This window comes from Streptomyces sp. NPDC000594, from assembly GCF_040299965.1.
Classification (GTDB): Bacteria; Actinomycetota; Actinomycetes; order Streptomycetales; family Streptomycetaceae; genus Streptomyces.
In genome coordinates this window covers 56,732-112,437 of sequence record NZ_JBEPCY010000020.1, presented here as the reverse complement: position 1 = coordinate 112,437, position 55,706 = coordinate 56,732, and the positions used below count along the sequence as shown (strand labels likewise).

At 73.1% G+C, this 55,706-nt stretch carries 54 protein-coding genes, 2 pseudogenes and 1 riboswitch (1 of these 57 cut by a window edge); of the genes and pseudogenes, 29 read left to right on the top strand and 27 right to left on the bottom strand.

Annotated elements, in window-relative coordinates; genetic code table 11:
* Positions 1-50: 50 nt before the first annotated feature.
* From ABT354_RS25115 to ABT354_RS25100, 4 genes are all read right to left on the bottom strand, one after another.
* Positions 51-602: a SixA phosphatase family protein gene (locus ABT354_RS25115; protein ID WP_351497597.1), complete on the bottom strand. Its 552-nt coding sequence runs from the start codon at positions 600-602 to the stop codon at positions 51-53.
* Positions 603-828: 226 nt separating this feature from the next.
* The gene (locus ABT354_RS25110) at positions 829-1,032 is read right to left on the bottom strand and encodes a hypothetical protein (protein WP_351497594.1); all 204 of its coding nucleotides are present in this window, start codon (positions 1,030-1,032) and stop codon (positions 829-831) included.
* 299 nt (positions 1,033-1,331) lie between these two features.
* A complete protein-coding gene (locus ABT354_RS25105) occupies positions 1,332-1,451 on the bottom strand; it encodes an SGM_5486 family transporter-associated protein (protein WP_351497592.1) in 120 nt (39 codons plus the stop codon).
* 4 nt (positions 1,452-1,455) lie between these two features.
* Positions 1,456-2,874 (bottom strand): CynX/NimT family MFS transporter, encoded by a 1,419-nt coding sequence (locus ABT354_RS25100; protein WP_351497590.1) that lies wholly within the window; start codon positions 2,872-2,874, stop codon positions 1,456-1,458.
* A 208-nt stretch (positions 2,875-3,082) separates the two neighbouring features.
* Here ABT354_RS25100 and ABT354_RS25095 point away from each other — a divergent pair.
* Positions 3,083-3,745 (top strand): annotated as a pseudogene (locus ABT354_RS25095) (FadR/GntR family transcriptional regulator); the annotation flags it as partial.
* 82 nt (positions 3,746-3,827) lie between these two features.
* On the opposite strand, the gene ABT354_RS25090 reads toward ABT354_RS25095, so the two are convergent.
* The 3 genes from ABT354_RS25090 to fabG form a co-directional block, all read right to left on the bottom strand.
* A complete protein-coding gene (locus ABT354_RS25090; protein WP_351497586.1) occupies positions 3,828-4,184 on the bottom strand; it encodes a hypothetical protein in 357 nt (118 codons plus the stop codon).
* Positions 4,185-4,455: 271 nt separating this feature from the next.
* Positions 4,456-5,229, bottom strand: a complete 774-nt coding sequence (gene fabI, locus ABT354_RS25085; protein ID WP_351497584.1) for an enoyl-ACP reductase FabI — start codon at positions 5,227-5,229, stop codon at positions 4,456-4,458.
* 5 nt (positions 5,230-5,234) lie between these two features.
* A complete protein-coding gene (gene fabG, locus ABT354_RS25080) occupies positions 5,235-5,939 on the bottom strand; it encodes a 3-oxoacyl-[acyl-carrier-protein] reductase (RefSeq protein WP_351497582.1) in 705 nt (234 codons plus the stop codon).
* 262 nt (positions 5,940-6,201) lie between these two features.
* Between fabG and ABT354_RS25075 the strand changes: the two genes are divergently transcribed.
* The 3 genes from ABT354_RS25075 (at position 6,202) to tyrS (ending at position 10,526) form a co-directional block, all read left to right on the top strand.
* Positions 6,202-7,725, top strand: coding sequence for a TldD/PmbA family protein (locus tag ABT354_RS25075; RefSeq protein ID WP_351497580.1), 1,524 nt, complete (start codon positions 6,202-6,204; stop codon positions 7,723-7,725).
* A gap of 46 nt (positions 7,726-7,771) precedes the next feature.
* The gene (locus ABT354_RS25070; protein WP_351497579.1) at positions 7,772-9,166 is read left to right on the top strand and encodes a metallopeptidase TldD-related protein; all 1,395 of its coding nucleotides are present in this window, start codon (positions 7,772-7,774) and stop codon (positions 9,164-9,166) included.
* A gap of 88 nt (positions 9,167-9,254) precedes the next feature.
* Entirely contained in the window at positions 9,255-10,526 is a 1,272-nt protein-coding gene (tyrS, locus tag ABT354_RS25065) for a tyrosine--tRNA ligase (RefSeq protein ID WP_351497640.1), read from the top strand.
* A gap of 146 nt (positions 10,527-10,672) precedes the next feature.
* Here the strand turns inward: tyrS and ABT354_RS25060 are convergent, their stop codons facing one another.
* Positions 10,673-10,951: a GlsB/YeaQ/YmgE family stress response membrane protein gene (locus ABT354_RS25060; protein WP_351497577.1), complete on the bottom strand. Its 279-nt coding sequence runs from the start codon at positions 10,949-10,951 to the stop codon at positions 10,673-10,675.
* A 222-nt stretch (positions 10,952-11,173) separates the two neighbouring features.
* Between ABT354_RS25060 and ABT354_RS25055 the strand changes: the two genes are divergently transcribed.
* Both ABT354_RS25055 and ABT354_RS25050 read left to right on the top strand, forming a co-directional pair.
* Entirely contained in the window at positions 11,174-11,545 is a 372-nt protein-coding gene (locus ABT354_RS25055; RefSeq protein ID WP_351497575.1) for a DUF3099 domain-containing protein, read from the top strand.
* Between the two features lie 231 nt (positions 11,546-11,776).
* Positions 11,777-12,028 carry a hypothetical protein gene (locus ABT354_RS25050; RefSeq protein WP_351497573.1) on the top strand — a complete coding sequence of 84 codons (252 nt, stop codon included), beginning with the start codon at positions 11,777-11,779 and terminating at the stop codon, positions 12,026-12,028.
* Between the two features lie 38 nt (positions 12,029-12,066).
* Here the strand turns inward: ABT354_RS25050 and moaA are convergent, their stop codons facing one another.
* The 3 genes from moaA to ABT354_RS25035 all read right to left on the bottom strand — a co-directional run bounded on the left by moaA (position 12,067) and on the right by ABT354_RS25035 (position 15,223).
* On the bottom strand, positions 12,067-13,056 hold the full coding sequence (gene moaA / locus ABT354_RS25045; RefSeq protein ID WP_351497571.1) for a GTP 3',8-cyclase MoaA: 990 nt from the start codon (positions 13,054-13,056) through the stop codon (positions 12,067-12,069).
* Positions 13,057-13,217: 161 nt separating this feature from the next.
* Positions 13,218-14,855, bottom strand: coding sequence for a monocarboxylic acid transporter (locus ABT354_RS25040; protein ID WP_351497569.1), 1,638 nt, complete (start codon positions 14,853-14,855; stop codon positions 13,218-13,220).
* Positions 14,852-15,223 carry a DUF485 domain-containing protein gene (locus ABT354_RS25035; RefSeq protein WP_351497568.1) on the bottom strand — a complete coding sequence of 124 codons (372 nt, stop codon included), beginning with the start codon at positions 15,221-15,223 and terminating at the stop codon, positions 14,852-14,854. Before ABT354_RS25035 ends, ABT354_RS25040 begins: the two co-directional genes overlap by 4 nt.
* Positions 15,224-15,504: 281 nt before the next feature.
* Here ABT354_RS25035 and ABT354_RS25030 point away from each other — a divergent pair, with 281 nt between their 5' ends.
* Positions 15,505-17,040, top strand: coding sequence for a S8 family peptidase (locus tag ABT354_RS25030; protein ID WP_351497565.1), 1,536 nt, complete (start codon positions 15,505-15,507; stop codon positions 17,038-17,040).
* 118 nt (positions 17,041-17,158) lie between these two features.
* On the opposite strand, the gene ABT354_RS25025 is transcribed toward ABT354_RS25030, so the two are convergent.
* Positions 17,159-17,824, bottom strand: a complete 666-nt coding sequence (locus tag ABT354_RS25025; RefSeq protein ID WP_351497563.1) for a lysoplasmalogenase — start codon at positions 17,822-17,824, stop codon at positions 17,159-17,161.
* Between the two features lie 303 nt (positions 17,825-18,127).
* Between ABT354_RS25025 and ABT354_RS25020 the strand changes: the two genes are divergently transcribed.
* The 5 genes from ABT354_RS25020 to ABT354_RS25000 all read left to right on the top strand — a co-directional run bounded on the left by ABT354_RS25020 (position 18,128) and on the right by ABT354_RS25000 (position 23,027).
* Positions 18,128-19,183 carry a DEDDh family exonuclease gene (locus tag ABT354_RS25020; RefSeq protein ID WP_351497562.1) on the top strand — a complete coding sequence of 352 codons (1,056 nt, stop codon included), beginning with the start codon at positions 18,128-18,130 and terminating at the stop codon, positions 19,181-19,183.
* A gap of 54 nt (positions 19,184-19,237) precedes the next feature.
* Complete coding sequence (locus ABT354_RS25015; RefSeq protein ID WP_351497560.1) at positions 19,238-19,471, top strand: metallothionein; 234 nt, start codon at positions 19,238-19,240, stop codon at positions 19,469-19,471.
* A gap of 125 nt (positions 19,472-19,596) precedes the next feature.
* Positions 19,597-20,427 carry an SURF1 family cytochrome oxidase biogenesis protein gene (locus ABT354_RS25010; RefSeq protein WP_351497558.1) on the top strand — a complete coding sequence of 277 codons (831 nt, stop codon included), beginning with the start codon at positions 19,597-19,599 and terminating at the stop codon, positions 20,425-20,427.
* Positions 20,428-20,479: 52 nt separating this feature from the next.
* Positions 20,480-22,267 (top strand): glycoside hydrolase family 15 protein, encoded by a 1,788-nt coding sequence (locus tag ABT354_RS25005; protein ID WP_351497556.1) that lies wholly within the window; start codon positions 20,480-20,482, stop codon positions 22,265-22,267.
* Between the two features lie 4 nt (positions 22,268-22,271).
* Complete coding sequence (locus tag ABT354_RS25000; RefSeq protein WP_351497554.1) at positions 22,272-23,027, top strand: SDR family oxidoreductase; 756 nt, start codon at positions 22,272-22,274, stop codon at positions 23,025-23,027.
* Between the two features lie 42 nt (positions 23,028-23,069).
* Here ABT354_RS25000 and amaP read toward each other — a convergent pair whose 3' ends face one another.
* The 5 genes from amaP to ABT354_RS24975 all read right to left on the bottom strand — a co-directional run bounded on the left by amaP (position 23,070) and on the right by ABT354_RS24975 (position 25,453).
* The gene (gene amaP / locus ABT354_RS24995) at positions 23,070-23,648 is read right to left on the bottom strand and encodes an alkaline shock response membrane anchor protein AmaP (protein WP_351497552.1); all 579 of its coding nucleotides are present in this window, start codon (positions 23,646-23,648) and stop codon (positions 23,070-23,072) included.
* Positions 23,649-23,654: 6 nt separating this feature from the next.
* On the bottom strand, positions 23,655-24,284 hold the full coding sequence (locus ABT354_RS24990; RefSeq protein ID WP_351497550.1) for a DUF6286 domain-containing protein: 630 nt from the start codon (positions 24,282-24,284) through the stop codon (positions 23,655-23,657).
* The gene (locus tag ABT354_RS24985; RefSeq protein ID WP_351497638.1) at positions 24,281-24,625 is read right to left on the bottom strand and encodes an Asp23/Gls24 family envelope stress response protein; all 345 of its coding nucleotides are present in this window, start codon (positions 24,623-24,625) and stop codon (positions 24,281-24,283) included. The genes ABT354_RS24990 and ABT354_RS24985 overlap by 4 nt, the downstream gene beginning before the upstream one ends.
* A 131-nt stretch (positions 24,626-24,756) precedes the next feature.
* Positions 24,757-24,948 (bottom strand): hypothetical protein, encoded by a 192-nt coding sequence (locus tag ABT354_RS24980; protein WP_351497548.1) that lies wholly within the window; start codon positions 24,946-24,948, stop codon positions 24,757-24,759.
* A gap of 34 nt (positions 24,949-24,982) precedes the next feature.
* Complete coding sequence (locus tag ABT354_RS24975) at positions 24,983-25,453, bottom strand: Asp23/Gls24 family envelope stress response protein (protein ID WP_351497545.1); 471 nt, start codon at positions 25,451-25,453, stop codon at positions 24,983-24,985.
* Positions 25,454-25,579: 126 nt separating this feature from the next.
* On the opposite strand from ABT354_RS24975, the gene ABT354_RS24970 reads away from it, so the two are divergent.
* Positions 25,580-26,290 carry a nucleopolyhedrovirus P10 family protein gene (locus tag ABT354_RS24970; RefSeq protein ID WP_351497543.1) on the top strand — a complete coding sequence of 237 codons (711 nt, stop codon included), beginning with the start codon at positions 25,580-25,582 and terminating at the stop codon, positions 26,288-26,290.
* 40 nt (positions 26,291-26,330) lie between these two features.
* Here ABT354_RS24970 and ABT354_RS24965 read toward each other — a convergent pair whose 3' ends face one another.
* From ABT354_RS24965 to ABT354_RS24955, 3 genes are all read right to left on the bottom strand, one after another.
* Positions 26,331-27,134, bottom strand: a complete 804-nt coding sequence (locus ABT354_RS24965) for an enoyl-CoA hydratase/isomerase family protein (RefSeq protein ID WP_351497541.1) — start codon at positions 27,132-27,134, stop codon at positions 26,331-26,333.
* A gap of 214 nt (positions 27,135-27,348) precedes the next feature.
* Positions 27,349-27,570, bottom strand: coding sequence for a helix-turn-helix domain-containing protein (locus tag ABT354_RS24960; protein ID WP_006123601.1), 222 nt, complete (start codon positions 27,568-27,570; stop codon positions 27,349-27,351).
* A 380-nt stretch (positions 27,571-27,950) separates the two neighbouring features.
* Positions 27,951-29,549 carry an ABC-F family ATP-binding cassette domain-containing protein gene (locus ABT354_RS24955; protein ID WP_351497539.1) on the bottom strand — a complete coding sequence of 533 codons (1,599 nt, stop codon included), beginning with the start codon at positions 29,547-29,549 and terminating at the stop codon, positions 27,951-27,953.
* Between the two features lie 385 nt (positions 29,550-29,934).
* Here ABT354_RS24955 and ABT354_RS24950 point away from each other — a divergent pair, with 385 nt between their 5' ends.
* Positions 29,935-30,378, top strand: coding sequence for a VOC family protein (locus ABT354_RS24950; RefSeq protein WP_351497537.1), 444 nt, complete (start codon positions 29,935-29,937; stop codon positions 30,376-30,378).
* Between the two features lie 61 nt (positions 30,379-30,439).
* Here ABT354_RS24950 and ABT354_RS24945 read toward each other — a convergent pair whose 3' ends face one another.
* The 3 genes from ABT354_RS24945 to ABT354_RS24935 all read right to left on the bottom strand — a co-directional run bounded on the left by ABT354_RS24945 (position 30,440) and on the right by ABT354_RS24935 (position 33,940).
* Positions 30,440-31,873, bottom strand: coding sequence for a hypothetical protein (locus ABT354_RS24945; protein WP_502983492.1), 1,434 nt, complete (start codon positions 31,871-31,873; stop codon positions 30,440-30,442).
* Between the two features lie 101 nt (positions 31,874-31,974).
* Positions 31,975-33,108: an alpha/beta hydrolase gene (locus ABT354_RS24940; RefSeq protein ID WP_351497533.1), complete on the bottom strand. Its 1,134-nt coding sequence runs from the start codon at positions 33,106-33,108 to the stop codon at positions 31,975-31,977.
* A 166-nt stretch (positions 33,109-33,274) separates the two neighbouring features.
* Entirely contained in the window at positions 33,275-33,940 is a 666-nt protein-coding gene (locus ABT354_RS24935; protein WP_351497531.1) for a class II aldolase/adducin family protein, read from the bottom strand.
* A 280-nt stretch (positions 33,941-34,220) separates the two neighbouring features.
* On the opposite strand from ABT354_RS24935, the gene ABT354_RS24930 reads away from it, so the two are divergent.
* From ABT354_RS24930 to ABT354_RS24900, 7 genes are all read left to right on the top strand, one after another.
* Positions 34,221-35,489: an inorganic phosphate transporter gene (locus ABT354_RS24930; protein WP_351497529.1), complete on the top strand. Its 1,269-nt coding sequence runs from the start codon at positions 34,221-34,223 to the stop codon at positions 35,487-35,489.
* A gap of 11 nt (positions 35,490-35,500) precedes the next feature.
* The gene (locus tag ABT354_RS24925; protein ID WP_351497527.1) at positions 35,501-35,722 is read left to right on the top strand and encodes a hypothetical protein; all 222 of its coding nucleotides are present in this window, start codon (positions 35,501-35,503) and stop codon (positions 35,720-35,722) included.
* Positions 35,723-35,878: 156 nt separating this feature from the next.
* Positions 35,879-36,016: riboswitch (cobalamin riboswitch) on the top strand.
* A 113-nt stretch (positions 36,017-36,129) separates the two neighbouring features.
* Positions 36,130-37,122 carry a cobalamin biosynthesis protein gene (locus tag ABT354_RS24920; RefSeq protein WP_351497525.1) on the top strand — a complete coding sequence of 331 codons (993 nt, stop codon included), beginning with the start codon at positions 36,130-36,132 and terminating at the stop codon, positions 37,120-37,122.
* A complete protein-coding gene (locus ABT354_RS24915; RefSeq protein ID WP_351497523.1) occupies positions 37,119-38,687 on the top strand; it encodes a cobyric acid synthase in 1,569 nt (522 codons plus the stop codon). The genes ABT354_RS24920 and ABT354_RS24915 overlap by 4 nt, the downstream gene beginning before the upstream one ends.
* The gene (locus tag ABT354_RS24910) at positions 38,684-40,840 is read left to right on the top strand and encodes a putative cobaltochelatase (protein WP_351497521.1); all 2,157 of its coding nucleotides are present in this window, start codon (positions 38,684-38,686) and stop codon (positions 40,838-40,840) included. The genes ABT354_RS24915 and ABT354_RS24910 overlap by 4 nt, the downstream gene beginning before the upstream one ends.
* On the top strand, positions 40,840-41,439 hold the full coding sequence (cobO, locus tag ABT354_RS24905; protein ID WP_351497636.1) for a cob(I)yrinic acid a,c-diamide adenosyltransferase: 600 nt from the start codon (positions 40,840-40,842) through the stop codon (positions 41,437-41,439). Before ABT354_RS24910 ends, cobO begins: the two co-directional genes overlap by 1 nt.
* Positions 41,433-42,794: a cobyrinic acid a,c-diamide synthase CobB gene (locus ABT354_RS24900; protein ID WP_351497518.1), complete on the top strand. Its 1,362-nt coding sequence runs from the start codon at positions 41,433-41,435 to the stop codon at positions 42,792-42,794. Before cobO ends, ABT354_RS24900 begins: the two co-directional genes overlap by 7 nt.
* 10 nt (positions 42,795-42,804) lie before the next feature.
* On the opposite strand, the gene ABT354_RS24895 is transcribed toward ABT354_RS24900, so the two are convergent.
* Positions 42,805-43,527 (bottom strand): ZIP family metal transporter, encoded by a 723-nt coding sequence (locus ABT354_RS24895; protein WP_351497516.1) that lies wholly within the window; start codon positions 43,525-43,527, stop codon positions 42,805-42,807.
* Between the two features lie 219 nt (positions 43,528-43,746).
* Here ABT354_RS24895 and ABT354_RS38105 point away from each other — a divergent pair.
* Positions 43,747-44,241, top strand: a pseudogene (locus tag ABT354_RS38105) (cobalamin biosynthesis protein); the annotation flags it as partial.
* 1,114 nt (positions 44,242-45,355) lie between these two features.
* On the top strand, positions 45,356-46,420 hold the full coding sequence (gene cobC, locus ABT354_RS24885) for an Rv2231c family histidinol phosphate aminotransferase CobC (RefSeq protein WP_502983491.1): 1,065 nt from the start codon (positions 45,356-45,358) through the stop codon (positions 46,418-46,420).
* Positions 46,421-46,583: 163 nt separating this feature from the next.
* On the opposite strand, the gene ABT354_RS24880 is transcribed toward cobC, so the two are convergent.
* Together ABT354_RS24880 and ABT354_RS24875 are read right to left on the bottom strand one after the other, a co-directional pair.
* On the bottom strand, positions 46,584-47,504 hold the full coding sequence (locus ABT354_RS24880; protein ID WP_351497512.1) for an SCO1860 family LAETG-anchored protein: 921 nt from the start codon (positions 47,502-47,504) through the stop codon (positions 46,584-46,586).
* Between the two features lie 293 nt (positions 47,505-47,797).
* A complete protein-coding gene (locus ABT354_RS24875; protein ID WP_351497510.1) occupies positions 47,798-48,889 on the bottom strand; it encodes an amidohydrolase family protein in 1,092 nt (363 codons plus the stop codon).
* Between the two features lie 229 nt (positions 48,890-49,118).
* Here ABT354_RS24875 and ABT354_RS24870 point away from each other — a divergent pair, with 229 nt between their 5' ends.
* From ABT354_RS24870 to thpD, 5 genes are all read left to right on the top strand, one after another.
* Positions 49,119-50,219 (top strand): pyridoxal-phosphate-dependent aminotransferase family protein, encoded by a 1,101-nt coding sequence (locus ABT354_RS24870; protein ID WP_351497508.1) that lies wholly within the window; start codon positions 49,119-49,121, stop codon positions 50,217-50,219.
* Positions 50,220-50,581: 362 nt separating this feature from the next.
* A complete protein-coding gene (gene ectA / locus ABT354_RS24865; RefSeq protein WP_351497506.1) occupies positions 50,582-51,166 on the top strand; it encodes a diaminobutyrate acetyltransferase in 585 nt (194 codons plus the stop codon).
* 141 nt (positions 51,167-51,307) lie between these two features.
* The gene (ectB, locus tag ABT354_RS24860) at positions 51,308-52,576 is read left to right on the top strand and encodes a diaminobutyrate--2-oxoglutarate transaminase (protein ID WP_351497504.1); all 1,269 of its coding nucleotides are present in this window, start codon (positions 51,308-51,310) and stop codon (positions 52,574-52,576) included.
* Between the two features lie 135 nt (positions 52,577-52,711).
* On the top strand, positions 52,712-53,110 hold the full coding sequence (locus ABT354_RS24855) for an ectoine synthase (RefSeq protein WP_351497501.1): 399 nt from the start codon (positions 52,712-52,714) through the stop codon (positions 53,108-53,110).
* Between the two features lie 2 nt (positions 53,111-53,112).
* Positions 53,113-54,036 (top strand): ectoine hydroxylase, encoded by a 924-nt coding sequence (gene thpD, locus ABT354_RS24850; protein ID WP_351497499.1) that lies wholly within the window; start codon positions 53,113-53,115, stop codon positions 54,034-54,036.
* A gap of 138 nt (positions 54,037-54,174) precedes the next feature.
* Here thpD and ABT354_RS24845 read toward each other — a convergent pair whose 3' ends face one another.
* Complete coding sequence (locus tag ABT354_RS24845; RefSeq protein WP_351497497.1) at positions 54,175-55,257, bottom strand: alkene reductase; 1,083 nt, start codon at positions 55,255-55,257, stop codon at positions 54,175-54,177.
* 177 nt (positions 55,258-55,434) lie between these two features.
* On the opposite strand from ABT354_RS24845, the gene ABT354_RS24840 reads away from it, so the two are divergent.
* Positions 55,435-55,706 carry the 5' portion of a MarR family winged helix-turn-helix transcriptional regulator gene (locus tag ABT354_RS24840; RefSeq protein ID WP_351497495.1) on the top strand. It continues 262 nt past the right edge of the window, so 272 of the gene's 534 nt are visible here — the first part of the coding sequence; its start codon is at positions 55,435-55,437; its stop codon lies off the right edge, out of view.

The following is a 55,706-nucleotide window of genomic DNA, read 5'->3' as shown; positions in this document are numbered from 1 at the left end:
GGGCTCCGTCGTCTCCGGGCATCCTCCGTGCCCGCTGCCTGCCGTACGGGTCAGTCGTGCGGGGTCCAGTAGCCGGTGAGCCGGCAGGCGCCGTGCTCGACGGACTTCCAGGAGCCGCTGAACTCGACGACGGCGAAGGCGGAGGTGGGGAAGCCGCCGCGGTTCATCCGGGGGAGCAGATCGCCCTCGGCCTCGCCCGCCAGGGCGTCGGCGATGGCGTGCATCCCGGGGTTGTGCCCGATGACCAGGAGCTGGCGCACCTCGTCGGGGGTCTCGTTGAGCAGGGCGATGATCTCCCCGAGGGAGGCCTCGTAGAGCCGCTCCTCATAGACCGTACGGGGGCGCTCGGGCAGCTCGTGCACGGCCAGCTTCCACGTCTCACGGGTGCGGGTGGCGGTGGAGCAGAGGGCCAGATCGAAGGCGAATCCCGAGCGGGCGAGCATACGGCCCGCCACCGGGGCGTCCTTGCGGCCCCGCTCGGCGAGCGGGCGCTCATGATCGGACGAATCGGACCAGTCGGCCTTCGCGTGACGAAGGAGAACGATCCTGCGGGCGTGGGAAGGTCCGGGGGCAGCCCCTCCGGACGGCGTGGCGACGCTCATGTCCCCCAGCTTCGCATGAAACGCGCCAGTGGGCTCGGGGTGTTGACGGCCTTCCCCACCTGCGGCGGTGGCGGCCGGACGGCGGACCGCGGACGGGCGGCGGCGGACGCGGGGAGGGGCCGGGCGGGAGCGGGCGGGGCGGCCATGGGTGCCGTACGGGGCCGGGGAGCCCCCCGGTACAGACGGGGACGGATGGGTACGGACGGGGGCCGACGGGTCCGACGGGTCATCGGGTCAGCAGTGCGTGGAGATACTCGACCACGAACCGGACGGCGGACCCCTCCGGCGAGGTCCCCGCCCGGGCGGGCTCGGCGAGCAGTCCCAGCAGGCAGGCGAAGGCCACCACCGGCAACGCCAGGGACCACCAGGGCAGGCGGGCCATGCCGCCGCCGACGGCGGCGGAGGTCGTCGGGGTCTTCGGGGCCGGCATGGTCGCCTCCGTCAGCGGTGGTCCGTGGGCGGGCGCTCACTGCGGGAAACGCTACGGACCGCGGCGGCCGGGGCCCATCCGGTGAACCACCCACCCGACCCTGAACCTGACCCCCTAGGGGACAGGGGTGCCAGCACCACCATCGGGCGGAACGGCCCCGCCCGGAGAGCGCTTTTCGGCCAGACCCGGCCTGCGGCGGGGTGCGGCGCCGACCAGCGGGCCGGGCCCCGGGGCCGGGCCCGGGATCAGCCGGGCACGCGGGTCGGCGGACGGAGGGATCGGGACGGATCGGGACGGGGTCAGGAGGGCGCGGCGAACGTCGCGATGATTCCGACGACGACGAAGAAGCCGAGCATGAGGCCGAAGATCATCAGGAGCTTCTTCTGGCCGTTCTGGGGATGCGGGTCGAGCACGGGCATGGCCTCAGTGTCGCATCCCGGTCTCGTCCTCGATCGTCCGGTCCCGCCCCGCGAGGACACCGCAGACCATCTGGGGGACGAGCAGCCCGGCCATGAGCGCGATCGGCAGCCCCCAGCCGCCGCTGTGCTCGTACAGCACCCCCACGAGCAGCGGCCCGGGGATGGCGAGCAGATAGCCGGTGGACTGGGCGAAGGCGGAGAGCCGCACCACCCCGGGGCCGCTGCGCGCCCGCATGCCGATCATCGTGAGGGCGAGCGGGAAGGCGCAGTTGGAGACGCCGAGGAGCAGCGCCCAGGCCCAGGCCCCGGCCTCGGGGGCGGTGTACAGGCCCGCGTAGCCGGTGAGTCCGGCGAGGCCGAGTACGACGACGATCGGGCCCTGGTGGCGCAGCCGGGCGGCGAGCCGGGGGATGACGAAGGCGAGCGGCACACCCATGGCCATGGTGACGGCGAGCAGCACTCCGGCGGTGGCGGCGGGGACCCCGGCGTCCCGGAAGATCTGCGGCATCCAGCCCATGGTGATGTAGGCGCCGGTGGCCTGGAGGCCGAAGAAGCAGGCGAGCGCCCATGCGGTGGGGCTGCGGAGCACCCGGGGGGCGGGTTCCCCGGCACGCCGGGCGGCGCCTCCCGGGACGGCGTTTCCTCCCGGGACGGCGGGAGCGGCCCCCGGGGCAGCGGTGCCTCCCGGGGTGGCGGGGACGGCCGGGGCGGCGGTGTTCCGGGCGCGGTACCGGAGCAGCGCCAGCCAGGGCAGGACGGCGACCGCGGCGAGGCCCGCCCAGACGCCGAGGCCGAGCCGCCAGTCGCCGCCGAGGGCCCCGGTGAGCGGCACCGTGACGGCGGCGGCCAGGGCGGTGCCCAGCGCCAGGGCCATGGAGTAGAGGCCGGTCATCGGGCCGAGCCGGTCGGGGAAGTACTGCTTGACGATCACGGGCATCAGCACATTGCCGACGGCGATGCCCATGAGGGCGACGGTGCTGGCGGCGAGGAAGGCCGCGGTGCCGCCGGCGAGGGGGCGCAGCGCCAGTCCGGCGGTGATGGCGACCAGCCCGCCGGTGACGACGGCGACGGGCCCGAAGCGGCGGGCGAGCCGGGGTGTGGCGAGCCCGAGGACGGCGAAGCACAGGGGCGGTACGGAGGTGAGCAGCCCGGCGGTGGCGCCGCTCATCTGGAGGGCCTCGCGGGCTTCCTCCAGCAGGGCGCCGAGGCTGGTGATGGCGGGGCGGAGGTTGAGCGCGGCGAGGACGATGCCGACCGTGACGAGGCGGAGGGTCCAGACGGCCCGGGAGGCCCCGGGAGAGCGCTCGGAGCGGCCCGCGGGGGCCTGGGCGGAGGTCCCCGCGGCGGGGGCGGGGGTCCCGGTGGCCGGGCCGGTGCGCGCGGGGTCCGGTGCGCGGGTCCCGGACCGTATATCGGAAGGCATGGGACCCATCATAGAATCATTGGATGATTGATGCGGACGGAGCGGGACCCCGGCACCCGAACCCCGGAGCGTCCCGGGTACGGCCCCCGTGCGGCCCCGGTGCAGCCGCGCCCCACGCCCTCCGGGGAGAATCCGTTGACCCACCGATCACGACTCACCGCACCGGGCCCCTGGCGCACACCCCCATGGCCCTGGAGACAGGAGTGCGATGCCGCTGACCTCCCCCCGGCGCTCCGGGCTCACCGATCAGGTGATCGCCCAGCTCCGGAACCAGATCACCTCGGGCGCCTGGCCCGTCGGATCGCGTATCCCCACCGAGCCGGAGCTGGTCGCCCAGCTCGGGGTCGCCCGGAACACCGTCCGGGAGGCCGTCCGCGCCCTCGCCCACAACGGGCTCCTCGACATCCGCCAGGGCTCCGGCACCTATGTGCTGGCCACCAGCGAACTGGCCGGGGTGATGCACCGGCGGTTCGCCGGAGCCGGCCCCCGGCATGTGGCCGAGGTCCGCTCCACCCTGGAGTCCACCGCCGCCCGGCTGGCCGCCGAGCGGCGCACCGAGGCGGATCTGCGCCAGCTCGACGCGCTGCTGGCCCGCCGCGAGGAGGCCTGGGCCTCGGGCGACGCGGAGCGCTTTGTCTCCGCCGACCTCACCTTCCATCTGGCGGTGGTGGCGGCGTCGCACAACGAGGTCCTGGTCGAGCTGTACGCGGACCTCGGCGATCTGCTGCGGCAGTGGCTCCGCGACGATGTGGGCGACCGGCTGGGCCCCGAGCACCATATGGACCATGCCCGGCTGGTGGCGGCGATCCGGGCGGGCGACGGGGAGACGGCGGCCGGGGAGGCGGCCGGATATCCCTTCGCCTGCCCCCGGAGCGGCCCGGAAGCGGACCCCCCGCCGCAGGAACAGCAACAGCCACAGGAGCAGGAACAGGAACAGGAGCAGGTGGAACGGATCACTCCGCCGGCCCCGTCCGGGACCCCTCCGTCACCGGGTGGTGGCTGACCCAGACCGCGCGGATCTCCTTCCAGCAGCGGTCGGTGAGGGTGACCCGCCCGGCCGGCAGGATCTCGGCCGCCGCTCCGTCGGTGTCGATGTCCCACCATCGCTCGCACTCGATGTGCAGCCGCACCCGGTCGATCACGGGGTAGGGATTGAGACAGTGGGCGGTGGCCCGGGAGCCCTCGACCTCCGTCCAGCAGTCCGCCCGGTACTCCGGGGGCGCGGGTTCCTGGGAGAGGGCCTGTGGCGCTCCCCACCACAGCACCGTCGCCACCGCCAGCGCCGGGGCCGATCGCCGGATCATCACCATGAGCAGGGACCTCCTCGGCCGTACTGCGGCGGGCGAGCGCCGCGGCTGCACCACAAGGGGGATAGCCCCTCCAGCCTGGCCCCGGCGGCGCCCCGGCGCCCGCCCGGGACGGCCGAACGGGCGACGGCCCCGTGGTGCGCCCCGTGGTGCGGGCGCGGCGCGGGCCGAAACGGACGACGCCCCGCCCCCGGGACCCATGGTCATGGTCCGGGGGCGGGGCGTCGGGTCGCCGGTCGCCGGCGCTGTCCCTGCGGGACGGATACCGGAAGGCTCAGGCACCCATCATGTGGACGCCGCCGTCCACATGCACGATCTCGCCGGTCGTCCTCGGGAAGAAGTCGGAGAGCAGTCCGACGACGCTGCGGCCCGTGGGCTCCGGGTCGGTCAGGTCCCAGCCGATCGGGGCCCGGTGGTTCCAGACATCCGCCAGCTCCTCGAAGCCGGGGATCGACTTGGCCGCCATCGACTTCAGCGGTCCCGCCGAGATCAGGTTGCAGCGGATGCCGTGCGGACCGAGGTCACGGGCGAGATAGCGGTTGGTGGACTCCAGGGCCGCCTTGGCCACGCCCATCCAGTTGTACTTCGGCCAGGCGAACTGGGCGTCGAAGGTCATACCGACGATCGAGCCGCCGCGCTCCTCCATCAGCGGCAGACACGCCATGGCCAGCGACTTGTAGGAGTACGCGGAGACCTGGACCGCGGTGGAGACGTCGTCCCACTCCGCCTCCAGGAAGTTGAACACGCCCTGCGGGCCGAAGGCGATCGAGTGCACGATGCCGTCGAGCCCGGTGGCGTCGGTGGAGTGCTCCCGGATCCGGTCCGCGAGCGTGTCCAGGTGCTCCTGGTTGGTGACATCCAGCTCGATGACGGGCGCGGGCTTCGGCAGCCGCTTGGAGATGCGCTCCACCAGGGAGAGCCGGCCGAAGCCGGTGAGGATGACCTCGGCGCCCTCCTCCTGTGCCACCTTGGCGGCGTGGAAGGCGATGGACGCGTCGGTGAGAACGCCCGTGACCAGAATGCGCTTGCCGGCGAGGATTCCGCTCATATCGATCAGTGACCCATGCCCAATCCGCCGTCAACGGGAATGACGGCTCCAGTGATGTACGAGGCGTCGTCGGAGGCGAGGAAGCGCACGGTGGCGGCGATCTCCTCCGGCTGCGCATAGCGGCCGAGCGGCACCTGGGAAACGATTCCGGCGCGCTGCTCGTCGCTGAGCACCTTGGTCATATCGGTGTCGACAAAACCGGGCGCGACGACATTGAACGTGATGTTCCGTGAGCCGAGTTCCCGCGCGAGCGACCGGGCGAAGCCCACCAGGCCCGCCTTGGAGGCCGCGTAATTGGCCTGGCCCGCCGAGCCCAGCAGCCCGACAACGGAGGAGATCAGCACCACGCGGCCCTTCTTGGCGCGCAGCATCCCGCGGTTGGCCCGCTTGACGACGCGGAAGGTGCCGGTGAGATTGGTGTCCAGGACGGAGACGAAGTCCTCCTCGGACATCCGCATCAGCAACTGGTCCCGGGTGACACCGGCATTGGCGACCAGCACCTCGACGGGGCCGTGGCTCTCCTCGATCTCCTTGTACGCCTGCTCCACCTGTTCGGTGTCGGTGATGTCGCACCGCACGGCGAGAAAGCCCTCGGGGGGCTCACCGGAGCGGTAGGTGATGGCGACCTTGTCGCCGGCATCGGCGAACGCGCGGGCGATGGCGAGGCCGATGCCCCGGTTTCCTCCGGTGACGAGAACCGAGCGGCTCAACGGATCACCCTTTCGATAGCAATGGTGGTACTACCGAAACTAGCGGTCGCGCCGGGCTCCGGGGGAATCGGGCACTGACAGCAGCGTCCGCGCGTCACTGTCGGATCCCTACAGAAAGCGGGGTCATAGCGGTGAGGTGGCCGAAGAGGCGCCCACCGCGGGCTCCCGGCGGCGGCACAGCCACCGGGCGGACGGCCCCGTACCCGCCCGCGCATGATTCACTGCGGGTCTGTAGTCGCGCCGGCCAGAAGGGGAGGGCCTTGTGCCCCATGACATCGATCAGACTTTCCTCGCGCTGCCGCTGCGCGCTCTCGCCGACGCCGCGCTCGCCCGCGCCCGGGCGCTCGGCGCCGAGCACGCGGATTTCCGGTTCGAGCGGGTGCGCAGCGCGTCCTGGCGGCTGAGGGACGCCAAGCCCGCCGGCTCGTCGGACACCACCGACCTGGGATACGCGGTCCGTGTGGTGCACGGCGGCGCCTGGGGGTTCGCCTCCGGTGTCGATCTGAGCATGGACGCCGCCGCCCGGGTGGCGGGCCAGGCGGTGGCCATGGCGAAGCTGTCCGCGAAGGTGATCGCGGCGGCCGGTTCCGATGAGCGGGTGGAGCTGGCGGACGAGCCGGTGCACGCGGAGCGGACCTGGGTCTCCTCGTACGAGGTGAATCCTTTCGACGTGGCCGACGAGGAGAAGACCGCGCTGCTGGCCGAGTGGAGCGCGGGGCTGCTGGCGGCGGACGGCGTGGCGCACGCGGACGCCTCGCTGCTGACCGTTCAGGAGAACAAGTTCTACGCGGACACCGCGGGCACCGTCACCACCCAGCAGCGGGTACGGCTGCATCCGCAGCTCACGGCGGTCGCGGTGGACGAGACCACCGGTGAGTTCGACTCGATGCGCACCCTGGCCCCGCCGGTGGGCCGGGGCTGGGAGTATCTGACCGGCACCGGCTGGGACTGGGCGGGCGAGCTGGAGCGGCTCCCGGGGCTGCTGGCGGAGAAGATGCGGGCGCCGAGTGTGGAGGCGGGCCGGTACGACCTGGTCGTGGATCCGTCGAACCTCTGGCTCACCATCCATGAGTCGATCGGTCACGCCACCGAGCTGGACCGGGCGCTGGGCTATGAGGCGGCGTACGCGGGCACCTCCTTCGCCACCTTCGACCAGCTGGGGAAGTTGGAGTACGGCTCCTCGGTGATGAATGTGACCGGGGACCGCACCGCCGAGCACGGGCTCGCCACCGTCGGCTACGACGACGAGGGTGTCCAGGCGCAGTCCTGGGACCTGGTACGGAACGGACGGCTGGTGGGCTACCAGCTCGACCGGCGGATCGCCCGGCTGACGGGTCTGGGCCGGTCCAACGGGTGCGCGTTCGCGGACTCCCCCGCGCATGTGCCGGTGCAGCGGATGGCCAATGTGTCGCTCCAGCCGGCGCCCGGGGGGCTGTCGACGGAGGATCTGATCGGCGGGGTGGAGCGCGGGATCTATGTGGTCGGGGACCGTTCCTGGTCCATCGACATGCAGCGGTACAACTTCCAGTTCACCGGGCAGCGGTTCTTCCGGATCGAGAACGGGCGGCTCGCGGGCCAGCTGCGGGATGTCGCGTACCAGGCGACGACGACGGAGTTCTGGGGCTCGATGGAGCAGGTCGGCGGCCCGCAGACCTATGTCCTGGGCGGCGCGTTCAACTGCGGCAAGGCCCAGCCGGGCCAGGTCGCCGCGGTCTCGCACGGCTGTCCGTCCGCCCTGTTCCGGGGCGTGAACATCCTCAACACGACGCAGGAGGCGGGTCGATGAGCGGGCACTTCCCGGGCCGGCACAGCACCACTCAGGAGGCCGGTCGATGAGCCGCAGCACCGTGAAGCCCCATGAGATCGTCGAGCGCGCGCTCGGCCTCTCCCGGGCGGACGGGTGTGTCGTCATCGCCGACGAGCACTCCTCCGCCAATCTGCGCTGGGCGGGGAACGCCCTGACCACGAACGGGGTGACCCGGGGCCGTACCCTCACCGTCGTCGCGACCGTGGACGGCGCCGAGGGCACCGCGTCCGGTGTGGTCTCCCGTTCCGGGGTGACCCCCGGGGAGCTGGAGTCGCTGGTACGGGCAGCAGAGGACGCGGCCCGCACCTCGGGCCCCGCGGAGGACGCCCAGCCGCTGGTGACCGGGGGCGCCGCCGACCCGGGGTTCACCGAGGACCCGGCGGAGACCTCGTCGTCGGTGTTCGCGGAGTTCGCGCCCGCGCTGGGCGAGGCGTTCGCCCGGGCCCGTACCGGGGGGCGGGAGCTGTACGGCTTCGCCAACCATGAGATGACCTCCACCTATCTCGGCACCTCGACGGGGCTGCGGCTCCGCCACGACCAGCCGAACGGGACGCTGGAGCTGAACGCCAAGTCGCCGGATCTCTCGCGGTCGGCGTGGGCGGGGCGCTCCACCCGGGACTTCCGCGATGTGGACCCCGGAGTACTCGACGCCGAGCTGGCCCAGCGGCTGACCTGGGCGAAGCGACAGGTCGAGCTGGCGGCGGGCCGGTACGAGACGGTGCTGCCGCCGACCGCCGTGGCCGATCTGCTGATCTATCTGCTCTGGTCGTCGGCGGCCCGGGACGCGGCGGAGGGCCGTACGGTCTTCTCCCGCCCCGGCGGCGGCACCCGGATCGGCGAGACCCTCTCACCGCTGCCGCTGACCCTCCGCAGCGACCCGCACGCGCCCGGTCTGGAGTCCGCGCCCTTTGTGATCGCGCACTCCTCCGGCGACGACGCCTCCGTCTTCGACAACGGTCTGCCGCTGACGGCGACGGAGTGGATCCGGGGCGGCCGCCTGGAGCATCTGGTGGCCACCCGGCACAGTGCGGCGCTGACCGGGCTGCCGGTGGCGCCGGGGGCGGGCAATCTGATCCTGGACGCCGGCGGCGAGCGCTCGCTGGAGGAGATGGTGGCGGCCACCGGGCACGGGCTGCTGCTGACCTGCCTCTGGTACATCCGGGAGGTGGACCCGGCGACCCTGCTGCTGACCGGGCTGACCAGGGACGGCGTCTATCTGGTGGAGAACGGCGAGGTGACGGGCGCGGTGAACAACTTCCGCTTCAACGAGTCACCGGTGGATCTGCTCTCCCGGGCCACGGAGGCGGGCCGGACCGAGAAGACCCTGCCGCGCGAGTGGGGCGACTGGTTCACCCGGGCCGCGATGCCCGCACTGCGGGTCCCCGATTTCAATATGAGCTCCGTCAGCCAGGGCGTATAACCTCGGGGGTGGGTCCCTCCGCGCACGGCGCCCCGCGCGGGGCGCGGGCGGACCCGTCCTTCCGATACTTCCGAGGAGCATGAGAGACGTGACGGACATCGTCGAGGAACTGCAGTGGCGTGGGCTGATCGCCCAGTCCACTGACGAGGACGCGCTGCGCAAGGCGTTCGCGGACGGTCCCCTCACGTTCTATTGCGGCTTCGACCCGACCGCGCCCAGCCTCCACCTCGGCAATCTGGTGCAGATCCTCACCATGCGCCGGATCCAGCAGGCGGGGCACCGTCCGCTGGGGCTGGTCGGCGGGGCGACGGGCCTGATCGGCGACCCCAAGCCGACCGCCGAGCGCACGCTGAACGAGCCGGAGACGGTCGCCGCCTGGGTGGAGCGGCTGCGGGCGCAGATCGAGCGGTTCCTGGACTTCGACGGCCCGTACGCGGCGACCATGGTCAACAACCTGGACTGGACCTCCGGGATGTCGGCCATCGGCTTCCTGCGGGATGTGGGCAAGTACTTCCGGGTCAACAAGATGATCGCGAAGGAGGCGGTCGCCCGGCGGCTGAACTCGGACGCGGGCATCAGCTACACCGAGTTCAGCTACCAGATCCTCCAGGGCATGGACTACCTGGAGCTGTACCGGCGGTACGGCTGTGTGCTCCAGACCGGTGGCAGCGACCAGTGGGGCAATCTCACCGCGGGCACCGATCTGATCCACCGGGTGGAGCCGGAGGCACAGGTCCACGCGCTGGCCACGCCGCTGATCACCAAGGCGGACGGCACCAAGTTCGGCAAGACCGAGACCGGCACGGTGTGGCTGGACCCGGAGCGGACCTCGCCGTACGCCTTCTACCAGTTCTGGCTGAACGCGGACGACCGCGATGTGGCGAAGTTCCTGCGGATCTTCAGCTTCCGTTCCCGTGCGGAGATCGAGGAGCTGGAGCGGCAGACCGAGGAGCGTCCGCAGGCGCGGGCGGCCCAGCGGGCGCTGGCGCAGGAGCTGACGACGCTGGTGCACGGCGCCGAGCAGTGCGCGGCGGCGGAGTACGCGGCGAAGGCCCTCTTCGGCCAGGGCGAGCTGGGTGAGCTGGACGAGCCGACGCTGCGGGCGGCGCTCCTTGAGCTGCCGCACGCCACCGTCGGCGAGCTGGCCCCGGTGGTCGACCTCTTCGCCGAGGTGGGCCTGGTGGCGAGCAAGTCCGCGGCCCGTCGGACGGTGAAGGAGGGCGGTGCCTACGTGAACAACGCCAAGGTCACCGCCGAGGACGCGATCCCCTCGCCGGACGATCTGCTGCACGGGCGCTGGCTGGTGCTGCGCCGGGGCAAGAAGAACCTGGCCGCGGTCGAGGTCACGACCGCCGGCTGAGACCGGACGGCCGAAGGGCCGATGGACCGAGGGCGGCGGCCCGGGGAGAGAAGCTCCCCGGGCCGCCGCCCCGCCGTTTCCGGTCCGGGCCGTTTCCCGTCCGGGCCGTTTCCGGTCCGGACGGGCGGCGGCAGGCCCCGGCGGGGTCAGGCGACGGTGCGCCGTCGGCCCTTCATCGCGATCCAGGCGCGGTCACCCAGGAAGACCAGGATGATCGCGAAGACCAGCTGGAAGGCATGCCGGCTCCAGTCGATGCCCGCGGTCTCGGCGACCCCGAAAACCGCCGCCAGCCAGTTGCCGAGCACCGCTCCGCCGATACCGCAGATGGTGGCCAGCCACAAGGGAAGGTGCTGCTTGCCTGGCAGGATCGCCTTGGCGATGAGGCCCAGCACAAATCCCACGATGATCGCCCACAACCAGCCCATGGCTGCCTCCTCGTACGGCTCCGTTGAGCAGGTACGCCGTCAGTGTGGGCCCATCCGCCATACGGCGCATGTCGGGCGCGTCCCTCCGCAGCCGGGCGCAGCGCATCCGGTGCGGCGGAAGCCACCCCCGGCACGGCGGCCGGGGGTTCGGCGGCGTACCGTGGAACGGGTCAGGGCCGGGGTCGTCCTGCGCGGGACAGCGGCACAACGGGCGGTGGAGCCATGCGGACACGGTCGAACGGCGAGGTCTTCCGGATCACCGGGGCCCGTCAGGGGCTGGCCGACGATGTGCGCGGACGGCAGCGCCGCTATGTGATCTCGATGGGGGTACGGACCGTGTCCGTGCTGCTCGCCGCCCTGCTGTGGAATGTCGAGCGGTCGGTGGCCGTGGTGGCGCTGGTCCTCGGGGTGCTGCTCCCCTATGTCGCGGTGGTCATCGCCAACGCCGGCCGGGAGACCACGCCCTCGCTGCCGTCGACGTATGTGGTGTCCTCGTCGCGGCCGATGATCGCGCCCGTTCCGGAGGACTCCGCACCGGCGGATCCGGCGGAAGCGGACGGACAGACCTCGGAAAAAGCTCGGCCACAATACTGAAGTTCCTGTGCACCGCACCCCGTTACCCGTGACATACTTCGTACGCGCTCCGCATCCCCCGTCGGAGCTGTGGACCGACGCCGGGCAGCTCCCCCCGTGGCTGCCCGGCGTCGCCTTGTCCGGACACAGATGCCCGGACGCAGATGCTCGGACACAGATGTCCGGACACCGATACGCAGAGGCAGCGACGCAGCCACGGCTGCCGGTCGCGCAGTGGAGCAGTGAGACGCCGTGAGCACCGAGCAGCCCCCCGTCTGTTCCGCCAAGGGCTGCCGTGCGGCGGCGGTCTGGGTCATCGCGTGGAACAACCCCACCCTGCATACGCCCGAGCGGCGCAAGACCTGGCTGGCCTGCGAGGAGCACCGTGAGCATCTCTCCGGGTTCCTGGGGGTACGCGGCTTCCTGAAGGAGGTCGTGGCGCTGGAGGAGTGGCAGGCCCGCCAGACGGACCAGGGCTCCGGAGGCTCCGACACCCCGGAGTGACCTTCGGCGGCCCGGAACGGTCCCTGTATCGGACCCGGTCAGCCGCCGATCGCCGACATGGGACGGTCCGGCTGGAGGAACGCGGGGTCGTCCAGGCCCGAGCCGGCCTTCTTGCCCCACATCGCCCTGCGCCAGAGCGCGGCGATCTCCTGGTCGTCCGCGCCGGAGCGCAGCGCCCCCCGCAGATCGCTCTCGTCCCGCGCGAAGAGGCAGTCGCGCACCTGTCCGTCGGCGGTGAGCCGGGTCCGGTCGCAGGCGGCGCAGAAGGGCCGGGTGACGGAGGCTATGACGCCGACCCGGTGCGGTCCGCCGTCCACCACCCAGCGTTCGGCGGGGGCCGCTCCCCGGCGCTCCCGGTCCTCGGGGGTGAGGTCGAAGCGGGTCCGCAGGGAGCGCAGCACATCGGCGGCGGTGATCATGCCGTCGCGCTTCCAGCCGTGCTGGGCGTCGAGGGGCATCTGCTCGATGAAGCGCAGCTCGTATCCCTCGGCGATGGCCCAGGCGAGCAGCTCGGGTGCCTCGTCGTCGTTGAGGCCGGGCATCAGCACGGTGTTGATCTTGACGGGGGTGAGTCCGGCGTCCCGGGCGGCGGCGAGCCCGCTCAGCACGTCCCGGTGGCGGTCGCGGCGGGTGAGCCGGTGGAAGACCTCGGGGCGCAGGGTGTCGAGGGAGACATTGACCCGGTCGAGTCCGGCGGTGCGCAGGGCCGTGGCGGTACGGGCAAGCCCGATGCCATTGGTGGTGAGGGAGAGCCGGGGGCGGGGGTCGAGGGCGGCGCAGCGCTCCACGATGCCGGTGAGGCCGGGGCGGAGCAGGGGTTCGCCGCCGGTGAAGCGGACCTCGGTGACGCCGAGGAGCGAGGTGGCGATCCGGACCATGCGGACGATCTCGTCATCGGTCAGCAGATCGGGCTTGGCGAGCCACTTCAGGCCCTCTTCGGGCATGCAGTAGGTGCAGCGGAGATTGCACCGGTCCGTGAGTGAGACGCGCAGGTCGGTGGCGACCCGGCCATAGGTGTCGACGAGCATCCCGGGCCCCCTTCCCGTCGTTCCCTCCAGGATCTTCTGCCGCGAGCCTACGCCAGCGGGCGGCGGGGGCGGGCCCGGCGGCCGGAGAACCCGGGGTGGGGACGCGGTGCGGAGGGCGCGGCCCGTCCCCGGGGAGCGGTCCCCGGGGACGGACCCGGCGGTCAGTGGGAGGTGGGGGCGCCGACGGCGACCCCGGTGAGGGACTTGACCTCCAGCTCCGCGTACTTCTCGGTGTTCGGCTTCTCCTTGGAGAGCAGGGAGCCCAGCCAGCCGAGGAGGAAGCCCAGCGGGATGGAGACCAGGCCCGGGTTCTCCAGCGGGAACCAGTAGAAGTCGGCGTTCTTGAACATCGAGGTGGGCTTCCCGGAGACGACCGGTGAGAAGAGCACCAGGACCACGGAGGCGGTGAGTCCGCCGTAGATCGACCAGAGCGCGCCCTGGGTGGTGAAGCGCTTCCAGAAGAGGCTGTAGAGGATGGTCGGCAGATTGGCCGAGGCGGCGACGGCGAAGGCCAGGGCGACCAGTCCGGCGACATTGAGGTCGCGGGCGAGGGCACCGAGGGCGATGGAGACGATACCGATGGCGACGGTGGCCCAGCGGGCGGCGCGGACCTCTTCCTTCTCGGTGGCCTGGCCGCGCCTTATGACATTGGCGTAGATGTCATGGGCGAAGGACGAGGAGGAGGCGAGGGTGAGCCCGGCGACCACCGCGAGGATGGTGGCGAAGGCGACGGCGGAGATCACGGCGAGCAGGATCGCGCCCCAGGCGGAGTCGGTGCCGCCGATATGGAGGGCGAGCAGCGGTGCCGCCGTGTTGCCCGCCTTGTTGGAGGCGCTGATCTCCTCGGGGCCGATGATGGCCGCGGCGCCGAAGCCGAGGGCGATCGTCATGAGGTAGAAGGCGCCGATGATGCCGATGGCCCAGTTGACGGACTTCCGGGCGGCCTTGGCGGTGGGCACGGTGTAGAAGCGGATGAGGATGTGCGGCAGTCCGGCGGTGCCGAGGACCAGGGCGATGCCGAGGGAGATGAAGTCCAGCTTCGAGGTCTCGGTGGCGCCGTACCGCAGTCCGGGTTCCAGGAACGCCGCGCCGTGGCCGCTCTTGTCGGCCGCCGTGCCGAGGAGGTCGGAGATGTTGAAGTTGAACTTCAGCAGCACCAGGAAGGTGATGAGGAGGGTTCCGGCGATGAGGAGCACCGCCTTGACCATCTGCACCCAGGTGGTGCCCTTCATCCCGCCGATGGTGACGTAGAGGATCATCAGGACGCCGACGAGGCCGACGATGAGGACCTTCCCGGTGTCATTGGTGATGCCGAGGAGCAGGGAGACCAGCACACCGGCGCCCGCCATCTGCGCGAGCAGATAGAAGATGGAGACGACGATGGTGGAGGTGCCGGCGGCGGTGCGGACGGGCCGCTGGCGCATGCGGTAGGCGAGGACGTCGCCCATGGTGAACCGGCCGGAGTTGCGGAGCGGTTCGGCGACCAGGAGCAGCGCCACCAGCCAGGCGACGAGGAAGCCGATGGAGTAGAGGAAGCCGTCGTAGCCGAAGAGGGCGATGGCCCCGGCGATCCCGAGGAACGAGGCGGCGGACATGTAGTCGCCGGAGATCGCCAGTCCGTTCTGGAAGCCGGTGAACTGGCCGCCGCCCGCGTAGAAGTCGGCGGCGCTCTTGGTCTGGCGGCCGGCCCAGACGGTGATGGCGAGGGTGGCGACGACGAAGGCCGCGAAGAGCGTGATGATCAGGGGGCGGTGCTCGGTGGTGGCGCTCTGGGCCGCGAGCTGGAGGGCGGGGCTCACAGATCCGCCTCCATCCGGGCCTTGAGGGCGTCGGCCCTGGGGTCGAGTTTCGCCGCCGCGTGCCGGGAGTAGAGCCAGGCGATGAGGAAGGTCGTGGCGAACTGTGCGAGGCCGAGGACGAGGGCGATGTTGATGTTGCCGATGACCTGGGTGCCCATGAAGTCGCCCGCGTAGTTGGAGAGCAGGACGTAGAGCAGGTACCAGGCGATGAACGCGACGGTCAGCGGGAAGGCGAAGGAGCGGTAGGCACGGCGCAGTTCGCCGAATTCCGCGCTCTGCTGCACCGCGACGTACTGCTCGGTGGTGGGCTGAGCGCGGCGGGTGCCCGGACCGCCCGGGGGCGGTGGCGGTGGTGCGTCGGTAGCCACGGAATCTCCTCGTGACGCGGGAGCGGCTGGGTTGGACAACTCGGACCTCGTTTGGCTGGTTTCAGCGGGGCGGATTGATGTTGCTCCACCTCCTGACAACGGCACGGAGAGCACGCCGGGCCGGTTCAACATCAGCCTTTTTTCTTCACGGACGCCGGATCTTGTTCAGATTTTCCTCTCGTACTCATTGCTGCTGATCACGATGGGCGATAGCTTCGCTGGTCATGTACGCGTCCGCGGGCACAGGGGTGCGCGGACGGCACCGAAGATGTGGAGAACCCATGGCTCTTCTGGGAACCGGACGGCGGCGCGCGCTCGCCCTGCCCGTCGGTCTGGCGCTCACGGCCTCGCTCGGCTTCCTTCCGACGGCGGCGGCCACAGCCGCGCCGGCGGAGGAGACGTCCGCCTCCGTGGTGTCCACGGCCGGACCGAAGCTGTCGTACGTGGTGAATGTGAAGAGCGGTGCCCAGACCGCGAAGGACGTGAAGAAGGCCATCGCCAAGGCCGGCGGCACGATCGTCATCGCCTATGACCAGATAGGCGTGATCGTCGTCCACTCGCAGAACCCGGACTTCGGCACATCCATACGCAAGGTCAGAGGCGTGGTGTCGGCCGGCGCCACCCGCACGGCTCCGCTGAGCGCGGCGACCGACACCGCCATCGAGTCCGGGCGTCCGCTGACCGCGGAGGAGGCCCGCAAGGCCGCGGGCCGCGCCGAGGCGGGCGAGGACCCGCTGGAGCCGCTCCAGTGGAGCCTGCCCGCCATCAAGGCGGACCAGGCCCACAAGAAGACGCTGGGCAGCAAGAAGGTCACCGTCGCGGTGATCGACACGGGTGTCGACGACACCCACCCCGACCTGGCGCCCAACTTCGACCGGAAGGCCTCGGCCAACTGTGTGACGGGCAAGCCGGAGACCACCGAGGGCTCCTGGCGTCCCGCTCCGGGCGAGAGCGACCACGGCACCCATGTCGCGGGCACCATCGCCGCCGCGAAGAACGGCATCGGCGTCACCGGTGTCGCCCCGGGTGTGAAGGTCTCCGGCATCAAGGTGTCGACCACGGCCGGCTTCTTCTACACCGAGGCGGTCGTCTGCGGCTTCATCTGGGCGGCCGAGAAGGGCGTCGAGGTCACCAACAACAGCTACTACGTCGACCCGTGGCTGTTCGCCTGCAAGAACGACCCCGACCAGAAGGCCCTGGTGGAGGCCGTGACGCGGGCCACCCGCTACGCGGAGAGCAAGGGCGCGGTGAATGTCGCCGCGGCGGGCAACGACGCCCTGGACCTGGCGGCCGAGGAGCTGACCGACCCGACCAGCCCGAACGACACCACGCCGACCACCCGGTACATCAACCCCAAGGAGTGCGTTGACGTCCCGACCCAGCTGCCGGGTGTCGTCACCACCTCTTCGCTGGGGGCCAAGGGCCTGAAGGCGTCGTACTCCAACTACGGCAACGGCGTGGTCGACATCTCCGCGCCCGGCGGTGACCGTACGGCCTACCAGACCCCGGGCGCCCCGGCGACCGACGGCCGTATCCTCTCCACCACCGTGGACGGCAAGTACAACTACAAGGCCGGTACGTCGATGGCCTCCCCGCATGTCGCCGGTGTGGTCGCGCTGATCAAGTCCAAGCACCCCAAGGCGTCCCCCGCCGCGGTGAAGGCCCTGCTCAACGCGCAGGCGGACGACGCCAAGTGCACCAACCCGTATGACATCAACGGTGACGGCACGGTGGACGCCGTGTGCGAGGGCGGGAAGAGCAAGAACGGCTTCTACGGCCACGGTGTCGCCGACGCGCTCGACGCGGTGCGCCGCTGAACCACCGCTGATCCCGACGGCCGCTGACGCCTGACGGACCCACTCGGCACGAGGGGGGCCGGGCAACCGCCCGGCCCCCCTTCGCCGTTCCCGGTCCCCGGAGAGGCCCGGTGCGGCCTCAGACCCGCCGCTCGTCGGTACGGGCGAGCACGCCGAGGGTGAGCAGCAGCTGGCCGACGCCGTACAGGAGCATGATCCACAGATCGGGTACGGGCGGCCGGGACCACTCCGCGACCTCGGCGGCGATGATCAGGTCGGAGACCAGAAACAGCCCCCCACCCACCCCGGCGAGGCGTCCGAGCCCGCTGGAGCGCCATGCCATCGCGGTCAGCAGCACCGCATATCCGGCCACCGGGATCCGGAGATCCGGCGGGAGGTCGGGCCAGAGCAGCACCACGGTGACCACCAGCGCCACGCCGTAGAGCGGCGGCGCGGGCCGCGGGGTCCGGCAGCGCCCGAAGAGGGTGAGATAGCAGAGGTGTCCCAGGGCGAACGACCCCATGCCGGCGAGGAAGGCCCACTCGGCACCCCCCAGCAGGAACACATCCCCGCCCCAGCCCAGCAGCAGCGCGGCGACCAGCAGCCGCGGACCGCCCCGTACCACCGTGTACGCGGCGAGCAGCGGCATCAGCAGCGGCTTGAGGATCCGGTGCCCCGTCACGGAGTCCGCGGCCAGCGAGCCGAGGTCCGCGAGAAGGGCGACCGCGAAGGCGGCCAGCAGGACGGTGCCGACGGTGTCCCCGGGCAGGACGCGGCGCGGCACGGCGCCGGGTGCGGCGGTCATCGGCCCTCCCCCGCGCCGGTGGTGCCGACGAGCCGGGTCGGCCCGGGGACGGCCGTAGGGATGGCGAAGGCGGGTATCGACCACAGCACGACATCGGGGGAATTCGGCATGGGGGCACGGTAAGCGCGGGGGCCGGGGCGGGAACAGATGTTGTTACTTACAAGTATGCGAGACGATCTGTCAGCAGGCTTTGGTGACTTCCTCCAAGAAGGGGTTCCGGACGCTCCTCCGGCGGCCTGGGCCCGCCGCCGGCCGGGCGGGCGGATCGGGTGTTGTCGGTGGGGGGCCGTATTCTCTGTGACCATGCCCGAGGAGAGCAGCACAGCAGAGACGACCTGGCCGGCCGCGTATCCGCGCGGGTACGCGGTGGTCGACGTCGAGACCACCGGCCTCGCCCGCGACGACCGGATAGTCTCCGCTGCCGTGTACCGGCTGGACGCCCGGGGCGAGGTCGAGGACCACTGGTACACCCTGGTCAACCCGGAGCGCGATCCCGGGCCGGTATGGATCCATGGACTGACCACCGATGTACTGCGCGACGCCCCGCTCTTCGGGCAGATCGCGGACGCCTTCTCCGAACGGCTCGACGGCCGGGTGCTCGTCGCGCACAACGCCGTCTTCGACTGGTCCATGATCGCGAGGGAGTACGCCCGCGCCCGCCGGACCGCCCCCACCCGGCAGCGGCTCTGCACCATCGCCCTCGCCAAGGAGCTGCGGCTGCCGCTGCCCAACCACAAGCTGGAGTCCCTCGCCGCCCACTTCGGTGTGGTCCAGCGCCAGGCCCACCACGCGCTGGACGACGCCCGGGTGCTGGCGGAGGCGTTCCGGCCGAGTCTGCGCACGGCGGCGCGGGAGGGGGTGCGGCTGCCGCTCCTGGAGTGCCTGCCGCTGACCGAGTGGTCGGACCCGGCCCCGAGGATCGGCCGGCAGGGCACCGCCGGTTCCGCCGCGTACGGAGGGTTCGGGGCGGGCGGCTGGCGCCCCTCGCGCAAGCGCCCGGCCTGCCCGTACCCCAACCCCGGGCGGTACGAGCCGGGGCGGCCGCTGCGGCAGGGGATGCGGGTGGCGATCTCCGGGGACACCTCCATCGACCGGGAGCTGCTGGAGGACCGGGCGATCGAGGCGGGGCTGCACATCGCCACCGGTGTCTCCCGGCTGACCAGCCTGCTGGTGACCAACGATCCGCACGCGCCGACCTCCAAGACCGCGCGGGCCCGCTCGTACGGCACCCCGGTCCTGGACGAGGCCGCCTTCACCCAGCTGCTGCGGGATGTGGCCCCGGCCGGTACGGGGGCGGACCCCGCGCCGGGTCCGGAGGGAATCGGGAGCACGGGGGCGCGCGACAGCGCAGACGGGTGACCGGCCCGCGTGCCGTGCGCCGGTTCCGTACCGCCGCGCCGCACGCTGTGGCCCATGGCACGTTGCGAGGTCTGCGGAAACGACTACGGCATGTCGTTCGAGGTGCACGCGCAGGGCGCGGTCCATGTCTTCGACTGCTTCGCCTGCGCGATCCACCGGATGGCGCCCCTCTGCGAGCACTGCCGGGTCCAGGTCATCGGACAGGGCGTCGAGGTCCAGGGGCACTGGTACTGCGGAGCGCACTGCGCCCGCGCGGAGGGCCGGGTGGGCATCGTCGACCGGGTCTGACGCCGGGGACGCCACGGGCGGCGAGGGTGCCGGCCCCTCCGGTGCCCGGGACCACGGCGCGCACCCCTCCGGTACGGGCGGCCCCGCCCCGAGGCGTCCGCGAGGCAGGAGGTACGGTCGAAGCCGTGTACCGCTTTCTGTTGACCCGCCAGTGGGTGATCCTCACCCTCGTCGGCGTCGCACTCGTCCCCACCATGATCGAGCTGGGTTTCTGGCAGTTCCACCGCCATGAGCGCCGGGTCGAGCAGAACGCGCTGATCAAGGAGGCCCTGGACGCGAAGCCGGTCCCGGTGACCGAGCTGACCTCCCCCGGGCACTCCGTCCCCCGCTCGGACTACTGGCGCCGGGCGACCGCGACCGGCACCTTCGACACCGGGGGCGAGGTCGTCGTCCGCCGCCGGACCAACGCCGACGACAAGGTCGGTGTCCATGTGCTGACCCCGCTGGTGCTCGCCGACGGCCGGGCGGTCCTGGTGAACCGGGGCTGGATCCCGGCCCCCGCCGACCAGCACGCCTACCCCGCCGTACCCGCCCCGCCCAAGGGCGAGGTCACCGTCACCGGCCGGCTCAAGGCCGACGAGACCACCGGGAGCAGCGGGATCAAGGATCTCGCGGGCCTGCCGGACCGCCAGATCATGCTGATCAACAGCGAGCAGCGCTCCCAGGCGCTGGGGCGTCCGGTGCTCGGCGGCTATCTGGAGCTGGTGGGGCCCAAGCCCTCGGGGAAGATCCCGGAGCGGATCGGCAGCCCCGACCACGACTCCATCGGCGCGCACATGGCGTACGCCGTGCAGTGGTGGCTCTTCACGGCGGGGGTACCCGTCGGCTGGGTGATCCTGGTCCGCCGGGAGGTGCGCGACCGCCGGGAGGCCGCCGCGAAGGCGGCGGAGGAGACGGCGGCGGAGGACGAGCGGGACCAGGAGAGCGGGACCGCGCCGGAACCGGCGAAAGCCTGACTCCCCCACCGCCGCTGATATTCCCCCGCCCCGGGCGGGAATGCGCCACTGCGTGACCCAACGCATCGAGGACTACGCGCTGATCGGCGACCTCCAGACGGCGGCACTGGTCGGGCGGGACGGCTCCGTCGACTGGCTCTGCCTGCCCCGCTTCGACTCGGCGGCCTGTTTCGCCGCCCTGGTCGGCGACCGGGAGAACGGTCACTGGCGGCTCGCGCCCCGGGGCGCGGGCCCCTGCACCCGCCGCTCCTACATCGGGGACTCGCTCGTGCTGGAGTCGGTGTGGGAGACCCCCGACGGCACGGTCAAGGTCATCGACTTCATGCCGGAGCGCGACGAGGCCCCCGATCTGACCCGGATCGTGGAGGGCGTCAGCGGCTCGGTCGAGATGGAGGGCGTCCTGCGGCTGCGCTTCGACTACGGCTCGGTGATCCCCTGGATGCGGCGGGCCAACGGCAACCGGGTCGCCATCGCCGGGCCCGACTCGGTCTGGCTGCGCAGCGAACCCCGGGTCAGGACCTGGGGCCAGGACTTCAGTACGGTCTCCTCCTTCCGGGTCGGCCCCGGTGAGCGGGTGGCGTTCACCCTGACCTGGCATCCCTCGCACAACCCCCGCCCCACCCTGGTCGACCCGTACGAGGCGCTGGAGTGCAGCCTGCGGGACTGGTCCGACTGGGCCGTCCGGTGCAGCACCTCGGGCCCGTACCGGGATGCCGTGGTCCGCTCCCTGATCACCCTGAAGGCGCTCACCTACCGGCCGACCGGCGGGATCGTCGCCGCCCCGACGACCTCCCTGCCGGAGTCCCTGGGCGGGGTCCGCAACTGGGACTACCGCTTCTGCTGGCTGCGGGACTCCACCCTCACCCTGGACGCGCTGCTGGAGGCGGGGTACCAGGAGGAGGCGGCGGCCTGGCGGAACTGGCTGCTGCGCGCGGTGGCGGGCGACCCCGCCGACCTCCAGATCATGTACGGGCTCGGCGGGGAGCGGCGGCTGCCGGAGACGGTGCTGCCCTGGCTCTCCGGGTACGCGGGCTCCTCCCCCGTACGCACCGGGAACGCCGCCGTCGACCAGTTGCAGCTCGATGTGTACGGGGAGGTGGTCGACTCGTTCTTCCTCGCCCGGCAGGCGGGGATCCCGGCGCAGCGGCACGCCTGGTTCCTCCAGCTCAGCCTGCTGGGCTTCCTGGAGACCAAGTGGCACGAGCCGGACGAGGGGCTGTGGGAGGTACGCGGTCCCCGGCGGCACTTCGTCCACTCCAAGGTGATGGCCTGGGTGGCCGCCGACCGTGCGGTGCGGACCCTGGAGGACGACCCCTCGCTGCGGGGCGACGCCGACCGCTGGCGGGCGATGCGGGACGCGGTCCACGCGGAGGTGTGCGAGAAGGGGTACGACCCGGTGCGCAACACCTTCACCCAGTACTACGGCTCCCAGGAGCTGGACGCGGCGACCCTGCTGATCCCCCGTACCGGTTTTCTGCCGCCGGACGACCCCCGGGTGGTGGGCACGGTGGACGCGGTCCGCGCCGGGCTGGGCACCGAGGGCGGTCTGATCCGCCGCTACTCCACCGAGGGCGGCACGGTGGACGGGCTGCCCGGGGCCGAGGGCGCCTTTCTGGCCTGCTCGTTCTGGCTGGCGGACGCGTTGCGGATGACCGGGCGGCGGGCGGAGGCCGTCGAGCTGTTCGAGCGGCTGCTGACCCTTCGCAACGATGTCGGGCTGCTCGCCGAGGAGTACGACATGGCGGCCGGGCGGCAGCTCGGGAACTTCCCCCAGGCGTTCAGCCATATCGCCCTGGTCACCACGGCCCTCGCGCTGAGCCGGGAGGAGGGGGCAGGATAGCCGCATGGATCTTGGACTGAAGGACCGTGTCTATGTGGTGACGGGCGCCTCGCGGGGGCTCGGCAACGCCACCGCCCGTGCGCTGGTCGCGGAGGGCGCGAAGGTCGTCATCAGCGGCCGCGACGAGCCCACCGTGCGGAACGCGGCGGAGGCGCTCGGGCCGGACGCCGCCGGTATCGCCGTCGACAACGCCGACCCGGAGGGCGCGGAGCGGCTGATCGCCGCCGCCCGGGCGCACTTCGGGCGGTTCGACGGGGTGCTGATCAGTGTGGGCGGCCCGGCCCCTGGCTCCTCCGCCGACAACACCGACGAGCAGTGGCGGACCGCCTTCGAGTCGGTCTTCCTCGGCGCGGTACGCCTCGCCCGGACGGCGGCGGCGGAGCTGACGGCGGGCGGGGTGATCGGCCTGGTGCTCTCCGCCTCGGTCCATGAGCCCATCCCCGGGCTGACCATCTCCAACGGCCTCCGCCCCGGCCTCGCGGGCTTCGCCAAGTCGCTCGCCGATGAACTGGGCCCCCGGGGCATCCGGGTGGTCGGCCTGCTGCCGGCCCGGATCGACACCGACCGGGTCCGGGAGCTGGACGCCCTCTCCGGCGACGCGGAGGCCGCCCGCGCGGCGAGCGAGTCCCTCATCCCGCTGCGGCGCTACGGCACACCGGAGGAGTTCGGCACGGTGGCGGCGTTCCTGCTCTCCCCGGCGGCGTCCTATCTGACCGGTGTGATGCTCCCGGTCGACGGCGGCACCCGCCACGGCTTCTGAGCCCGGGCTTCCGACCCCGGGCTCGGGCCCTGGACCGCCGGGTCAGGTGACGCGGCGGGCGGGATGGGCGGCGGCGCGCAGACGGGCGTCGGAGGGGAGTTCGGCGAGTCCGGCGGCGGTACGGGCGTGCTCCACGGTGTGGGTGCCCAGCCGCTCCAGGATGGCCTGGGGGGAGGCATGGGGCTCCAGCAGCAGCCGGATCCGGGCCCGGGGGGCGCGGCGGCGGCCGGTCAGCCGGACCCTGGCCCGCGCCACCCCCTCCAACGTGCCCGCCTCCGCCTCGACGACCTCCTCCAGGGCGGCGCCCCGCAGCCGGGCCCCCTCACCGTCGCCGCTGTCCACCAGCACCTCGGTGAGCCGGCCCCGCCGCAGCTGGGCGAGGAGCAGCCAGAGGGCCAGCAGCACCAGGACCGCGAGGGCGGCGATGACCGAGGGCCACCACCAGCTCTCGTCCCGCCAGCGCTCCCGGTCCGCCGCGGCGAGCAGGACGTCGCGCCGCCCGTACCAGGGCCACCAGGACGGCACCTCAAGGCCGGTGCCCGCCGCGAGGGCGGCCCCGCCGCCGCAGAGCAGCACCGCGCCCGCGAGGCCCAGCACCACCCGGTTGACGGCACGGAGCATGGCGTCTCACCTCTTCCTGACAGGAGGCCGGGTGACCCGGACCGAGCTGGACGGGGTCTTGACCAGGGCGAGTTCCCGGATGGCGGTGGAGACGACCCGGTCGAGGTCGGCCCGGACGGCGTCGAGGTCCCGGAAGTGGGAGTCCGCGCGCACCCGCGCCCGGGAGCGGCCGACCCGTACCCGTACGGACCGTACGCCGGGCACCTCCATCGCCCGGTCCCGCAGGGTCAGCGCCGCCGCCCTGCGGTCCAGACCGGCCCGGACCGGACCGCCGTCGCGGCGCATGGTGAGCAGCCGGCGCAGTCCGGGGGTGAGCGCGAGCACCAGCAGCCAGAGCCCGACGGCGGCCACCACCCCGGCGGCCACCAGGACCCCGGTGTCCTCCAGGCGCCACTGGGCGAGCCGGTCGGCGGTGACCCGCCGCCACTCCATGGCGGAGCGGCCCGCCCGTACGGCGGCGACGTCATAGAGGGTCACCCCGGCGGCGCCGAGGACCACGGCGGCGAGCAGCGCCGCCGGAAGGCGCCGGGCCGACCAGAATCTGCCGCTCCCCGACTTGCGGTTACGGACGAGAAAGGGGCCGGGCGGCCCGGCGGCGGGGGGTGTCCCGGTGGTGGGTCCGGCCGGGGCGGTCATCGGGTCCTCCGCCCAACGGTGCCCCGGGTGTACGGCGAGTGCAGCCGCTCGACCAGGACGGAGACCTCGGGGACGGTCATCCCGGCCAGGGTGCGCACCCGTTCGGCGACCCGCTGCCGGACGGCGGCGCACCGGTCGCCGATGGGGGTGGGGTAGGGGAGGTCCAGACTGACCCGTACCCGGGCGGCGCCCTGGCGGACCGTCACGGAGGCATGGGGCGCACGGCCGTCCTCGGGCAGGGTGCCGACGGCCTCCCGGGCCGCCTGGGCGGCGATCTTGGCCACGACCCGGTCGGCGACGACGGTGGCCCCCCGGTCGGCGGGGCCGACCGGTTCGGTCACCCCGGTCGCCCCGGGCCCTCCGGTGTCCCCGGTGTCCCCGGTGCTCCCGGTGCTCCCGGTGCTCCCGGTGCTCCCGGTGCTCCCGGGCGGGGTACCGTCCCCGTCGTCCGGGCGGGAGGCGGTCACCCGGGTCACCGGGGCCGGTCGCCGCGGTCACGGCCCCGGAGGAACTCCCCGGGCGCCAGATCTCCGTCGAGCAGCCGGCCGGCCACGAACCCGACCGCTCCCAAGGCGGCGACCAGCAGAAACGCTCCGAATCCGCCGAAGTATCCGGCGAAGCCGAGCGCCATGCCGGCCAGCATGCCGGCGACAGCCATGCTCATCTCAGCTCCTTCGTACGATCAGGGTCGGCGACGGTCACTGGAGCCGGGATTCGGGCTCGTCCTCTTCCTCGTCGGGCAGCTTCACATCGCTGACCGCGATATTGACCTCCACGACCTCCAGACCGGTCATCCGCTCCACGGCGGAGATCACGTTCTCGCGGACCGCGCGGGCGACATCGGCGATGGAGACGCCGTAGTCGATGACGATCTCCAGGTCCAGTGCCGTCTGCACCTCCCCGACCTCGGCCTTGACGCCCCGGGTGACACTGGCCCGGCCGCCGCCGGGGACCCGGTCGCGCACCGCGCCGAAGGTACGGGAGAGTCCGCTGCCCATCGCGTGGACACCGACCACATCACGGGCGGCGAGCCCGGCGATCTTCTCGACGACCCCGTCGGAGATGGTCGTACGGCCCCGGGCGCCGGGGTCTCCCCCGCGCCGGCCGCTCGATGTCCTCCGGTGCTCGTCGCCCGAGCCCGGGGATTGCTTACCGGTGGTCTCCGTCATCAGCCTGCGTCCTTTCCGGTGCCGCCCGCCGTGCCCCCGTCGGAACCAGGGGACCGAAAGACACCTCTTTGCCCAGATTAGGCGCGGTTGTCCAGTTGCGCGCCGGGGATACGGCAGGCTGGGGACATGACCACTGCTGACGCGGTACGGAGACGGTTCGGCCTCGGCAGGCTGCTGGCGCTGGGCGGGGCGGCGGACGGCGTCTGGCTGACCGAGGCGGCGGCGCTGGAGGTGCTGCGGCGGGCGGCGGGCCTGGTCCCCGGGGTGGTGACGGACCGGGTACGGCTGGAGCCGCTGGGCCCCGACCCGGCCAGTGCCGCGGACCCGGCCGCCCCGGCGGAGGCGGCTCCGCTCCCGGCCACCGCTCCCCCGGGCGCGCTGCCGCCGGGACCCCTGCGGATCACGGCCGAGTGCGCGGCGACCGACTGGGCGGTCCCCCTGCCCGAGGCGGCGGCACGGCTGCGGGAGGCGCTGCTGACGGCCGCCGAGGAGTCCCTGGATCTGCTCGCCCCGGAGGCGGACATCCGGGTGACGGCCCTCCGGGAGGCCGCCCCGGACACCCCGGGCGCACCCGGCACCCCGGCCGGAGCCGTGCCGGAGACCTCCGGCACGGACGGCACGACGGACGGCCCGACGGCCGGGGCGGTACGGAAGCTCCCCGGGGTGGGCGCCCCCGTCACCGTCCGGGAGACGGCCGCCGGGGTGCTGCGGGTGGAGATCGTCGTCCGCCGGGGCCACCACCCGCTGGAGGTGGCCCGCGCGGCCCGCGCCACGGCCGCCCGCGCGGACACGGCGGACCGCCCGGTGATCGTGGTGATCACCGGGGTGGCGGTCTGAGCCCCGGACACCCCGGGACGCGGACACCCCGGGGCAGGGGTCAGTCGCCGAGGCCCGCGAGGGCCCGCAGCCGGCGGGACTGGGCCGCGCGCTCCGCCGCGCGCTGCTCCTCGTAGGTACGGTCCACCGCGCCCCGCAGCAGCGCCTTGGTCTCGATGAGCGCGTCCCGCTCCGCGCCGAGCAGCGCGGCGGTGAGGTCCCGTACCGCGCCGTCCAGCTCCTCGGCGGCGACCACGAGCTGGGCGAGGCCGGTCCGCTCGGCCTCCTCGGCATGGACGAAGCGGCCCGTCGCGCAGATCTCCAGCGCGCGGGCATAGCCGACCAGCGAGACCAGGGGATGCGTCCCCGTCAGATCGGGGACGAGTCCCAGCCCGGTCTCGCGCATGGCGAACTGGACGTCCCGCGTCACGATCCGCAGATCGCAGGCGAGGGCGAGCTGGAAGCCGGCGCCGATCGCATGCCCCTGCACCGCCGCGACACTGACGATGTCGTTCCGCCGCCACCAGGTGAATGCCTCCTGGTACTCGGCTATCACGGCATCGAGACCCGCGTCGGGCAGGCGTGCCAGATCGAGGAAGGACGGCTCCCCGGGAAAGCCCTCGGGAGTGAACGCCTGCCGGTCGAGACCGGCGGAGAACGACACGCCCTCGGCACGCAGGACCACCACCCGGACACTTCCGGGCAGCGCACCGCCCGCGCGCGCCAGCGCCCGCCACAGGGCGGGGGACTGGACATTGCGCTTCGCCGCGTTGGTCAGGGTCACCGTGGCGACCGTGTCCTCGACGGTGAGCCGTACGCCGTCCTCGTCCAGTACGGGGTCGTGCGCGGAGCCGGGTGAGGTCATGGGGCGCCTCCGGTTCGGGGTGCGGTGATGGTCATGTGCGAGCAGTCGCAGACTAGCTAAGCGACCGCACAGTAACCACCACGGGCCGCCCGGTCACGGCGGTGGATTCCGCCGTGGCGACCGGGAACGGCTGCCGGTGACCACCCGGCCCGCCCCAGAGGACGGACCGGATGAGCACCTGATGAACCAGTGGGAAGCCCTGCCCCTCGGACCTTCAGGCCGAGGCGGCCTTCTTGCCCCGTGTGGCTCCACCGCGTCCCCGCAGTGTGACTCCGGACTCACTGAGCATCCGATGGACGAATCCGTAGGACCGGCCGGTCTCTTCGGCCAGCGCCCGGATACTCGCACCGGAGTCGTACTTCTTCTTCAGGTCTGCCGCGAGCTTGTCGCGCGCGGCGCCGGTTACCCGGCTGCCCTTCTTCAGAGTCTCGGCCACCCGTGCCTCCTCATGGGAAGTGCGCTCTGGACTTCTCATGATCACCCCTTGCGCCCTTCCTGGCCACCCATTCGGCAAGGTCCATGGGACGACCTTGCCCAGCCGATATACGACCCGGAGGACCCGAAAGGTTCATTCGCGGGGCGGATTTTCCCGTACGGGAACAACCATTCGGGGAAAGTGGGCAGGTCAGGACGGGTACGACCGGAATGACACCTACCGGCGCGCGCACGGCGCGCAGGAGCCGGAGCCTCCACACGGGGATGAGACACGCTCACTCAGATGATGGATCACCCGTGAGCCGAATGATCCATAGGGAGTGGATCAGCGTCCTGGCCGGGGTCGGCACGGAGTGCCCCGACCCCGGGGCGGGGCGCCCGTCAGGCGAGGGCGACCAGATCCGCGTAGTCCGCTCCCCACAGGTCCTCGACACCGTCCGGCAGCAGAATGATCCGCTCCGGCTCCAGCGCCGCCACCGCGCCCTCGTCATGGGTGACCAGGATGACCGCGCCCTTGTAGGTGCGCAGGGCGCCCAGGATCTCCTCCCGGCTCGCCGGGTCGAGGTTGTTGGTGGGCTCGTCGAGGAGGAGCACGTTCGCCGAGGAGACGACCAGGGTGGCCAGGGCGAGACGGGTCTTCTCGCCGCCGGAGAGCACCCCGGCGGGCTTGTCGACGTCGTCGCCGGAGAAGAGGAACGAGCCGAGGGTCTTGCGGACCTCCACCAGATCGAGGTCGGGAGCGGAGGAGCGCATGTTCTCCAGGACCGTGCGCTCCGGGTCCAGGGTCTCGTGCTCCTGGGCGTAGTAGCCCATCTTGAGGCCGTGACCGGGGGTGACAGCACCGGTGTCCGGCTTCTCCACGCCCGCGAGCAGCCGCAGCAGCGTGGTCTTGCCGGCGCCGTTCAGACCGAGGATGACGACGCGGGAGCCCTTGTCGATGGCGAGGTCGACATCGGTGAAGATCTCCAGCGAACCGTACGACTTGGAGAGTCCCTCGGCCCGCAGGGGGGTCTTGCCGCAGGGGGCCGGCTCGGGGAAGCGGAGCTTGGCGACCTTGTCGGAGACCCGGGCGGCCTCCAGGCCGGAGAGCAGCCGCTCGGCGCGGCGGGCCATGTTCTGCGCGGCGACCGTCTTGGTGGCCTTGGCGCGCATCTTGTCGGCCTGGGCGTTGAGGGCGGCGGCCTTCTTCTCGGCGTTCTGGCGCTCGCGCTTGCGGCGCTTCTCGTCGGCCTCGCGCTGCTGCTGGTAGAGCTTCCACCCCATGTTGTAGACATCGATGGCGGAGCGGTTGGCGTCCAGGTAGAAGACCTTGTTGACGACGGTCTCGACCAGGTCGACATCGTGGGAGATGACGATGAAGCCGCCGCGGTAGGTCTTGAGGTAGTCGCGCAGCCAGACGATCGAGTCGGCGTCGAGGTGGTTGGTGGGCTCGTCCAGGAGCAGGGTGTCGGCGTCCGAGAAGAGGATGCGCGCCAGCTCGACCCGGCGGCGCTGACCGCCGGAGAGGGTGTGCAGGGGCTGGCCGAGGACCCGGTCGGGCAGGCCGAGCGCGGCGGCGATGGTGGCGGCCTCGGCCTCGGCGGCGTAGCCGCCCTTGGTGAGGAACTCGGTCTCCAGGCGCTCGTACTTCTTCATCGCCTTCTCGCGCGTGGCGCCCTGGCCGTTGGCCATCCGGTCCTCGTTCTCCCGCATCTTGCGGAGGACCGAGTCGAGGTCGCGTGCGGAGAGGATGCGGTCCCGGGCGAGGGTGTCGAGATCACCGGTGCGCGGGTCCTGGGGGAGGTAGCCGACCTCGCCCGAGCGGGCGATGGTGCCGGAGGCGGGGATGCCCTCGCCCGCGAGGCACTTGGTGAGGGTGGTCTTGCCCGCGCCGTTGCGGCCGACGAGGCCGATGCGGTCGCCCTTGGCGACACGGAAGGAAGCGGACTCGATGAGGATGCGGGCACCGGCGCGCAGCTCGATACCGGAAGCGGTGATCACGGACAGACTCCAGGGCGGACGGGACGGCGGAAGGACGGGCGGTAAGGGCTTCGACGCCGTCTAATGCACAGGGAGAAAGGCCATACAGCCAGTCTAACGGGGGGTCGCAAGTGGTTTTACGGCCTCGCCGCGGCGGGCGGGCCCCGGCGGGCGCGGCTCCGGGGCCGGTCCGGGGCGGCGCCGGGACGGGTGGGGCGCACGGGACCGGTGGGCCGTACGGGATCGGCGGCCATGGGGTCGACGCGCCCGGGGACACCGGGCGCGACCTGCCGGAACGCGGCCGGGCGGGGCGTTGTCGGTGGGGGGTGCCAGACTGAGACACAGGTCACATCGACGGGATCGTCCGGAGCCGGCCCGGCGCCGGGGAGAGCGGGAGGTGAGGGAGATGGCGGAGACGGCGCGGAGAGAGTCACCGAGCGTCTTTCCGTCGCTGCTGTACGGCGACGCGAAGGCGGCCGTCGCACAGCTCACCGAGGCGTTCGGATTCACGGAGCACCTGGTGTACGAGGACGGGGACGGCCGGGTGGTCCATGCCGAGCTGCGGTACGGGAACGGCCTGGTGATGCTGGGCAGCAAGGGCACCGGCGGGGAGTACGACCGGGCGCTGGGGGACGGCGGCCCCTCGGGCGTCTTCGTCCATGTCGGCGATGTCGACGCCCACCACCGGCGCGCGGTCGAGCACGGGGTGGAGGTGCTGGTCCCGCCGACCGACCGGGAGTACGGCGCCCGCGACTATCTGGCCCGGGACCTGGGCGGCCATGTGTGGAGCTTCGGCGACTACGTCCCCGAGGGTTTCGGTCCGCCCGGGGCACCGGATGCCAGGGGATGATCCCCGGGTCCACACCCGGCGGGCGTGGACCCGGGCCCCGGGCCGGGCCCCGGACGGGCGGCTACTGGGCTCCCCCGGTGTGCACCTGGAAGGCGGCCCGGCGCACGGCCTTCGCCAGCGCCGGGTCGGGGTGGGCCGCGGCCAGGGCGACCAGGACCTGCACCGTGCGCGGATGGCCGCCGGAGCGGACCTCCTCCAGCAGCGCGGGGACGGTGCCCTGCACGGCGGAGTCCAGATGGCGCAGGAGCAGCTGGGGCTCGCCGTGGTCGGTGACGGCCGCCGCCGTGTCCACCCAGAGCCAGGTGGCCTCCTCCCGGGTCAGCACGTCATGGGCGTCCTCGGCGTCCACGCCCTCGTACTCGGCGAGCCAGAGCAGCGCGTAGGGGCGGAGCGAGGGCTCGACGGCGGCGGAGCGGACCTCGGCCTCGGCGGGGGCGCCGACGACCCGCAGGGCCTCGAAGGCGAGCCCGCGCAGCAGGGCGTCCTCGCCCCGGGCGACGGCGAGGAGTTCGCCCACGGCGCCCGCGACGGTGCGGGCGGCGAGCCAGGCGCGGTACTCGGCGCGGGCGGGCCCGGGGGTGAGGCGGGCACAGCCGCGCAGCATGTCCTCGGCGGACTGCTCGATGTTCCCGGCGGGGCTCTGGGCCGCGACACAGATCTGCTCCAGCTTGACCCAGACCGCCCAGTTGCCGAGGGGGGTCAGGGTGGCGGAGCGGCCCTTGTCGAGGGTGAGCGCGCCGACGGCGGCGAGCCCCTCCAGCGCCCAGTCGAGCAGGCGGGGGACGGACGGCGGCCCCTGCGGGGTGCCGGTCCCCGTACCGGGGGCGGGGGTGGCGAGAGGTGCGGCGGCGGTGCCGGGGCCCACCGGGACGAGGGGGACCTCGCAGCGTTCCTCGCGCAGCTCCTGGACGCGCTGTTCCAACAGGTCCAGCAGGGCGGGGACCAGGACCGGCCCGGCCGAGAGCTGGAGCAGGGAGAGCAGCTGGGGGACGGCCTCGACCACCTCCGCGACGGCGGTGGGCGGGACATCGGTGGGCGCCGGGTGGACCAGGGACCAGGCGTCGAACAGCGCGACCCAGCCGCGCAGGACGGCCATGTCGTCACGGTCCCAGGCACGCAGCCGCCAGCCGGGGCGGGCGGTGTCGCCGTGCAGCTCCACCAGTCCGGCGAGACGGGCGCGGTCCCAGCCCGCCCGGACCTGGAGGGGGGTCAGATCGAGCGCCGCGGCGGCCCGTTCACCGGCCGGGGCGGCGAGCGGTGCGGCACCGGGGTCGCGTTCCACCGCGGCCCAGCGGGCGATGCGCACGGCGTCGGCGAGGACCTCTCTGGCCTGGCGGGCCAGCTCGGCGGGGGGTGGGGTGCCCTCGGGTGGCCTGGCGGCCGGCCGGGTTCGCCGGGTCGTCACCGCCCGCCGGGCGGTGGCCAGGGGTCGCGGGCGGACAAGACGGAGTCTGGAGTTGCGCGCCAATTGCTCATCAGGCTTTCGGGACGTCACAAGGAGCAGTGTTCCCGCTGACGGCCCGAAAGCCCAAACGGAGGGCCACGGGTTTGGTAACGGCCGGTGCGGCGGCCGGCGCGCCCGGGGCGGCCCGGGGGTCAGAGCAGCGGGGTCAGGAAGCGGCGCAGGGTCTCCTCGTAGCGGACCGGGTCGGCGTTCCACATGGCGGCGTGCGGGGCGCCCCGGACGGTGGTGAGGGCGACCGTGTCGGGCCGGAGCGCGGCGAGTTCGCGGGAGGCCGCCCAGGGGGCGACGGTGTCGTCCGGGCCGTGGAAGACGAGGGTCGGGACGCGGAGCATCCGGGCGTCGGCGGCGGGGGTGGGCGGGCGGCGGCCGTCGTAGAGCCCGGCCCGGCTGCGGGCGGCCCGCAGGGCCAGCGGGACCAGCGCGTCCGGGGTGCGGCGGGCGGCGGCGAGCGCCCGCAGGGTGGCGTTCCGGTCGAGGACCGGGGAGTCGAGGACGAGCCCGCTGACCCGGTCGCGCAGGGCGGAGTCGGCGACGGTGCGCAGGGCCATGGCGGCGCCGGTGGACCAGCCCATGAGCACCACCCGGCGGGCTCCGTTGCCGACGGCGAAGCGGAGGGCCGCGTCGAGATCGCGCCACTCGGTGTCGCCGAGGTGGCCGAGACCGTCCGGGGAGCGGGGGGCGTCGGGGTCGCCCCGGTACCCCAGACCGAGCACCGGAACCCGTCGCCGATGCAGAAACGGAAGGAGGTTCAGCGGGTGCTCCCGGGTGGTGCCGAGGCCGTGCACGGCGATCACCCAGGTCTCCCGGGGGCCCGGGACGGACCAGGCGGGCAGGGGGCCCAGCTCGCCGGGGACGGTGACCTCGGCGGCCTCGATGCCGAGGGCGGTGGCCGGGGAGCCGGTGTGGAGCAGCGGGGTGAGCCGGACCCGGGTGCCGGGTTCGAGGGTGCCGTGGACGACGCGTTCCAGCCGGCGGACCAGGGTGTCGGCGGAGCGGGTCACCTCCTCCAGCACCGGTCCGACGACGGCGTGCACCCCGGTGCCCTGGAGGCCGTACGTCCCGGGGCGGGCCGCGGCGAGGCTGCGGGTGAGGGTGACCCTGTCGCCCTCCACCGCGTGCACGGTGAGGCGCGGGTCGCCGGGGAAGGGGCGGTCGGGGGCGGGGCGCAGGACGGCGTCGCCCGCGACGCGGCCGACGGCGAAGGTGGCGGCGGCGAGGCCGAGGAGGGTGCTGACGGCGGCTGTCGCCGCGGTGACCGGTCGCACACGTTCAGTGTCGACGCCAACCGGCCCTGCGGCCAGCCAACACCCCGGAGCCCCGAGCCTTTCTTGCGCCCCGGCCCCAGGGCCCGAGCCTGCCGCCCCTCGCCCGGGCCCGAGCCGACTCAGGGCGCCGGTGTGGCATTTTCAGCCCGTCCGGCGCTCGGGAGGGTCAGGGGGAGGGCTGGCCGTAGGTGCGGAGGCGGGCGGTGGCCTCCGTCAGGGCCTCCGGGGTCAGGAGGGTCGGGGTGCGGCCCGGGACGGAGGACGCGAGGAGCCAGAGCCGGCACATCCACTCCAGCTGCGCCGTGTGGTCGTACGCCTGCTCCAGGCTCCGGCCGTACACCACCGTCCCATGATTCCTCAGCAGCGCCGCCGACCGCCCCTCCAACGCCTCCAGCAGATTCCGCGCCAGCTCCTCGGAGCCGTACAGCGCGTATCCGGCCACCCGCACCGGGCCCCCGAGCGCCCCGGTCATGTAGTGGACCGGCGGGACCTCGTCCACCAGCGTGGAGACGGCCGTGGCGTGCACCGCGTGGGTGTGGACCACGGCCCGCGCCCCGGTCGCGCGGTAGACCGCCAGATGGAGCGGCAGCTCACTGGTGGGCCGCAGCTCACCGATGACCTGCCGCCCTTCGAGGTCCACGGCGACGGTGTCCGCGGGCGTCAGCCGGTCGTAGGGCACCCCGCTCGGGGTGACGAGGACGAGGTCCCCGACCCGGGCCGAGACATTGCCCGATGTGCCGACCACCAGCCCCTCGGCCGCCGTTCTGCGGGCGGTCTCCACCACGTCCCGCCAGGTCCTGTCGATCGCGTCCTCGCGCACGTTATCGGTCATGTGATCGATCCTGTCAGGGTCGAACGCTTGACTACAGAGGGCCACGAACGGGTGAGCGAGACGCCTCACACCCTAAATCGAGCAGATAGTCGGCAAAGGTGATGAAAGCCACTTTGCGCTCCGTCCACCCCGTCACAGAGGCCCATCCAGCCCCTCGTGCCCACAAGCGGAACCCCCGACCCCACTTGGAGCCACCCGGAATCCGGTCCGAGTTCACCTTCCGTTCACTCAGGTTACCTACGTTCACCGAGCCACTGACGTCCAAAGATTGCCTGGGTAAATGGAACACATCACGCTGCTGCTCGCGATTGTGATCGTGACGGCTCTCGTGTTCGATTTCACGAACGGTTTCCACGACACCGCCAACGCGATGGCGACGACCATCTCGACCGGCGCGATGAAGCCCAAAGCCGCGGTGGCCATGTCCGCCGTGCTCAACCTGGTCGGCGCGTTCATGTCCGTGGAGGTCGCCAAGACGATCTCCAGTGGCATGGTCGACGAGGCAGGCATCACACCAGAAGTGATCTTCGCGGCGCTCGTCGGCGCCATCCTCTGGAATCTCCTGACGTGGCTGGTCGGTCTGCCGTCCAGCTCCTCGCACGCCCTCATGGGCGGTCTGATCGGCGCGACCATAGCCTCGGTCGGCATCAGCGGCGTCAACGGCGGCACCGTCGTGACCAAGGTGCTGATCCCGGCCATCGCCGCCCCGCTCGTCGCGGGCATCGGCGGTTACCTCGCCGCGAAGCTGACGTACAAGATCGGCCGGAACCTGGACGACAAGACCAGCTCCAAGGGTTACCGCGCGGGGCAGATCGCCTCCGCCGGCCTGGTCTCCCTCGCCCACGGCACCAACGACGCCCAGAAGACGATGGGCATCATCACGCTGGCCCTGGTCGCCGGCAATGTCCTGGCCCCCGGCTCCAACCCGCCCATGTGGGTCATCGTCTCCGCCGGTGTCGCCATCGCCCTGGGCACCTACCTCGGTGGCTGGCGCATCATCCGCACCATGGGCAAGGGCCTCACCGACCTCCAGCCGCAGCAGGGCTTCGCCGCCCAGACCAGCGCCGCGAGCGTCATCCTGGCCTCCTCCAACCTGGGCTTCTCCCTCTCCACCACGCACTCCTGCTCCGGTGCCGTGATGGGCTCGGGCCTCGGCCGCAAGGGCGGCGTGGTCCGCTGGTCCACCGCCACCCGGATGTTCGTCGCCTGGGGTCTGACCCTGCCCGCCGCCGGTCTGGTCGCCGCCCTCTCCGAGCTGGTCACCAAGCAGGGTGACTGGGGCGTCGGCGTGGTCCTCGCCTTCCTGATCGGTTCCTCCGTCGCGATCTGGGTCTACTCCCGCCGCCAGGTCATCGACCACACCAACGTCAACGAGACCGAGGAGGGCGCCGAGGCCGCCGCGGAGGAGCCCGGCGTGGTCACCACCGCCATCGCCGCGGTCACCCCGCCGCCGGCCGGTGTCGTCGCCGGTCACGACGAGCTGCACAAGACCCCGGCCGCCTCGGCCGCCGCCCCCGAATCCGGCCCGGCCAGCCCGGCCGCGGTGTAAGGACAGATCGCATGAACATCGACTGGGCAGCCCTCGGCTCCGTCTTCGGCGTGAGCCTCGTGGCCACCGTGGCCATCGCCGGCCTCTTCGTCCTCGGCCTCGTCGGCCTCGGCAAGCAGGAAGTCGCCTCCACCTCCGGTGGCTCGGCCCCCCTCGCCGTCGCCGGCGCGTACCTCTGCTTCGTGCTCTGCACCGTCGCGGTCAGCTTCGGGATCTACCTGATCGTCACCTGATCACCCCGATCCTTCTCCGTTCCACCGGCCGGGCCGGACCTCCCCCAGGGAGGTCCGGCCCGTTCCGCGTTCACCGGCCCGCCGTCGAACCTGGGGCGGCCCCCGGGTGTGGGGCTGGGCACACTGCCCCACCGCAGGTCAACGGCAGGTTGACGGCTGTTCTCGGAGCGTGGTGGACTGCCGGGGCCATGAGGCGGCAGCAGAGGAAGCCCGGTGTGAATCCGGCGCGGTCCCGCCACTGTCACCGGGACACCCCCGGGAGCCAGGAACTCTCGCCGCCGATCACGTCGAACCAGGGCGCGGACACCCTGAGTGAGGACATTCGTCATGCCCGGCCGCGGCTGCGCCCCTGCCCCTGCCCTTCCGCCCACCCGGGCGCCCCGTACCGGAAGCGGATCCTGACCACCGTGCGGGCCGACCGGGTCTTCGCCTGCGGCGCCGCCGCCGGCCTCCTCACCGACCTCCTGCTCGCCGATCCCCGCCGGGGCCATCCCGTCGCCGCCTTCGGCCGCGCCGCCGGAGCCGTCGAGGACCTCCTCTGGCGCGACCACCGGGGCTGGGGAGCCCTGCACACGGCCGTCTGCGCCGGCGGGACCGCCCTGGGCGCCGCGGCGCTCACCCGGGCCGTACGGCGCTCCCCCGCTCTCTCCCTGGCCCTGACCGCCGCCACCACCTGGACCGTCGTCGGCGGCACCTCGCTGGGCCGGGAGGCCCGTACCATCGGCGCCGCGCTGGCCGACGGCGACCTCGACCGCGCCCGGCGGCGGCTGCCCCATCTCTGCGGCCGGGACCCCGAGGCCCTGGACGGCCCCGGGATCGCCCGTGCCGTGGTGGAGTCCGTCGCCGAGAACACCTCCGACGCCGTGGTCGGCGCCCTGGTCTGGGGGGCCGTCGCGGGCGTCCCCGGACTCGCCGCCTTCCGCGCGGTGAACACCCTGGACGCGATGGTCGGCCACCGCTCCCCCCGCCATCTCCGCTTCGGCTGGGCCGCCGCCCGTCTGGACGACCTCGCCGGGTGGCCCGGCGCCCGGCTGACCGCCGCGCTGGCCACGGCGGCGGGCCCGAGCCCCCGGGGCGCCCTCCGCGCCTGGCGCGCCGACGCCCACCGCCACCCCAGCCCCAACGCGGGCCCGGTCGAGGCCGCCTTCGCGGGCGCGCTCGGCGTACGGCTCGGCGGGACCCTGGCCTACGGCGGACGGGTCGAGCACCGGCCCGTCCTCAACGGCGCCGCCGGCCGCCCCGTCGTCCCCGCGGACATCGACCGCGCGGTCCGGCTCTCCCGCCGGGTGGGGCTGCTGGCCCTCGGGGTGAGCGCCGCCGGACGGCTCGCGGCGGGACACCTCGGACGACGGAGCAGAGCCGGGGCAGCCATCACCAGGACCACGGGAGGGACACGATGACCGGAGGCGGGCTGCTCGTCGCGGGCACCACATCCGACGCGGGCAAGAGCGTCGTCACCGCCGGGATCTGCCGCTGGCTGGTCCGCCGGGGCCTGCGGGTGGCCCCCTTCAAGGGCCAGAACATGTCGCTGAACTCCTTTGTCACCCGGGACGGCGCCGAGATCGGCCGCGCCCAGGCCATGCAGGCCCGCGCCGCCCGCACCGAGCCCACCGCGCTGATGAACCCGGTGCTGCTCAAGCCGGGCGGCGACCGCACCAGCCAGGTGGTGCTCATGGGCCGCCCGGTGGGCGAGATGGGCGCCCGGGGCTTCTTCGGCTCCGGCACCGGCCGCCCCGACGGGGACCGCGCCCGGCTCTTCGGCACCGTCATGGAGTGCCTGGAGGAGCTGCGCGCCACCCATGACGCGGTCATCTGCGAGGGCGCGGGCAGCCCCGCCGAGATCAATCTGCGCCGTACCGACATCGTGAACATGGGCGTCGCCCGCGCCGCGCGGCTGCCGGTGCTCGTCGTCGGGGACATCGACCGGGGCGGCGTCTTCGCCTCCTTCTTCGGCACCACGGCACTGCTCGCCGCCGAGGACCAGCGGCTGATCGCCGGGTATCTCGTCAACAAGTTCCGGGGCGATGTCTCGCTCCTGGAGCCGGGGCTCGACATGCTCCGGGGGCTGACCGGACGGCCCACCTACGGGGTGCTGCCCTACGCCCATGGCCTCGGCATCGACGAGGAGGACGGGCTGCGGGTCTCGCTGCGCGGCGCCCTCCGCGAGGCCCCGACGGCGCCCCCGGTGGGCGAGGAGGTGCTGCGGGTCGCGGTCTGCGCGGTGCCGCTGATGTCGAACTTCACCGATGTGGACGCGCTCGCCGCCGAGCCGGGCGTGGTCGTCCGCTTCGCCGACCGCCCCGAGGAGCTGGCCGACGCGGATCTGGTGGTCGTCCCCGGCACCCGGGGCACCGTCAAGGCGCTGGAGTGGCTGCGGAGCCGGGGACTCGACCGGGAGCTGGCCCGCCGGGCCGCCGCCGGACGGCCCGTGCTCGGCATCTGCGGCGGCTTCCAGCTGCTCGGCGAGCGCATCGAGGACGAGGTGGAGTCCCGGGCCGGCACCGTGCCGGGCCTGGGGCTGCTGCCCGTACGGGTGCGCTTCCACCCGGCGAAGACCCTGGCCCGGCCGGTGGGGACGGCGCTGGGCGAACCGGTGGAGGGGTACGAGATCCACCACGGTGTCGCCGAGGTGCTGGGCGGCGAGGCGTTCCTGGACGGCTGCCGGGCCGGCGCCGTCTGGGGCACCCACTGGCACGGCTCGCTGGAGAGCGACGGCTTCCGGCGGGCGTTTCTGCGGGAGGTCGCCGCAGCCGCCGGACGGCGGTTCGTGCCCGCGCCGGACACCTCCTTCGACGCACTGCGCGAGGAGCAGCTGGACCGGCTCGGCGATCTGATCGAGGAACACGCGGACACCGACGCGCTGCTGCGGCTGATCGAGCGGGGCGCGCCCGCCGGCCTTCCCTTTGTCGCGCCCGGCGCGCCCGAACTGCCCGGCACGCCCGAACTGGTCGAGGAGACCGTATGAGCACCCCGTACCCGTTCACCGCCCTGGTCGGCCAGGACGATCTGCGGCTGGCCCTGTTGCTGAACGCCGTCTCGCCCCGGGTCGGCGGGGTGCTGGTGCGCGGCGAGAAGGGCACCGCCAAGTCGACCGCCGTACGGGCGCTGTCGGCGCTGCTGCCGCCGGTGGCGACGGTGACCGGCTGCCGGTTCTCCTGTGACCCCGCCGGGCCCGATCCGCGCTGCCCGGACGGGCCGCACGAGGGCACCGGGTCGGGTGAGCGGCCCGCGCGCATGGTGGAGCTGCCGGTCGGCGCCTCCGAGGACCGGCTGGTGGGCGCGCTGGACATCGAGCGGGCGCTCGCCGAGGGCGTGAAGGCGTTCGAGCCGGGGCTGCTGGCCGACGCGCACCGGGGCATCCTCTATGTGGACGAGGTCAATCTCCTCCACGACCATCTGGTCGATGTGCTGCTGGACGCCGCCGCCATGGGTGCGTCGCATGTGGAGCGCGAGGGGGTGTCGGTCCGGCACGCGGCGCGCTTCCTTCTGGTGGGAACGATGAACCCGGAGGAGGGTGAGCTGCGGCCCCAGCTGCTCGACCGGTTCGGTCTGACGGTGGAGGTCGCCGCGTCCCGGGAGCCCTCGGAGCGGGTCGAGGTGGTGCGGCGGCGGATCGCGTACGAGGACGACCCGGTCTCCTTCGCCGCCCGCTGGGCCGGTGCGGAGGAGGCGCTGCGGGAGCGGATCACGGCGGCGCGGGCGCTGCTGCCCTCGGTGGTGCTGGGCGACGGGGCGCTGCGGCAGATCGCGTCGACCTGTGCGGCGTTCGAGGTGGACGGGATGCGCGCGGACATCGTGATGGCGCGGACCGCGACCGCGCTGGCCGCGTGGGCGGGGCGTACCGAGGTGACGGAGGGGGATGTACGGCAGGCGGCCCTGCTCGCCCTTCCCCACCGGCGGCGGCGCAATCCCTTTGACGCGCCGGGGCTGGACGAGGAGAAGCTGGACCGCACGCTGGAGGAGTCGGCGGAGGAGTCCACGGAGGACGGCCCGGAGCCCGAGCCGGAGGGCGGTCCCGACGGCGGGGGCCCGGACGGCGACCCCGACGGTGGCCCCGACGGTGGTGGCGGGGGCGGCGGCAGGCCGCCCCGGGGCGACGGTCCCTCCGTACCGCCCCAGTCCCGTGGGTCCGATGATTCCCATGAGTCCCAAGACTCCCCGGAGCCGCAGGAGACCCACGAGCCCTCCGGAGCACAGCAGGGCGACGGTGCCGGAGCGTCGGGCACCGGCGCCGCCGAACAGCGCCCGGTGGCGGCCGCCGAGCCGTTCCGTCCGAAGGCGCTGAGCGTGCCCGGGATCGGTGAGGGGGCCGCGGGCCGCCGCTCCCGGTCCCGCTCGGAGCACGGCCGCACCACCGGGTCCCGGCTGCCCAAGGGCACGCTCACCCGGCTGCATCTGTCCGCGACGGTACGGGCCGCCGCCCCGCACCAGCGGGCGCGCGGGCGCGGCGGCCCCGGCCTGGTGGTGCGGCGGGAGGATCTGCGGCAGGCCGCCCGGGAGGGCCGCGAGTCCAATCTGGTGCTCTTCGTGGTGGACGCCTCGGGTTCGATGGCGGCCCGGCGGCGGATGGGCGCGGTCAAGGGCGCGGTGCTGTCGCTGCTGCTCGACGCCTATCAGCGCCGGGACAAGGTGGGTCTGGTGACCTTCCGGGGCCGGGACGCGGAGCTGGCGCTCCCGCCCACCTCCTCGGTGGAGGCGGCGGCGGCCCGGCTGGAGCGGCTGCCCACCGGGGGCCGCACCCCGCTGGCGGCCGGGCTGCTGAAGGCCCGTGAGGTGCTGCGGGTGGAGCGGCTGCGCGACCCCTCGCGGCGTCCGCTGCTGGTGGTGGTGACCGACGGCCGGGCGACCGGTGGCGTCGACCCGGTGGCGCTCTCCGCGCGCGCTGCGGGGCTGCACGCGGCGGACGGCATCACCTCGATCGTGGTGGACTGCGAGACGGGACCGGTCCGGCTGGGGCTCGCGGGCGCGCTCGCCACCCGGCTCGGCGGGAGCGCCGTCACCCTCGACGAGCTGCGCGCGGAGACCATCAGCGGGCTGGTGCGCGACGCCCGGGACACCGGGCCGACCGGGGCGGCGGGATCTCCCCGTACCGGCAGGATCGACAGAAAGGCCGCGTGATGCCGCAGGGAAAGCCGTCCGTCGTCCCGGAGGACGGACTCACCACACGTCAGCGGCGGAACCGTCCGCTGGTCTTCGTCCATACGGGCCCCGGCAAGGGCAAGTCGACGGCCGCCTTCGGCCTGGCGCTGCGCGCCTGGAACCAGGGGTGGCCGATCGGGGTGTTCCAGTTCGTCAAGTCCGCCAAGTGGAAGGTGGGCGAGGAGAACGCGCTGCGGGTGCTGGGCGCATCCGGCGAGGGCGGCCGGGTGGACTGGTTCAAGATGGGCGCGGGCTGGTCCTGGGTCCAGCGGGACCGGCAGCTGACCAACGAGGACGCGGCCCGGGAGGGCTGGGAGCAGGTCAAGCGGGATCTGGCCGCCGAGAGCTACCGGCTGTACGTCCTGGACGAGTTCGCCTATCCGCTCCACTGGGGCTGGGTGGACACCGAGGAGGTGATCTCGGTGCTGCGGGACCGCCCGGGGAACCAGCATGTGGTGATCACCGGCCGGAACGCCCCGGAGCCATTGCGGGAGTTCGCCGATCTGGTGACCGAGATGACCAAGGTCAAGCACCCGATGGACACCGGGCAGAAGGGCCAGCGGGGCATCGAGTGGTAGCACGACTCGTCATCGCCGCGCCGTCGTCGGGCAGCGGCAAGACCACCGTGGCGACCGGCCTGATGGCCGCGTTCTCGGCGGCGGGGCTGCGGGTCTCCCCGCACAAGGTGGGCCCCGACTACATCGACCCGGGCTACCACGCCCTCGCGACCGGCCGCCCGGGGCGCAATCTCGACGCGTATCTCTGCGGTACGGAGCTGCTGGAGCCGCTGCTCGCGCATGGCGCGGCGGGGTGCGACCTGGCGGTGGTCGAGGGGGTGATGGGGATGTTCGACGGCGCCTCGGGCGCGGGCGAGCTGGCGTCGACGGCACAGGTGGCCAAGGTGCTGCGGGCGCCGGTGGTGCTGGTGGTGGACGCCAGTGCCCAGTCGCGTTCGGTGGCGGCGCTGGTGCACGGCTTTGTCTCCTTCGACCCCCAGGTACGGGTCGGCGGGGTGATCCTGAACAAGGTGGCGAGCGACCGGCACGAGGGGCTGCTGCGGGAGGCGCTGGAGGAGGTCGGCATGCCGGTGCTGGGGGTGGTGCGGCGGCGGGCCGCCGTGGCCACGCCCTCCCGCCATCTGGGGCTGGTGCCGGTGGCCGAGCGGACGGCGGACGCGGTCGGGTCGGTGGACGCGATGGCGGAGCTGGTACGGGAGGGGTGCGATCTGGCGGCGCTGCTGGCGCTGGCCCGGTCGGCGCCCCCGCTCACCGGTGCGGTATGGAGCCCGGAGACCGAGGGCGGAGCGGGTACGGCGCTCCCCCGCACGGGGCGGCGGCCGGTGGTCGCGGTGGCCGGCGGTCCCGCTTTCACCTTCGCCTACGCGGAGCATCCGGAGCTGCTGACGGCCTGCGGCGCCGAGGTCGTCACCTTTGATCCGCTGCGGGACGAGCGGCTGCCCGAGGGCACCTCGGGGATCGTCATCGGCGGCGGTTTCCCGGAGGTGTACGCGCCGGAGCTGTCGGCCAACAAGGAGCTGCGGGCCGAGGTCGCCGCCTTCGCGGAGGCGGGCGGTCCGGTGGCGGCGGAGTGCGCGGGCCTGCTCTATCTGGCGCGTTCGCTGGACGGGCTGCCGATGTGCGGGGTGCTGGCGGCGGACGCCCGGATGGAGAAGCGGCTGACGCTGGGCTACCGCGAGGCGGTGGCGGTCAGCGACAGCGTGCTGGCGGCGGTCGGGACCCGGGCGCGGGGGCACGAGTTCCACCGTACGGTGATCGAGCCCGGGGCGGGTGCGGCTCCGGCGTGGGGGATGGTGCGGCCGGAGCGCCGGGTCGAGGGGTTCGTCCAGGACGGGGTGCACGCCAGCTATCTCCATACGCACTGGGCGGGGACGCCGGGGGTGGCGCGGCGGTTCGTGGAGCGGTGCGCGCGATGAGCCGGGCGGCTCAGCCCGAGAGCCCGACCACCAGCCAGATGAACCCCGCCCCCGCCGCCGTGCAGAGCAGGGTGGACCGGGCCGGGTGGGTGTGATGGGCCTCGGGCAGGATCTCCGCCGCCGCGAGATAGAGCAGCGCGCCCCCGAAGAAGCCGAGATAGCCGCCGAGCGCCAGCGGCGGAACGGTGACCAGCAGGGTGGAGGCGGCGCCGACCACGGGCGCACAGGCGTCCGCCAGCAGTATCGCCACCGCCTTGGTGTGGGTGTTCCCGTACAGGCTGGTGAGGGTGTACGTATTGAACCCGTCCGCGAAGTCATGGGCGATGACGGCCAGCGCCACCGTCAGCCCCATCGCCTCGCCCACCTGGAAGGCGGCGCCGATGGCGACACCGTCCAGCAGACTGTGGCCCACCATGGCCGAGGCGGCCGTCAGCCCCACCTTCGGGGCCATCGGACGGCCCGCGCCATGGGCGGCCCGGCCGGCGGCCAGCAGCCGCTCCCCCATGTGCGCGACCAGGAAGCCCGCCACGAAGAGCAGCAGCGCCAGCGGGACCCCGAAGATCTCCTGCCCCGCCGACCGCAGCGCCTCGGGCAGCAGATCGAGCCCGACGACCCCCAGCATCAGCCCGCCCGCGAGGCCGAGCACCAGATGGCGGCGGTCGGTGACGCGGCGCGCCGTCCAACCGCCGACCAGTGTCATCACAAAAGCGCCCAGCGCGACCAAGACCGCCATGTGTCTTTGTAGCGGATTCGTCCGCCCCCGGGCGGCCCTGGGCGACAGCGCCGTCCGAATCACCCGTTTGACGCGTCCCGCACCCGGGACACCCCGCCCCTGACCCCAGGGATCCCCCGGTGGGATCCCGTACACCGGCCCGGAGAACGCATGGCACCGCCCGAGCACCACTCCCGGCGGAGCCGGGCGGTCCCCCTCACCGACCGGACCGCCGCCCGCCGGGTCACCGATCGGGTCGTGCCCTTCGGCGGCGCGGAGCGTCTGCTGCGCCCGCCCTCGCTGGTCGTCGGGGTCGGTGCCGCCCGGGGCGCGGCGGCGGACGAGATCGTGGGGCTGGTGGTGGCGGCGCTCGCGACGGCCGGGCTCTCCCCGCTGAGCATCGCCGCGCTGGCCACGGTCGAGGCCAAGGCGGACGAGCCGGGGATCGTGGCGGCGGCCCGCCGGCTGGCCGCGCCGCTGGTCGTCCACCCCGCCGGGCGGCTGGCCGCCGTCCCGGTGCCGCACCCCTCGGCCCACGCGCTGCGCCACACCGGCACCCCGTCGGTGGCGGAGGCGGCGGCGCTGGCGGGCGGCGGGGAGTTGCTGGTCCCCAAGCGGAGGTCGAGCCCGGCCCGGGGGCCGGCGCGGGCGACCTGTGCGGTGGCCCGCCGTCCCGGGTACGGCCCCGGGCGGCTCCCGGCGCCGGTCCCCGACAGGGACCCGGGGGCCCCGGACCGCTGGGTGTGGACCGCCCTCTGCGATGCTTTTCCGCCATGGGAGATGTTGAGCGAGCGACTGGGCGCGCTGCCTCCGGAGGAGTCGACCGTGACCCTGATCAACCCTGGTGACCTGCGCGGCAGTCGACGGCTCAGCAGTGCCTTGGCCCTCTTCCGGCGACAGTGGCCCGCCCGGACACCGGTGGAAATCATGGGGAGCGGATCCCGGACAGATGAATCAAGCCATGTGACCACACTGGCCGGAGTGGATCCCGCGCTGGTGGACATGATGTCCGTCGTGACGGTCGGCAACTCAGCCACCCGCGCCACCGCGTACCGTGCGGCGACCCCGCCCGGCCTCCGGTGGCAGGCGTGATCCCGCGCGTGCCCGCGCCCGCGGCCGCGCGCCCGTGTACGGGGGCCCTTCCGCTGGGCGGCGGGGCCCGTTCCGTGCTGCCCGGCTCCCCACCGTCGGCGGTACCGGGGCCGGGTGCCCGTTCCGGCCGGTCGGGGCCACCACTCCCGGCCGGGTACGGGGCGTCCGGCGTCCTCCGCCGTCCGCCGGGGCGCGGCCCGGTCCCCCCACGGGAGCCGTCCGGTGCCACCCGGCCGGCCCGGTCACCGGCTCCGGCGCCCGCCGGACGGGTGCGGCGGCCCCGGCCCGTACCCCGGACCCGGCGGCTGCGGCGTCCCCGGCGGTCCCGGGAGCACACGGCGGGCAGCGGCACGGGCATCGCGCCCCGTACCTCCGGACCCGCTCCGGCGCACCCCGCGCTGCCCTCCGGCACGGTGAGGTGCCCCTCGTACGGGGGCATCAACCGGTCGCCGGGAGGGACGGGACACGGTCCGTACCCGGCACGGGCGGCGGGGACGCGCACTCCCCCGTACCGCCCCGGTCCGCTCCCCGGCCCCCGGGGCCGCGCACCGCCGTACCCCCGCACCGCACTCCGAAGTTTCCCCCACCCCTAGGAGAACGCAGATGAACGTCGGCCATGCCCTCCGTACCGGCGCGGCGAGACCGGGCGGCGACCCCGCCGGTCCCGGGCAGAGACGATCCGCCACCCCGCCGGTGGCCCCCGGCAAGGACCCGGACGACCGGGCCGGCGGCCCGCACCACCACGGCAGTCACGCACATGCATACACACACTGACGGCCCCCACGACCTGCGTCACCACGGCGACGCCGAGATACGCGACTCCGGGGCCCTGCTGACCGATCTCGCGGTCAATGTCCGCGCGGGCACACCCCCCGAGTGGCTGCGCGAATGTGTGGCGGGCTCCCTGCGCTCGCTGGCCGCCTATCCGGACGGCCGGGCGGCCCGTGAGGCGGTCGCCGCCCGGCACGGGCTGCCCGTCGACCGGGTGCTGCTGACGGCGGGCGCCGCCGAGGCGTTCGTGCTGCTGGCGCGCGCCCTGCCGGTGCGCCATCCGCTGGTGGTGCATCCGCAGTTCACCGAGCCCGAGGCGGCGCTGCGGGACGCGGGCCATACGGTGGACCGGCTGCTGCTGCGGGAGGAGCACGGTTTCCGGCTCGATCCCGAGGCGGTGCCGGAGGAGGCGGATCTGGTGATGATCGGCAATCCGACCAACCCGACCTCCGTCCTGCACCCGGCCGCCGATGTGGCGGCGCTGGCCCGGCCGGGCCGGACGCTGGTGGTGGACGAGGCGTTCATGGACGCGGTGCCGGACGAGCCGGAGACCCTGGCGGACCGTACCGATGTCCCCGGCCTGGTGGTGCTGCGCAGCCTCACCAAGACCTGGGGGCTGGCGGGTCTGCGGATCGGCTATGCCCTGGGCGAGCCGGAGACGATCGCCGCGCTGCAACGGGCCCAGCCGCTCTGGCCGGTCTCCACTCCGGCCCTCGCCGCGGCGGAGGCGTGCATGACCCCCGCCGCGCTGAAGGAGGCGGAACAGGCCGCCCGGCAGATCGCGGTGGAACGGGCCCATCTGCTGGCGGGCCTGGCCGAGTTCGACGAGGTACGGGTGGTGGCCGCCGCGGAGGCGTCCTTCGTCCTGGTCCATGTGCGGGAGGGGGACCGGGTACGGGAGCAGCTGCGGCTGCTGGGCTTCGCCGTGCGGCGCGGTGACACCTTCCCGGGGCTGGGTCCGGGGTGGCTGCGGATCGCGGTCCGGGACCGGGTCACCACCAACCGTTTCCTCCAGGCGCTGGATCAGGCGCTGGCCATGGTCTGCGGCTGACGCCCGCGGCCCCGGTCCGCGACCGAGGCCCGCGACTGAGGTCTACGGCTGAGGTCTGCGGCGGGGATCCGCCGGTGACCGGCCCGGGTGGTACGCCGACCGCACCCCGGGCCGGTTCCGGCGGGTCCCCGATCCCTCCCCGTGATGGGAGGGGGTACGGGGGTCAGCCCCGGGCGCGGGCACGGGCCCGGCTGCGGGCCATCAGGACCGCTCCGCCGCCCAGGGCGAGCAGCACGGCGGCGCCCCCGGCGACATAGCCGGTGGTGGCGGACCCGCCGGTCTCCGCCAGATTCTCCGTGGGGCCCTGCGGTTCGACGCCCGGACGGGTGGGCTCCGCGGGCTGTTCGGCGGGGAGCTTCCCCGGGGTACGGGGGGTCTCACAGGCCGCCCTGGCCAGGGTGACGGTGCCGTTGACCTCGGCGACATTCAGCTTGAGGGGGTTGACCGCGACCTTCAGCTCCAGGGCCGTGGCCGCCGCCGTGCGCCGGGTGGTCTCCTTGCGGGCGAGGTCGAGGGTGACCTCGCCGACGCCGGGGGCGGTGACCCGGGTACGGGCACCTGCGGCGAGGGTGACGGTCTGCCCCAGGACCCTGACCGGGCCCAGCAGTTCGGAGGTGGCGGCCGGGCGGGCGCCGGTCCGGCAGACGGCCCGTGCGGTGACCTTCTCGACCTCAATCAGGGAGACCAGCGGCAGTCCGGGGAGATGGACCCGGGCCCGTGCGAGCTGGGCGAAGCCCTCCGTACCGCCCCGCTCCGCCGTGGCCCGCGCGGTGGCCGCGTCGGCGCGGGCCAGCTGGACGGGCCGGCCCCCGTCGATGCCGTCGACCCGGACGGTGAGGGCGGTGCGGGAGGCGCTGGCGGGGGCGGTGACCTCGTTGAGCGCGGCGTTGACCGGGGCCCGGACGGTCTTGTCGAGCAGGGAGACTTCGAGCCCGGCGCGGAGGACGACCGCGCTCGCCCGCCCCGGGGCCCCCTCGCCGGTGGCCCCCGCGGGATGTGCCAGGGCCACGGGTGCGGCGAGCAGCACCAGGGCGAGCGGGACGGTGGCACGGCGGGCGGGCAGGCGGAAGGTGTTGCTGTTCACGTGGTGGAACCCCCACAGAAGGCATGGCGCCGCCATCACACCCACGGGGACCATGGGCGGTGGCGAACGGGACACCGGAATCCTTACGCACGGAGAGTGAACCGGCAGACACCTGGCGTCAGTTCATCCCAAAGGGTGGTTTCCGAGTTGTTGTTCGGATCCTGCGGCACGGGCGTTCCCTTCCGCCCCCGGAAAGCGGTCCGGCCCGGAAGATGCTCAACGACGGAGCAGGGCCATGGACACGTGTCGTCAACGATTCCCGCCCCCAGCCCTCTGCCCCCGGCCGACCGCCCTCAGCCCACCACCCGGCCCCGGAGGATCACCCGGCGGGGCGCGGCCAGCGCCCGCACGTCGGCGCGGGGATCGGTGTCGTACACCACCAGGTCGGCGGGGGCGCCCTCGTCCAGTCCGGGCCTGCCCAGCCAGGCGCGGGCGCCCCAGGTGGTGGCCGAGAGGGCGGCGAGCGGCGGGATGCCCGCCTTCACCAGCTCGGCGACCTCGGCGGCGACCAGGCCATGGGCGAGCGAGCCGCCCGCGTCCGTCCCCACGAAGACCGGGATGCCCGCCGCGAAGGCGGAGTTGACCGTTTCGTACCGGCGCGCGTGCAGCCGTCGCATATGGGCCGACCAGCCGGGGAACTTCGCCTCGCCGCCCGCCGCGAGCGCCGGGAAGGTGGCGATGTTGACCAGGGTCGGCACGATGGCGACCCCGCGTTCGGCGAAGAGCGGGATGGTGTCCTCGGTGAGCCCGGTGGCGTGCTCGATGCAGTCGATGCCCGCCTCCACCAGGTCCCGCAGGGAGTCCTCGGCGAAGCAGTGCGCGGTGACCCGGGCGCCCAGCCGGTGGGCCTCGGCGATGGCCGCCTCCACCGCGCCGCGCGGCCAGCAGGCGGTGAGGTCGCCCGCCTCCCGGTCGATCCAGTCCCCCACCAGCTTCACCCAGCCGTCGCCCCGCCGGGCCTCCCGGGCCACATAGGCGACCAGGTCGTCCGGCTCGATCTCATGGGCGTAGTTACGGATGTAGCGGCGGGTACGGGCGATGTGCCGGCCCGCCCGGATGATCTTCGGCAGATCCTCGCGGTCGTCGATCCAGCGGGTGTCCGCGGCGGAGCCGGCGTCCCGGATCAGCAGGGTGCCCGCGTCCCGGTCGGTGAGCGCCTGCTTCTCGCTGGTGGCGTCGTCCACCGCGCCGTGCGCGTCCAGACCCACATGGCAGTGGGCGTCGACCAGGCCGGGCAGCGCCCAGCCGGTGACGGTGGGCGCGGTGTCCGCCCCGGCGGGACGGTGGTAGGTGATCCGGCCGTCCACGACCCACAGTTCGTCCCGCACCTCCTCCGGGCCGACGAGCACCCGCCCCTTCACATGCAACGCCACGTGATCGCTCATGTCCCCGACTGTACGAGCAGCGCCCCCGCCGAGGAGACCCCCCGGCACCATCGGCCCCTCCACGCCCCGCACCCACGCGCCTCCTCGCCCACCGCGGCCACTCACCCCCGTGCCCGCCGCACGCACCGCGGGCACCCGGCGGGAGCGGCCCACGCGCACCGCGGCTACCCTCGTCCCCGAGACCGGACAGATCCGGTCGAGCGCACTCCCTTGTCGAAGAAGGCCCGCCGTGACTCATCCGCTTCTGGACCTGCCCCCGCTGACCGCCGAGCACTTCGCGCGCATCGAGGCGCGGGTCGCCGCCCTGCTGGACACCGAGCAGGATGTGGTGATCACCCAGGGCGAGGCGCTGCTGCCGCTGGAGGGCTGCATCCGCTCCGGGGCCCGCGCCGGGTCGACCGCGCTGAACGTGGTCACCGGCCCGTACGGCCAGACCTTCGGCGGCTGGCTGCGCGACTGCGGCGCCCGGGTGATCGACCTGGAGGTGCCGTTCCACACCGCCGTCACCGCCGAGCAGGTGGAGCGGGCACTGGCGGACCACCCGGAGATCGACTTCGTCTCGCTGGTGCACGCGGAGGCGGCGACCGGCAACACCAACCCGGTGGCCGCGATCGGTGAGGTGGTCCGCCGCCACGGCGCCCTCTTCATGCTGGACGCGGTGGCCTCGGTCGCCGCCGAGCCGCTGCTGCCGGACGCCTGGGGCGTGGACCTCTGTGTGATCGGCGCGCAGAAGGCGATGGGCGGCCCGGCGGGCGTTTCGGCGGTCTCGGTGAGCGCCCGCGCCTGGGAGCGGTTCGCCGCCAACCCGGCCGCGCCCCGCCGCTCGTACCTCTCCCTCCTCGACTGGAAGGAGCGGTGGATCGACGGCGGACGGAAGACGCTGCTGCACGCCCCGGCGCAGCTGGAGATGCTGGCCCTGGAGGCCTGTGTCGAGCGGATCGAGTCGGAGGGGCTCCCGGCCCTCATGGAGCGGCACGCCTTCGCCGCCTCGGCCACCCGCGCGGGCGCGCTGGCGCTCGGCGGCGGTCTGGAGCCGTATGTCCATGAGGCGCGGGACGCGGCCCCGGTGGCGACGACGCTGCGCACCCCGGCCGGGATCGACGCCTCCGCCCTGGTGGCGCGGGCGCTGGCGATCGACCCCTCGGTGCCGCTGATCGCGGGGGGCGGGGCGCTGGCCAAGGAGATGATCCGGGTCAACCACTACGGGGTGGACGCCACCCGGGGCGCGGTGCGCTCCTCGCTCGCGGCGCTCGGCGCGGCGCTCGCCGAGACGGGCGCGACGGTGGACCCGGTGGCGTCCGGGCGGGCGGTCTCCGAGGTCTGGGCCTGACGGAATCGCCGGGTGCCGGATCCCCGGGGATCCGGCACCCGGAGCTTTCCCCCGGGTAAATACTTCAGGGAAAGAAATAAGGGAAGCCGCTTTTTCTGGCGGCTTCCCTTATTTCTTTCCCTTTCTTGTGCCCCGCTTTCCCGGGGGCAAACGCCAGGATCCCGACAGGGTTCCAGGAGATCGGGCAGGATTGTGACCGACCCCACAACCGGCTCCTTTTGGCGGAAAAATCCCGGACGAATACCACCAAACCCCCAGGTGGTCAGGGGAGGTCTCGCGCCCACGCGATAACACGGAGGGACTTCTTTCCCAAGCTCTCGCGGCCATGAATATTCCGGATGTGATCGGTAAATTTCCAGAGCATGACCGCCGCACAGAAGGACCGTTTCCGAGCCGACCGAGCCGATGAATTCATGACCGTCGAGAGCCCGCGGGTGGAGGATGGAGCCGCGCTCTGGCGTATCGCCCGCGACTCCGAGGTCCTGGACCTCAACTCCCCGTACAGCTATCTGCTCTGGTGCCGGGACTTCGCGGCGACCTCCCTGGTGGCGCGGGACGGCGCGGGCGAGCCGATCGCCTTCGTCAGCGGCTACACCCGGCCCGACCGGCCGCGCACCCTGCTCGTCTGGCAGATCGCCGTCGACCGCGCCCACCGGGGGCGGGGACTGGCCGGGGTGCTGCTGGACGCGCTCACCGCCCGGGTCAGGACCGGGCGGGGGGTGTGCGAGGTGGAGACCACCGTCACCCCCGACAACACCGCCTCCGACCGCCTCTTCACCTCGTACGCCCACCGCCATGGCGTACCGCTGGAGCGGCAGGTCCTCTTCCCCGGCGCGCTCTTCCCGCCCGAGGACGCACCCGCCCAGGGCACCCCGGAGGGCCGGCTCCCGGCGCACCAGCCCGAAGTGCTCTACCGGATCGGCCCCTTCGCGCCCACCGGCGACTGAGCCGTCACCCGGGGCCCGCCACCCGCACCCGACCACCCGCGCCCCGTCCCCCACGGCGCGGCACCCCTCTTTCCCACCCTCCCCGCCCTCCCCCGCTCTCCCCGCTTCCTCTCGCACGACGACCACCATCAGGAGATCGCTGTGACCATCACCCCGCCCGCCCTGAGCGTCTTCGAGACCCTGGAGTCCGAGGTCCGCAGCTACTGCCGGGGCTGGCCCGCCGTCTTCGACCGGGCGCAGGGCTGCCGGCTCACCGACGAGGACGGCCACTCCTACCTCGACTTCTTCGCCGGAGCGGGCTCACTCAACTACGGCCACAACAACCCGGTACTGAAACGCGCGCTCCTCGACTATCTGGAACGCGACGGCATCGTCCACGGGCTGGACATGGCGACCACCGCGAAGCGCGCCTTCCTGGAGTCGTTCGAGAATCTCGTACTGCGCCCGCGCGATCTCCCGTACAAGGTGATGTTCCCCGGCCCGACCGGCACCAACGCGGTGGAGGCGGCGCTGAAGCTGGCCCGCAAGGTCAAGGGCCGTGAGTCGGTGGTCTCCTTCACCAACGCCTTCCACGGGATGTCGCTGGGCTCGCTCGCCGTCACCGGCAATGCCTTCAAGCGGGCGGGCGCCGGGATTCCGCTGGTGCACGGCACCCCGATGCCGTTCGACCACTACTTCGACGGCACCGTGCCGGACTTCCTCTGGTTCGAGCGGCTGCTGGAGGACCGGGGCTCCGGTCTCAACCAGCCCGCCGCCGTGATCGTGGAGACCGTCCAGGGCGAGGGCGGGATCAATGTCGCCCGCGCCGAGTGGCTGCGCGCCCTCCAGGAGCTGTGCGCACGCCGGGACATGCTGCTGATCGTGGACGACATCCAGATGGGATGCGGCAGGACCGGCGGGTTCTTCTCCTTCGAGGAGGCCGGGATCACCCCGGACATCGTCACCCTCTCCAAGTCCATCAGCGGGTACGGGCTGCCCATGTCGCTCTGTCTCTTCAAGCCGGAGCTGGACATCTGGGAGCCGGGCGAGCACAACGGCACCTTCCGGGGCCACAACCCGGCCTTTGTCACCGCCGCCGCCGCGCTGGACGCCTACTGGGCGGACGGGCAGATGGAGAAGCAGACCTTCGCCCGGGGCGAGCAGGTCCAGGAGGCGCTGCTGGCCATCGCGGCCGAGAGCAGCGATCCGGAGGTGTGCTTCCGGGGCCGCGGGCTGGTGTGGGGGCTGGAGTTCGGCGATCCGGAGCGGGCCTCGGCGGTCTGTGCGCGGGCCTTCGCCCTGGGGCTGCTGCTGGAGACCTCGGGGCCGCGCGGTGAGGTGGTGAAGCTGCTGCCGCCGCTGACGATCACCGCCGAGGAGCTGGACGAGGGGCTGCGGATCCTGGCCCGTTCGGTGCGCGAGACCGCCTGAGCTCCACCCCTGCCACCGCCACCGCCCTCGCCGCCGTACCCGTACCCGTACCCGTACCCGTAAGACCGTCCCGACCGGTTCCGACTGGTTCCGACCGTTCCGACCGTTCCGACCGCAGAAAGGCCGTACCGTACCGTGATCGTCCGTTCGCTTCAGGAGATCGAGAACACCGAGCGCCATGTGAGGTCCGCCTCCGGCACCTGGGAGAGCAAACGGCTCGTCCTCGCCCGGGAGAAGGTGGGCTTCTCGCTCCATGAGACCGTCCTCTACGCCGGGACCGAGACCTCCATGTGGTACGCGAACCACATCGAGGCGGTGCTCTGCACGGAGGGCGAGGCCGAACTCACCGACGAGGAGACCGGCGAGACCCACTGGATCTCCCCCGGCACGCTCTATCTCCTCGACGGGCACGAGCGGCACACCCTGCGCCCCAAGACCGACTTCCGCTGTGTCTGTGTCTTCAACCCGCCGGTCACCGGCCGGGAGGACCACGACGCGAACGGCGTCTATCCCCTGCTGACGGAGGAGGGCTGACCATGACCGCCACCCCTGCGACCACCGCCACCACGGTGAACACTTCCGCCACCGACCTCTATCCGACCCGTGGCGCCCAGGAGGTGGTGACCCCGCGCCAGGACCCCGTGGTGTGGTCGGCGCCCGGCGCGCCCGGACCCGCCACCACCGGGGAGCTGCTCGCCTATGAGCGGGACGGCTTCCTGCCGGTGGAGAACATGATCTCGGACGACGAGGTCGCCCTCTACCGCGGCGAGCTGGAACGGCTGGTCGCCGATCCCGCCGTCCGCGCCGACGAGCGGGCGATCGTGGAGCCCGCCTCCGACGAGGTGCGCTCCCTCTTCGAGGTGCACCGGCTGAGCGAGGTCTTCGCCGCGCTCGTCCGTGACGAGCGGGTGGTGGGCCGCGCCCGCCAGCTCCTGGGCTCGGATGTCTATGTCCATCAGTCGCGGATCAATGTGAAGCCGGGGTTCGGCGCGTCCGGCTTCTACTGGCACTCGGACTTCGAGACCTGGCACGCCGAGGACGGGCTGCCCCGGATGCGCGCGGTCTCGGTCTCGATCGCGCTGACCGAGAACCGGGAGACCAACGGCGGCCTGATGATCATGCCGGGGTCGCACCGGACCTTCCTGGGGTGCGCGGGCGCGACCCCCGAGGACAACTACCGCTCCTCGCTGCGGATGCAGCAGGCGGGCACCCCCTCGGACACCGCCCTCACCCGGCTCGCCGACGATCACGGCATCCGGCTGTTCACCGGCCGGGCCGGCTCGGCGACCTGGTTCGACTGCAACTGCATGCACGGCTCCGGCGACAACATCACCCCGTACGCCCGGAGCAATGTCTTCATCGTCTTCAACAGCGTGGAGAACGCGGCGGTGGAGCCGTACGCGGCCCCCGCGCGGCGGCCGGAGTTCATCGGGTCCCGGGACTTCACCCCGGTCCGCTGAGCCCGGCGGCCCCTCCGGGTACCCCGTCACCGGGGCCGGTCCACCCCCGTAGGACCGGCCCCGGCCCCGGCCGGGGCCCATCAGGCCCGGCCGGTGGTCACGGAGGTCATACCGTCACGGGGTCATACCGTCACGGGGTCATACCGTCACGGGCTTCAGCTCCGGGTAGTCCGTGTACCCCCGCGCGTCCCCGCCGAAGAAGGTGGCCGGGTCGGGGGTGTTGTACGGGCCGGCCTGGCGCAGCCGCACCGGCAGGTCCGGGTTGGCGAGGTAGAGCGCGCCGAAGGCGAGGATGTCGGCGATCCCGTCCTCGATCAGCGGCAGGGCCCGGTGGTCGGTGGGGCCCTCGGTCAGCGGGTTGAGGACCAGGGTGCCGGTGTACTGGGCGCGGATCGCCAGGGTGATCTCCCGGGACGCCTCGGTGGCCTCGGTGAGATGGAGATAGGCCAGACCCAGCGGGGCCAGCTCACGGACGAGCGCGGGGTAGACCTCGGCGGCGTCGGTCTCGGCGATGTCGTTGTACGGGTTGAAGGGCGAGAGCCGGATGGCCGTGCGGTCGGCGCCGATCGCGGCGGAGACCGCGCGGGTGACCTCGACGGCGAAGCGGATGCGGTTCCCGGCGGAGCCGCCCCACTCGTCGGTGCGGGTATTGGTGTTCGGGGCGAGGAACTGGTGGATCAGATAGCCGTTGGCCCCGTGCAGCTCCACCCCGTCGAAGCCGGCCGCGATGGCGTTGCGGGCGCTGTGGACATACTCCTCGACGACCCCGGGGATCTCCTCGGCGTCCAGTGCCCGGGGTTCGGGGAAGTCCTTCATGCCCTCCTGGGTGTAGAGCTGCCCGGCGGCGGCCACGGCGGAGGGGGCCACGCTGGAGCGGCCGTCGGGGAAGAGCACCGGGTGGCCGATCCGGCCCGCGTGCATCAGCTGGGCGAAGATCTTCCCGCCCCGGGCATGGACCGCCTCGGTGACCCGGCGCCAGGCCGCCACCTGCTCCTCGCTGTGCAGCCCCGGGGTGTCGGGGTACCCCTGACCGGTGACGGAGGGCTGGATGCCCTCGGTGATGATCAGGCCGGCCCCGGCGCGCTGGGCGTAGTAGCGGACCGTCTCCTCGGTCGGGCTGAGCCCCGGGCCATGGGCGCGGCTGCGGGTCATCGGCGACATCGCGACCCGGTTGGCGAGCCGGGTACCGGAGAGGTCGAAGGTGTCGAAGGCGCTGGGCATGGCGGTCTCCAAAGAGGGCGGCGGCCGATTTATGTGGTCGGCCAATTATCTCGACGGGAACCACTGTAGCCGATTACTTGGCCGACCAAGGTAAAATGTGGGTAGAGCCGTACCGGAGAGTTGTTGTCGACAGCCGAGGAGAGACTGTCTTCCACGACACGACCCGAGGAGAAGCCCATGCCGTCCGAGGCCACGGAGTGTTCCACCGGTCCACTGCGGCCGGACTGCCGGCTGGACGGCCCCGTGAGCAGCACGGTCTCCCGGGTCGGCCGGCTGCACCGGCTCACCGCCGCGAAGCTGCTCCGGGGCGCGGGGCTCTACCCCGGGCAGGAGGTGCTGATGACCTACCTCTGGGAGGCCGGTCCGGTGCGCCAGTCCGAGCTGATCAAACGGCTGGAGCTGGACCCCTCCACGGTGACCAAGATGCTCCAGCGGCTGGAGCAGTCGGG

Bases quoted from the DNA above. Each gene is read 5' to 3' on its own strand.
- ABT354_RS25115 (WP_351497597.1), bottom strand. From the start codon at position 602: ATGAGCGTCGCCACGCCGTCCGGAGGGGCTGCCCCCGGACCTTCCCAC.
- ABT354_RS25110 (WP_351497594.1), bottom strand. From the start codon at position 1,032: ATGCCGGCCCCGAAGACCCCGACGACCTCCGCCGCCGTCGGCGGCGGC.
- ABT354_RS25105 (WP_351497592.1), bottom strand. From the start codon at position 1,451: ATGCCCGTGCTCGACCCGCATCCCCAGAACGGCCAGAAGAAGCTCCTG.
- ABT354_RS25100 (WP_351497590.1), bottom strand. From the start codon at position 2,874: ATGCCTTCCGATATACGGTCCGGGACCCGCGCACCGGACCCCGCGCGC.
- ABT354_RS25090 (WP_351497586.1), bottom strand. From the start codon at position 4,184: ATGGTGATGATCCGGCGATCGGCCCCGGCGCTGGCGGTGGCGACGGTG.
- fabI (WP_351497584.1), bottom strand. From the start codon at position 5,229: ATGAGCGGAATCCTCGCCGGCAAGCGCATTCTGGTCACGGGCGTTCTC.
- ABT354_RS25070 (WP_351497579.1), top strand. From the start codon at position 7,772: ATGAGCCGCAGCACCGTGAAGCCCCATGAGATCGTCGAGCGCGCGCTC.
- ABT354_RS25060 (WP_351497577.1), bottom strand. From the start codon at position 10,951: ATGGGCTGGTTGTGGGCGATCATCGTGGGATTTGTGCTGGGCCTCATC.
- ABT354_RS25055 (WP_351497575.1), top strand. From the start codon at position 11,174: ATGCGGACACGGTCGAACGGCGAGGTCTTCCGGATCACCGGGGCCCGT.
- moaA (WP_351497571.1), bottom strand. From the start codon at position 13,056: ATGCTCGTCGACACCTATGGCCGGGTCGCCACCGACCTGCGCGTCTCA.
- ABT354_RS25030 (WP_351497565.1), top strand. From the start codon at position 15,505: ATGGCTCTTCTGGGAACCGGACGGCGGCGCGCGCTCGCCCTGCCCGTC.
- ABT354_RS25025 (WP_351497563.1), bottom strand. From the start codon at position 17,824: ATGACCGCCGCACCCGGCGCCGTGCCGCGCCGCGTCCTGCCCGGGGAC.
- ABT354_RS25020 (WP_351497562.1), top strand. From the start codon at position 18,128: ATGCCCGAGGAGAGCAGCACAGCAGAGACGACCTGGCCGGCCGCGTAT.
- ABT354_RS25015 (WP_351497560.1), top strand. From the start codon at position 19,238: ATGGCACGTTGCGAGGTCTGCGGAAACGACTACGGCATGTCGTTCGAG.
- ABT354_RS25000 (WP_351497554.1), top strand. From the start codon at position 22,272: ATGGATCTTGGACTGAAGGACCGTGTCTATGTGGTGACGGGCGCCTCG.
- amaP (WP_351497552.1), bottom strand. From the start codon at position 23,648: ATGCTCCGTGCCGTCAACCGGGTGGTGCTGGGCCTCGCGGGCGCGGTG.
- ABT354_RS24990 (WP_351497550.1), bottom strand. From the start codon at position 24,284: ATGACCGCCCCGGCCGGACCCACCACCGGGACACCCCCCGCCGCCGGG.
- ABT354_RS24980 (WP_351497548.1), bottom strand. From the start codon at position 24,948: ATGAGCATGGCTGTCGCCGGCATGCTGGCCGGCATGGCGCTCGGCTTC.
- ABT354_RS24975 (WP_351497545.1), bottom strand. From the start codon at position 25,453: ATGACGGAGACCACCGGTAAGCAATCCCCGGGCTCGGGCGACGAGCAC.
- ABT354_RS24970 (WP_351497543.1), top strand. From the start codon at position 25,580: ATGACCACTGCTGACGCGGTACGGAGACGGTTCGGCCTCGGCAGGCTG.
- ABT354_RS24965 (WP_351497541.1), bottom strand. From the start codon at position 27,134: ATGACCTCACCCGGCTCCGCGCACGACCCCGTACTGGACGAGGACGGC.
- ABT354_RS24950 (WP_351497537.1), top strand. From the start codon at position 29,935: ATGGCGGAGACGGCGCGGAGAGAGTCACCGAGCGTCTTTCCGTCGCTG.
- ABT354_RS24935 (WP_351497531.1), bottom strand. From the start codon at position 33,940: ATGACCGATAACGTGCGCGAGGACGCGATCGACAGGACCTGGCGGGAC.
- ABT354_RS24930 (WP_351497529.1), top strand. From the start codon at position 34,221: ATGGAACACATCACGCTGCTGCTCGCGATTGTGATCGTGACGGCTCTC.
- ABT354_RS24925 (WP_351497527.1), top strand. From the start codon at position 35,501: ATGAACATCGACTGGGCAGCCCTCGGCTCCGTCTTCGGCGTGAGCCTC.
- ABT354_RS24915 (WP_351497523.1), top strand. From the start codon at position 37,119: ATGACCGGAGGCGGGCTGCTCGTCGCGGGCACCACATCCGACGCGGGC.
- ABT354_RS24910 (WP_351497521.1), top strand. From the start codon at position 38,684: ATGAGCACCCCGTACCCGTTCACCGCCCTGGTCGGCCAGGACGATCTG.
- cobO (WP_351497636.1), top strand. From the start codon at position 40,840: ATGCCGCAGGGAAAGCCGTCCGTCGTCCCGGAGGACGGACTCACCACA.
- ABT354_RS24895 (WP_351497516.1), bottom strand. From the start codon at position 43,527: ATGGCGGTCTTGGTCGCGCTGGGCGCTTTTGTGATGACACTGGTCGGC.
- cobC (WP_502983491.1), top strand. From the start codon at position 45,356: ATGCATACACACACTGACGGCCCCCACGACCTGCGTCACCACGGCGAC.
- ABT354_RS24875 (WP_351497510.1), bottom strand. From the start codon at position 48,889: ATGAGCGATCACGTGGCGTTGCATGTGAAGGGGCGGGTGCTCGTCGGC.
- ectA (WP_351497506.1), top strand. From the start codon at position 50,582: ATGACCGCCGCACAGAAGGACCGTTTCCGAGCCGACCGAGCCGATGAA.
- thpD (WP_351497499.1), top strand. From the start codon at position 53,113: ATGACCGCCACCCCTGCGACCACCGCCACCACGGTGAACACTTCCGCC.
- ABT354_RS24845 (WP_351497497.1), bottom strand. From the start codon at position 55,257: ATGCCCAGCGCCTTCGACACCTTCGACCTCTCCGGTACCCGGCTCGCC.